The organism is Granulicella sp. dw_53 (assembly GCF_018449545.1).
Lineage (GTDB): Bacteria > Acidobacteriota > Terriglobia > Terriglobales > Acidobacteriaceae > Edaphobacter.
Genome location: NZ_JAAVUR010000018.1, coordinates 57672 through 102343 on the forward strand (window position 1 = coordinate 57672; position 44672 = coordinate 102343).

General features: G+C 58.8%; 37 protein-coding genes and 2 riboswitches (1 of these 39 only partly in view). Of the genes, 16 read left to right on the forward strand and 21 right to left on the reverse strand.

The features are described from left to right. The 3 genes from clpX to lon all read left to right on the forward strand — a co-directional run. Positions 1–872: the 3' portion of an ATP-dependent Clp protease ATP-binding subunit ClpX gene (gene clpX, locus HB393_RS21715; RefSeq protein ID WP_213807306.1), read on the forward strand. The gene continues 415 nt to the left of window position 1, outside the view; the window shows 872 of its 1287 coding nt (coding positions 416–1287); its start codon lies beyond the left edge, outside the window; the stop codon is at positions 870–872. Between the two features lie 122 nt (positions 873–994). Continuing rightward, on the forward strand, positions 995–1771 hold the full coding sequence (locus HB393_RS21720; RefSeq protein WP_213807307.1) for a GDSL-type esterase/lipase family protein: 777 nt from the start codon (positions 995–997) through the stop codon (positions 1769–1771). Between the two features lie 20 nt (positions 1772–1791). Further along, on the forward strand, positions 1792–4218 hold the full coding sequence (lon, locus tag HB393_RS21725) for an endopeptidase La (RefSeq protein ID WP_213807308.1): 2427 nt from the start codon (positions 1792–1794) through the stop codon (positions 4216–4218). Positions 4219–4283: 65 nt separating this feature from the next. Here the strand turns inward: lon and HB393_RS21730 are convergent, their stop codons facing one another. The 4 genes from HB393_RS21730 to lhgO form a co-directional block, all read right to left on the reverse strand. Further along, the gene (locus HB393_RS21730; RefSeq protein WP_213807309.1) at positions 4284–4433 is read right to left on the reverse strand and encodes a DUF5670 family protein; all 150 of its coding nucleotides are present in this window, start codon (positions 4431–4433) and stop codon (positions 4284–4286) included. Between the two features lie 228 nt (positions 4434–4661). After that, positions 4662–4946, reverse strand: coding sequence for a MoaD/ThiS family protein (locus HB393_RS21735; protein WP_213807310.1), 285 nt, complete (start codon positions 4944–4946; stop codon positions 4662–4664). Between the two features lie 35 nt (positions 4947–4981). Continuing rightward, positions 4982–6265 (reverse strand): threonine synthase, encoded by a 1284-nt coding sequence (gene thrC, locus HB393_RS21740; protein ID WP_213807311.1) that lies wholly within the window; start codon positions 6263–6265, stop codon positions 4982–4984. A gap of 119 nt (positions 6266–6384) precedes the next feature. Next, positions 6385–6490: riboswitch (SAM riboswitch) on the reverse strand. Between the two features lie 246 nt (positions 6491–6736). After that, positions 6737–7963, reverse strand: a complete 1227-nt coding sequence (gene lhgO / locus HB393_RS21745; protein ID WP_213807347.1) for an L-2-hydroxyglutarate oxidase — start codon at positions 7961–7963, stop codon at positions 6737–6739. A 664-nt stretch (positions 7964–8627) separates the two neighbouring features. Between lhgO and HB393_RS21750 the strand changes: the two genes are divergently transcribed. Continuing rightward, positions 8628–10052, forward strand: a complete 1425-nt coding sequence (locus HB393_RS21750; RefSeq protein ID WP_213807312.1) for a sigma-54 dependent transcriptional regulator — start codon at positions 8628–8630, stop codon at positions 10050–10052. A gap of 9 nt (positions 10053–10061) precedes the next feature. Here the strand turns inward: HB393_RS21750 and cobF are convergent, their stop codons facing one another. Genes cobF through cobG form a run of 8 tightly spaced genes read right to left on the reverse strand, consistent with a single transcriptional unit; the run spans position 10062 to position 17421 of the window. Next, positions 10062–10820, reverse strand: a complete 759-nt coding sequence (cobF, locus tag HB393_RS21755; RefSeq protein WP_213807313.1) for a precorrin-6A synthase (deacetylating) — start codon at positions 10818–10820, stop codon at positions 10062–10064. A gap of 10 nt (positions 10821–10830) precedes the next feature. Then, positions 10831–11622, reverse strand: a complete 792-nt coding sequence (locus HB393_RS21760) for a cobalt-precorrin-6A reductase (RefSeq protein ID WP_213807314.1) — start codon at positions 11620–11622, stop codon at positions 10831–10833. Beyond that, positions 11619–12380: a precorrin-4 C(11)-methyltransferase gene (gene cobM, locus HB393_RS21765; protein ID WP_213807315.1), complete on the reverse strand. Its 762-nt coding sequence runs from the start codon at positions 12378–12380 to the stop codon at positions 11619–11621. The genes HB393_RS21760 and cobM overlap by 4 nt, the downstream gene beginning before the upstream one ends. Beyond that, on the reverse strand, positions 12377–12742 hold the full coding sequence (locus tag HB393_RS21770; protein WP_213807316.1) for a cobalamin biosynthesis protein: 366 nt from the start codon (positions 12740–12742) through the stop codon (positions 12377–12379). Before HB393_RS21770 ends, cobM begins: the two co-directional genes overlap by 4 nt. Beyond that, positions 12739–13968 (reverse strand): precorrin-6y C5,15-methyltransferase (decarboxylating) subunit CbiE, encoded by a 1230-nt coding sequence (gene cbiE / locus HB393_RS21775; RefSeq protein WP_213807317.1) that lies wholly within the window; start codon positions 13966–13968, stop codon positions 12739–12741. Before cbiE ends, HB393_RS21770 begins: the two co-directional genes overlap by 4 nt. Positions 13969–13988: 20 nt before the next feature. After that, positions 13989–15506 (reverse strand): precorrin-2 C(20)-methyltransferase, encoded by a 1518-nt coding sequence (locus HB393_RS21780; protein ID WP_213807318.1) that lies wholly within the window; start codon positions 15504–15506, stop codon positions 13989–13991. Next, positions 15503–16132 carry a precorrin-8X methylmutase gene (locus tag HB393_RS21785; protein WP_213807319.1) on the reverse strand — a complete coding sequence of 210 codons (630 nt, stop codon included), beginning with the start codon at positions 16130–16132 and terminating at the stop codon, positions 15503–15505. The genes HB393_RS21780 and HB393_RS21785 overlap by 4 nt, the downstream gene beginning before the upstream one ends. After that, complete coding sequence (gene cobG / locus HB393_RS21790; protein WP_213807320.1) at positions 16129–17421, reverse strand: precorrin-3B synthase; 1293 nt, start codon at positions 17419–17421, stop codon at positions 16129–16131. The genes HB393_RS21785 and cobG overlap by 4 nt, the downstream gene beginning before the upstream one ends. A gap of 184 nt (positions 17422–17605) precedes the next feature. Then, positions 17606–17802: riboswitch (cobalamin riboswitch) on the reverse strand. 416 nt (positions 17803–18218) lie between these two features. Between cobG and HB393_RS21795 the strand changes: the two genes are divergently transcribed. From HB393_RS21795 to HB393_RS21820, 6 genes are all read left to right on the forward strand, one after another. After that, the gene (locus HB393_RS21795; RefSeq protein WP_345945369.1) at positions 18219–21689 is read left to right on the forward strand and encodes a TonB-dependent receptor; all 3471 of its coding nucleotides are present in this window, start codon (positions 18219–18221) and stop codon (positions 21687–21689) included. A gap of 665 nt (positions 21690–22354) precedes the next feature. Continuing rightward, entirely contained in the window at positions 22355–23365 is a 1011-nt protein-coding gene (gene yiaK, locus HB393_RS21800; RefSeq protein WP_213807322.1) for a 3-dehydro-L-gulonate 2-dehydrogenase, read from the forward strand. 42 nt (positions 23366–23407) lie between these two features. Further along, positions 23408–24253 carry an ATP-dependent sacrificial sulfur transferase LarE gene (larE, locus tag HB393_RS21805; RefSeq protein ID WP_213807323.1) on the forward strand — a complete coding sequence of 282 codons (846 nt, stop codon included), beginning with the start codon at positions 23408–23410 and terminating at the stop codon, positions 24251–24253. 4 nt (positions 24254–24257) lie between these two features. Beyond that, on the forward strand, positions 24258–25634 hold the full coding sequence (larC, locus tag HB393_RS21810) for a nickel pincer cofactor biosynthesis protein LarC (protein ID WP_213807324.1): 1377 nt from the start codon (positions 24258–24260) through the stop codon (positions 25632–25634). Further along, positions 25631–26389, forward strand: a complete 759-nt coding sequence (gene larB / locus HB393_RS21815) for a nickel pincer cofactor biosynthesis protein LarB (RefSeq protein WP_213807325.1) — start codon at positions 25631–25633, stop codon at positions 26387–26389. Before larC ends, larB begins: the two co-directional genes overlap by 4 nt. Before the next feature lie 48 nt (positions 26390–26437). Further along, complete coding sequence (locus HB393_RS21820) at positions 26438–27466, forward strand: aldo/keto reductase (protein WP_213807326.1); 1029 nt, start codon at positions 26438–26440, stop codon at positions 27464–27466. Between the two features lie 93 nt (positions 27467–27559). Here the strand turns inward: HB393_RS21820 and HB393_RS21825 are convergent, their stop codons facing one another. The 4 genes from HB393_RS21825 to HB393_RS21840 form a co-directional block, all read right to left on the reverse strand. Next, positions 27560–28336 carry a glucose 1-dehydrogenase gene (locus HB393_RS21825; RefSeq protein WP_213807327.1) on the reverse strand — a complete coding sequence of 259 codons (777 nt, stop codon included), beginning with the start codon at positions 28334–28336 and terminating at the stop codon, positions 27560–27562. A gap of 67 nt (positions 28337–28403) precedes the next feature. After that, positions 28404–28907, reverse strand: a complete 504-nt coding sequence (locus HB393_RS21830; protein ID WP_213807328.1) for a gluconokinase — start codon at positions 28905–28907, stop codon at positions 28404–28406. A 9-nt stretch (positions 28908–28916) separates the two neighbouring features. Then, complete coding sequence (locus HB393_RS21835; protein WP_213807329.1) at positions 28917–30179, reverse strand: tagaturonate epimerase family protein; 1263 nt, start codon at positions 30177–30179, stop codon at positions 28917–28919. 86 nt (positions 30180–30265) lie between these two features. Further along, positions 30266–31543, reverse strand: coding sequence for a lactate racemase domain-containing protein (locus HB393_RS21840; RefSeq protein ID WP_213807330.1), 1278 nt, complete (start codon positions 31541–31543; stop codon positions 30266–30268). A 56-nt stretch (positions 31544–31599) separates the two neighbouring features. Between HB393_RS21840 and HB393_RS21845 the strand changes: the two genes are divergently transcribed. The 3 genes from HB393_RS21845 (at position 31600) to HB393_RS21855 (ending at position 34008) form a co-directional block, all read left to right on the forward strand. Continuing rightward, positions 31600–32349 carry a dienelactone hydrolase family protein gene (locus HB393_RS21845; protein WP_213807331.1) on the forward strand — a complete coding sequence of 250 codons (750 nt, stop codon included), beginning with the start codon at positions 31600–31602 and terminating at the stop codon, positions 32347–32349. A gap of 145 nt (positions 32350–32494) precedes the next feature. Next, positions 32495–33781, forward strand: a complete 1287-nt coding sequence (locus HB393_RS21850) for a hypothetical protein (protein WP_213807332.1) — start codon at positions 32495–32497, stop codon at positions 33779–33781. Continuing rightward, positions 33754–34008: a hypothetical protein gene (locus HB393_RS21855; RefSeq protein ID WP_213807333.1), complete on the forward strand. Its 255-nt coding sequence runs from the start codon at positions 33754–33756 to the stop codon at positions 34006–34008. Before HB393_RS21850 ends, HB393_RS21855 begins: the two co-directional genes overlap by 28 nt. Before the next feature lie 56 nt (positions 34009–34064). Here HB393_RS21855 and uxaC read toward each other — a convergent pair whose 3' ends face one another. Together uxaC and HB393_RS21865 are read right to left on the reverse strand one after the other, a co-directional pair. Then, complete coding sequence (uxaC, locus tag HB393_RS21860; RefSeq protein WP_213807334.1) at positions 34065–35462, reverse strand: glucuronate isomerase; 1398 nt, start codon at positions 35460–35462, stop codon at positions 34065–34067. A gap of 151 nt (positions 35463–35613) precedes the next feature. After that, positions 35614–37467: a hypothetical protein gene (locus HB393_RS21865; protein ID WP_213807335.1), complete on the reverse strand. Its 1854-nt coding sequence runs from the start codon at positions 37465–37467 to the stop codon at positions 35614–35616. A gap of 270 nt (positions 37468–37737) precedes the next feature. Here HB393_RS21865 and HB393_RS21870 point away from each other — a divergent pair, with 270 nt between their 5' ends. Beyond that, positions 37738–39915, forward strand: a complete 2178-nt coding sequence (locus HB393_RS21870) for a family 20 glycosylhydrolase (RefSeq protein WP_213807336.1) — start codon at positions 37738–37740, stop codon at positions 39913–39915. A gap of 87 nt (positions 39916–40002) precedes the next feature. Here the strand turns inward: HB393_RS21870 and HB393_RS21875 are convergent, their stop codons facing one another. Further along, positions 40003–41157, reverse strand: coding sequence for an acyl-CoA dehydrogenase (locus HB393_RS21875; protein WP_213807337.1), 1155 nt, complete (start codon positions 41155–41157; stop codon positions 40003–40005). 199 nt (positions 41158–41356) lie between these two features. Between HB393_RS21875 and HB393_RS21880 the strand changes: the two genes are divergently transcribed. Continuing rightward, positions 41357–42097 carry a Crp/Fnr family transcriptional regulator gene (locus tag HB393_RS21880; protein ID WP_213807338.1) on the forward strand — a complete coding sequence of 247 codons (741 nt, stop codon included), beginning with the start codon at positions 41357–41359 and terminating at the stop codon, positions 42095–42097. Further along, a complete protein-coding gene (locus HB393_RS21885) occupies positions 42084–43052 on the forward strand; it encodes a hybrid sensor histidine kinase/response regulator (protein ID WP_255551494.1) in 969 nt (322 codons plus the stop codon). Before HB393_RS21880 ends, HB393_RS21885 begins: the two co-directional genes overlap by 14 nt. Positions 43053–43070: 18 nt before the next feature. Here HB393_RS21885 and HB393_RS21890 read toward each other — a convergent pair whose 3' ends face one another. Both HB393_RS21890 and HB393_RS21895 read right to left on the reverse strand, forming a co-directional pair. Beyond that, the gene (locus HB393_RS21890; protein WP_213807339.1) at positions 43071–44231 is read right to left on the reverse strand and encodes a PLP-dependent aspartate aminotransferase family protein; all 1161 of its coding nucleotides are present in this window, start codon (positions 44229–44231) and stop codon (positions 43071–43073) included. 34 nt (positions 44232–44265) lie between these two features. Beyond that, positions 44266–44672 (reverse strand): pyridoxal-phosphate dependent enzyme (locus HB393_RS21895; protein WP_213807340.1); only part of this gene is annotated, 407 nt, incomplete at its 5' end.

Genomic DNA, 44672 nt, shown 5'->3' on the forward strand with positions numbered 1-44672 from the left:
TGGACGTGCCCTTCGCGATCGTCGATGCGACGACGCTGACCGAGGCCGGCTATGTGGGCGAGGACGTCGAGAACATCATCCTGAAGCTGCTGCAGGCCGCCGATGGAGACGTCACGCGCGCACAGAGCGGCATGATCTACATCGACGAGATCGACAAGATTGGACGCAAGGATGAGAATCCTTCGATTACACGCGATGTCTCGGGCGAGGGCGTGCAACAGGCGCTGCTGAAGCTGCTCGAAGGCACGGTCGCGAATGTTCCGCCACAAGGTGGACGCAAGCATCCGCACCAGGAGTTCACCGCCGTCGATACTACGAACATTCTCTTCATCTGCGGCGGAGCTTTTGTAGGGTTGGAGAAGGTCATTGGACGCAGGATCGGCAAGAAGGCCCTGGGTTTCAAGGCAATGGTCGACGCGGATGCGAAGGAAGGCGATGTACGGCCTATCCGGGCGCAGCGCGACGCCGAGTTGCTGCGGCAGGCTGAGCCCCAGGATCTGCTGAAGTACGGGCTGATTCCGGAGTTTGTCGGACGGCTGCCGGTTCTCGGGATTCTGGATGAGTTGGACGAGGCGGCGCTGATAGAGATTCTGACCAAGCCGAAGAACGCGATCCTGAAGCAGTACGTCAAGCTGTTTGACTACGAGGGCGTGAAGGTTACGTTCACCGACGACGCCGCGAAGGAGATCGCCCGCGAGGCTCTGAATCGCAAGGTTGGCGCACGAGGACTCAGGATGATTCTGGAAGAGCTGATGCTCGACCTGATGTACTACGTCCCGGGCAACAAGAAGGTAAAAGAACTCACCATCACGGCCGAGATGGTTCTGAAGCATAGCCTGACTCTGCCGATCCTACTGGAAAAGGCTGGCTAAATCTGCACGTACGTTCGATCCGACAGGCCTTCCCTACGTTGGCGTTACTCCTGTTGCTGAGCCCGGCTCAGGGCTGTTGGGCTCAGGAGCCGAGCGTTGTAGTTAATGAAAACCCTGCGGTTTTGCCTGTACCGCAGGCAGGCGATTGGTGGCTCGCGCGCCATCTGGACCGATTGGTCCAGGTCGAGGCAGGCGGAGTGGACCTGTTGCTGATAGGCGACTCAATCACCCAAAACTTCGAGAAGACAGGACCGGCGCCCGATGAGGTCTTCTACCCCGCATGGGAGGAGTTCTTTGCGCCGCATCATGCGCTGAATCTGGGCTACTCCGGGGATCAGACGCAGAATGTGCTGTGGCGGCTGCGGCACGGCGAGGTGGACGGGCTGGCGCCCAAGGATGTCGTACTGCTGATCGGGACAAATAATACCGTCGCGAAGCCGAATGGCACGTTAGAGCAGAGCGCTGAACAGGTTACGGCGGGCGTCGAGGCGGTGGTGGACGAGTTGCAGGAGCGCCTGCCGGAGTCGAAGATTTTGCTGGTGGAGATTCTTCCTTCTGGCATATCCGCTACGAAATCTGCCAAGGACGCAGCGGTAAATGCAGCTCTGCGAGCGCGATACAAGGCAAGTGAAGAGGTACGGTGCCTGGACGTCAGCTCCCTCTTCCTGAAAGACGGCGTGCTAAACCGCTCATTATTTTATGATCCACGGATGAAGACGCCGCAGGAGCCTCTGCATCCGGATACGGTGGGGCAAAGAAGATTGGCGAAGGCGATCTCGGAGGCTCTCTATGGCCCTTCGGGAACGGCCAGTGGGAAGGGCCGGGGTCGCACTGCTCCGCGACACGCATTACAATCATCGGATGCCGCTGATGGCGCCGTGAATCCGGGCGCGGTCTGAAACGTCTAATTGGGAGAGCGATGACAAATCAACCTAAAGCAGCAGTACCAACCGGTGAAGTTCGCAAGTTGCCCATGATGCCCATCCGGGACATGGTGATCTTTCCCCATATGATGACGCCCTTTGTCGTTGGGCGTGAGTCGAGCGTGCGCGCTCTCGAAGAGGCGTTGAACGGCGACCGGAAGATCTTTCTGGCGACGCAGCACGACGCTTCGGTCGACGAGCCGAACGCGGATGATATCTACGAGACAGGAACCATCGGCAACATCGTCCAGAGCGTGAAGATGCCGGATGGCAATATCAAGGTCCTGGTGGAGGGCGTGGAGCGGGCGCGAGCCACCGAGGTCAACGACGTCGACGGCTTCTTCGTCGCGACTGTTCGCACCGGCCAGACACAGCTTGAGCTGACACCGCAGGTAGAGCAGCTTATGCAGCGTGTCCACTCGCTCTTCGAGCAGTACGTGAAGCTGCAGCAGAGCCTGAACTACGAGACGATGGCCGCAAGTGTGCGCGCGGACGAGGCAGCCAAGCTCGCCGACACGATCGCGGCGAACCTGCAGCTCTCGATCGAAGAGAAACAGCAGCTCCTGGAGGTATTCGATCCGGAGATGCGTCTGGCTCGGGTCGCCGATGTGCTCGACCTCGCCATCGAGAAGCTGAACATGGACCGGACCATCCAGTCGCGCGTGAAGCGGCAGATGGAGAAGGCGCAGAAGGAGTACTACCTCAACGAGAAGATCAAGGCCATCCAGAAGGAGCTCGGCCGCGGTGAGAAGAGCGAGTTCGATGAGCTGAAGAAGAAGATCGAAGCGGCGGGGATGCCCAAGGACGTGCTCGATAAGAGCATGCAGGAGCTGAAGAAGCTGGAGGCCATGCCACCGATGTCGGCGGAGTCAACAGTTTCGAGGAACTACCTGGACTGGCTGCTGGCGGTGCCGTGGAAGAAGAAGTCCAAGGAGATCCGCTCCATCGAGCATGCGGAACAGATTCTGAACGAAGACCACTACGGGCTCGAGAAGATCAAGGACCGCATCCTGGAGTTTCTGGCGGTGCGGCAGTTGGTGAAGAATCCAAAGGGATCGATCCTGTGCTTTGTTGGGCCTCCGGGTGTGGGCAAGACTTCGCTCGGAATGTCGATCGCCAAGGCTACCGGGCGGAAGTTTGTACGGATGTCGCTGGGTGGCGTGCGGGACGAGGCGGAGATTCGCGGGCATCGGCGTACGTACATCGGAGCGCTGCCGGGGCAGATTATCCAGTCGATGAAGAAGGCTGGGACGAAGAATCCGGTGTTCATGCTGGACGAGATCGATAAGATGGCTTCGGACTTCCGGGGAGATCCGGCGAGTGCGCTGCTGGAGGTGCTGGATCCGGAGCAGAACACGTCGTTCCAGGATCACTACCTCGATGTCGAGTACGACCTCTCGCAGGTGTTGTTTGTCGCTACGGCGAATGTGCTCGACACCATTCCTGGTCCGTTGCAGGACCGCATGGAGATCATCCGGCTCCATGGGTACACCGAGGTCGAGAAGCTCGAGATCGCCAAGCAGTATTTGGTCAAGAAGCAGCGCGAGGGGAATGGTCTCTCGACCGAGCAACTGGTCTTCGAGGACTCGGCGTTAAAGGCGATCATTCGTGGCTACACGCGCGAGGCGGGCGTCCGTAACCTGGAGCGCGAGATCGGCAACGTGGGCCGCAAGGTGGCACGCAAGGTAGTGCAGACCGGACCGGAGCATAAGGAACTGGTCACTGGCGACACGCTGGAGAGCCTGCTAGGGGTAGCGAAGTTCCGCGACTCCGAGGTGCATGCGAAGAGCGAGGTTGGGCTGGTGACGGGGCTTGCCTGGACCTCAGTTGGCGGCACGATCCTGCAGACAGAGGTTCAGGTGCTGGATGGCAAGGGCAAGCTCTCTGCTACCGGACAACTGGGCGATGTGATGAAGGAGTCGGCCGAGGCCGCGTTGACCTACACCCGTTCGAGAGCTTCGCAGTTGGGGCTCAAGAAGGACTTCTACCGTAACGTGGATATTCACATCCATGTGCCGGAGGGAGCGATTCCGAAGGACGGTCCTTCCGCAGGCATCACCATCGCTACCGGGCTCGCGAGCGCGCTGACGAAGATCAAAGTTCGCCGCGATATCGCGATGACCGGCGAGATCACCCTACGGGGCAAGGTACTGCCGATCGGTGGGCTGAAGGAGAAGCTGCTGGCGGCGCACCGTGCGGGGATCTTCGAGGCGATCTTGCCGGAGGACAACCGCAAGGACCTGGCCGATCTACCGGAGCTGCTGAAGTCGTCGATGAAGCTGCACTTTGTCGAGCAGATGGACGAGGTTCTGCAGATCGCACTCGAAGGCAAGCTGCCCGAGCTGATGGAAGAGACCCCAGAGGCGTTGACGGGAGTGATTCCGGCTCCGATCGAAGGACCTCAGCCAGTCTCCCGCCAGTAACTGACGTTAGGCAAAAAGAAGGCCGAACCCCGATGGGTTCGGCCTTTTGGCGTTGAAGGTTGCTACTAGGTGGTTCGCCGCCCGGTGACGAAGTGCATGATGACCGAGATGATGGCGAAGAGAACCAGCAGATGGATGGCTAAGCTGCTTACGTGCATTACCAGGAAGCCAGCGAGCCAAAGGACGACCAACACCACAGCAAGAATAAGGAACATTGTGTCCTACTTTCATACGCCTGAAATTTTCGCTTGTACCGCGAACATGTACAGAAAGTAAGAGAGTCCGCCGGGCGGAATCGTTGCTTGGGATTGAATCCAAAGGGAAATAAGTTGGCGGAATGTACCGACTTGTGTAACGAAGCGGACCGACGGAGACAACCCGGCGTCCCGCGACCCATCTTCTCGGCTAGAACTTACCGCGAAGATGGGCGCGCCTCGCTTCTGTTAGGCCTGGCAGCCACCGGCGATGGAGGGGATGAGCATAACTTCGTCGCCATCCTGGAAGGCGTACGTCTCGCCGCCGAGGAAGCGGATATCCTCGTCGTTGATGTAGATGTTGATGAAGCGGCGAAGCTTTCCGTTCTCGTCCTTGATCTGGGTGCTGAGCGCGGGAAAGGATTGGTCGATATCCGCGAGCAGGCCAGGCAGGTTCGAAGCTGCGGAGTCGAACTGTTTGCAGCCATCGGTGTGACGGGTAAAGGCAGTAGGGATAAATACTTTCACGGACATTAGGTTCTCCAGCGTGATCCAGGTTTCGGAGTCGTTCAAGCTCCGGCAGTGGCGAGTTCAGATTCAGTGGTACCGTCGAGCTCCCGAAGGTAGGCATCGAAGTCGGCAAGGCGTGGGCGTATGGCACGGGCATCGACGTGGAGGTAGCTGTTGGCTAGAGCGTCGGTTGTCTTGAGACCGTTCCCGGTGATGCAGGAGACGGTGATCTGGTCGGGCGTGATGCGGCCCTGCGCGTAGAGACGAGCGGTAACGGAGGTGGTGACGCCACCGGCGGTCTCGGTGAAGATGCCCTCGGTCTCAGCCAGCTCTTGGATGCCAGCGACGATCTCGACATCGGAGACATCTTCGGCCCAGCCGCCCTCGCCGCGGATCATCTTGGCCGCCGCAGGGCCGTCCGCGGGATTACCGATAGCAAGGGACCGGGCGATGGTGTTGGGACGCTGGGGCACGATGTCCTCAGTTCCCTGCTTGACGGCGGTCGTGATGGGCGAGCAGCCGGTGGCTTGTGCGCCGAAGAAGCGGACCGGCTTGTCTTCGACCAGGCCGAGGTAGACGAGCTCCTTGAAGGCCTTGCGGATCTTGCGGATCAACGAACCGCCGGCCATGGGCACAACGACGTTGTCTGGGAGCTGCCAGCCGAGCTGTTCCGCGATCTCGTAGCCCACGGTCTTGGAGCCTTCCGCGTAGTAGGGGCGGAGATTGACGTTGACGAAGCCCCAGTTGTACTCGTCGGCGATAAGGGTGCAGAGTCGGTTGACGTGATCGTAGTTGCCGTCGATGCGGACCAGGCGGGCGCCGTAGACGAGGGTGTTGAGGATCTTGGCTGGCTCGAGGTCGGCGGGCACCAGGATGGTGGCCTTGAGGCCGAGACGGGCGGCCTGTGCAGCGACGGAGTTAGCCAGGTTGCCGGTGGAGGAGCAACCGACCGTCGTGAAACCGAACTTCTGCGCGTTCGCGAGGGCGACTGAGACGACCCGGTCCTTGAAGGAGAGGGTGGGAAAGCACACCGCATCGTTCTTGATGTAGAGATTGTTTGCGCCGATGCGCTTGCCGAGGTTCTTCGCGCGAACCAGAGGCGTAAAGCCGACCGGCAGATCCGGTTGAAAGCCGTCCGGAATGGGGAGCAGCGCCGCATAGCGCCAGATGTTTGCAGGACCTGCGGCGATCGCCTCCCGGGTGAAGATGCCGCGTACCGCTTCCAGGTCGTAGGTGATTTCCAGGGGGGCGAGACAGTCGGGGCAGGCGGAGAGGGGTTGGTTCCCAAAGAGCTTGCCACACTCGTTGCACTTCAGTTCGTACCGGCTACAGGAATAGTTCATTCACTCTCTCCGCGTGGGGGAGGAATCGAACTTGGACGCTCTCTGTTGTGGGGACGCCCGCAAAGGGCTTTGGGAGGAGAAAAACGGGGATGCAGTCTTGCTGGGACTGCGTGCTCCGAATCTCATGTTCCCTGTCTCCAGGAGAGAGTTGACACCGGTACGTCTTTGTTCTGTCCGGTTGTCGTGGCGTCAAAGGGCTCGTCCCTCAACCACTCTGCATGAAATTCAAATTTGCCCGAAGGCAAACTGGAATAACTAATTAGTAACACAGAGCATGCCCGGTCGCAAGTTCCTGGAGAGGTCTGCGGGATGAAGGCTGAAAGCGGATCACCCCTGGTGATTAGAGGCTCCTTCTCCGCTCCATATCTGCATTCTTCCCGGATTTTGACCGTATCGATACGAGGTTCATGAGAGCGTTTCGTAGCATTGCCACCAGCATACTGGGATGATCGCTCCGGTCCATCGGCCTCCCTAATGCAGCCAGGAAGCCTCTACCCTATTCACCACGGTATCGACGATGTACTTGCCGATGGCGAGCGATGCCGTGGCAGCGGGAGACGGCACGTTACACACATGAACCATGCCCGGCGTGTAGGCGAAGTGGAAGTCGTCGATCAGCCTCCCATCGACGCTCAGGGCCTGGGCGCGAATGCCAGATCCGCCAGGGACTAAGTCATCGGAGGTCAGCTCGGGCATAAGACGTTGCAGCGCTCTTACAAAGGCGGCCTTACTCCAGGAGCGATGATACTCACCCACTGACATCTGCCAATGCTTCGCGGCCATCTTCCAAAACCCAGGGAAGGTGGCATACTCCAACACATCCTTGAGATCGAATGAGCTCTTCGAATAGCCTTCGCGTTTGAAGGCCAGCACCGCATTGGGACCCGCCTCGACTCCGCCTTCTATGCGTCTGGTGAAGTGCACCCCAAGGAACGGGAACTGCGGATCGGGAACCGGATAGAGCAGCCCTCTTACAAAGTGACTCTTATCCGGAGTAAGTTCGTAGTATTCGCCGCGAAAAGGAACGATCATCAGATCGAGATCTACCTTCGCCATGCGGCTGACATGATCGCTTTGTAAGCCTGCACAGTTGATCACCAGGCTTGCCTCGATGGCACCCTGCGTCGTCTCAACGATCGTGTTCCCGCCCGAACGTTTCAATCCTGTCACCGCATGGGACAGACAGAGAGCTCCGCCACGAGCGACAATCAACTCCGCATATTTTTCCGCGACCTTGCCGTAGTTGACGATGCCGGTACTCGGCACACGAATGCCGCGAATACCGCTCGCGTGTGGCTCCAACTCTCGAATTCCCTCGGCGGTAAGCATCTGCAGCCCAGTTAGTCCATTTCCCTTGCCGCGCCGGAAGAGCTCGTCAAGTTGCGGAAGCTCGCTCTCGTCTGTAGCAACGATTACCTTCCCGCATAGGTCATAAGGAATTGCATACTCCTCGCAAAAACGTAACAGCGCATCCGCGCCCTCAACGCAAAGCTTCGCCTTCAGGCTTCCCGGCTTGTAGTAAATCCCGGAGTGAATGACTCCGCTATTGTGATTTGTCTGATGGCTCCCAACTACAGATTCTTTCTCGACGACAGCCACAGACGCGCCTGGAAAGCGACTGGTAAGCTCAAGGCCAGTTGCCAGACCGACGATACCGGCGCCAATTACAACGACCTCGACTTGGGAAGAGGTGGCGATCTTATCTCCTCGCTCGAATTACTTGCATGTTGCCTGTAGTCAACGAAATTCACCTCGAATATACGCTGACAAGTGAACATCTTATGTAACGAAACTAATAGTGAAGGAAGTTGCGATCTCGCAATGTGTATGTCTATCTCATTAAAACCTATCTCTTTAAATTCAGTCGACAACTATAGTTGAGTACTTAAAGGTTACCGAAAGGCAGAACGTAACTGCCACTAACTAGGTACTGTTCCATACATTGCTGAAACCAGCATGAATCCACCACTTCGATACATCTTGTTGATATGTGACTAGTTTGACGACAATATGCTTCCATATAAAACTATGCCCTTATCCAGTTGCATTTTTTTATTTGACTCTTTTTGCACATAGCGTTAGATTCGCTGCACTCCATGACCTAGATGCGGTTCGAAGATACCATCAGGTCAATGCAAGTGGATGAAATCGGCCATTACGATTAGTAACTAGTATGCAGTTGCTTTCTTAGTTGTTTCTATAACTCGTTTGTCGTCTCAGGACGATGATGGGTTAATCTCTGCGGCTCTCTGGGCTCCCTTTATATGGGCGACGATGCTTCGGCAATGTAGGTCAACGACGACCTTGCGTTTCCTCTTGTCTTTGCACCACCCGCCCATCTATCTCTCTTTGAGGTATATCGATGATTCATGCGGTGCAAATCCTGGCAATCAGCGGCGATACAAATGTCTGCAATACAATTCACACCTCTCTCGAATCCCATGGCCATAGGGCGATATGTGTCCCCTCCCCGCAAGAAGCACTCCAACACCTATACCGCGGAGTAATTGCAGATGTTCTTTTATTCGATGTAGCAAAGGACAAGCCAAAGACTGACCTCTTCGCTCCAACTCTTCTACAAAAAATTAATAAAGAAAGACTATGCGTTCTTTCAGAGATGGGAGACACATCATGGAAAAACGACGCCGCGATGTGGAACATAGAGATGGTGCTAAATAAGCCACTTCTAAGTGGAGATCTAGAGAAATTGAACTTCTTTCCTCAAATAGAACAAGTCCCACAAGTAAATCGCTTTGACAATACCCCTGTTGGAAATCCCAACTACCATTTGGAGGAGTTAGACCATAATCGTTTCTTCCTGGCGGCATCGCCGACGATGATGCAGCTCTACAGAGACATCCGCACCCTCGCCCCTGTCGACATTCCCGTGCTCATCCTGGGAGAGAGCGGCGTCGGGAAGGAAATTGTAGCCAGACTCCTCCATAAGTATCACTCCCGCTCAGAGAAGACGTTCCTCAACGTAAACTGTGCTGCACTGCCGACCGACCTTTTGGAGAGCGAGTTATTCGGCTACGAGGCTGGGGCTTTCACCGGCGCGATGAAGTCCAAACCTGGCAAGTTCGAGCTCGCCAACAAAGGGACGATCTTACTGGACGAAATCGGTGAGATGAGTCCGCAGATGCAGGCTAAGCTGCTTCATGTCTTGCAGGACGGTTCGTTCAGCCGCCTGGGAGCGCGCGTCTCAACTCAAGTCGATGTTCGCGTCCTCGCAGCCACTAACATCAACATGCAAGAGGCAATTACAGAGAAGCGTTTCCGTGAAGATCTCTACTACCGCCTGAACACCTTAACCCTCACCGTCCCTCCGCTTCGGGAACGCCGCGAAGAGATACCTCTGCTGATGGAGCAGATGATTCAGAGGGGCTCGCTAGAGCTTCACCAACCGACTACTTTTTCCAGTCAACTCATTGAAGCCGCACAGGAGTATCACTGGCCTGGAAACATTCGTGAGTTACGGAGCTTCGTAACTCGCACAATCATCCTACGGGATCAGGAATCGGCTTATAACGATCTTCGAGCCAGGACGAAAGCTCGTCCCACCGCTTCGATGGAAAGCGTCCCGGCGGATAATCCCACCAATATAAAGCCACCGACGATTACAGGCATGAAGGACGTGATCAATGATATCAAGAACCAAACCGAGATCCGTATGCTTCAAAATGCGCTGTTGGCCTCAGGCTGGAATAGAAGAAGAGCCGCAACGAATTTGAACATCAGTTACCGCAGCTTGTTATACAAAATTCAGCAGTACAGACTAAGTGCATAGACAAATTAGTTACTGGGATCGCCTTAGCAGATAGACATCCATGATCCAGCCATTGCGCTCTCTCGCTTCATTGCGGGCGACCTCAATGTGTTCGGCAATCTCACCCAGCTTGCCGGTCAATAGGATCTCTTTGTCTGTTCCTACGTAAGCGCCCCAATATATGTCGGATTCGGCATCGGGAAAGTCCTTGAAGGAACAACTCCCATCCAGCATGACCACGATGTTCTCCGCGGAATTAAACTGACCATCCGCCAGGCGCCGGCCCGTCGTAACGACTACGGACTCCCCGATCCCGTTCAGCACGATCTTATGAGCCGCCGCGAGAGCCTGAACGCTGGTGATGCCAGGAATCACCTCGTAATCGAAGCTGATGTTACCCCGAGCAATCATCCGGTCGAAGACCCGAATCGTGCTGTCGTACAGCATAGGATCGCCCCAAACGAGAACCGCTCCACACTCTTCTTCTCCTACATTTGCCGCGATAGCTTCTTCATAGAGAACTGCCCGTCTCTCATGCCACTCCTCGACGCGGGAGGTATAAGAAGGCGTCGCCGGATCCCGCACTGGGTCCGCGATCTCTACCGTCCTGTAAGAGGGATCGTCGATATATCTCTCGCAGATCTCCTTTCGAAGCCGAACCAGATCGTCCTTGCTCTCTCCCTTATTGAGCAGGAAGAATACATCGGCTTTGTTCATTGCCTTGATCGCCTGCACTGTAACGTGCTCAGGATTTCCAGCACCTATCCCAATGATGTATAGCTTCCTCATCTCGATATCCTTAGTCTCTCCAATGTAGTCGAAGTACATCATCCAGTGCAGTTATAGCCTCTTCTACTGACGCGACACTCGACAAAGTGTGCTTCGCTGGCCGATTTATCATCACCACCGGAATGCCAAGCAACCGCGCCGCTTCTATCTTGGTGTAAGTCGCCGCCCCACCGCTATTTTTAGAAACGACAAAGTCGATAGAATGATCCCGAAGCAACTGTAACTCTCTCTCTAGATCGAAGGGCCCACGCTGCAAGACAATCTTATGATGCAATGGCAATCGTTCCGCCGGAGCGTCGATAGCGCGTATGAGATACCAGGCATCTTTGCAATCAGAGAAGATATGAAGCTCCTGCCGGCCGATCGAAAGAAACACTCTGGCCTCCGCCTTATCCACGAATTGAGCAGCACTCAAGACATCAGGAACGTCATGCCAGATATCTTTCTCCGACTTCGTCCAGGCTGGCCGAAGCAGCCCGACAAACGGCAATCCCAAGCGGCTACAAGCGATCTCTGCGTTCCTGCTGATACGGGCGGCAAACGGGTGAGTCGCATCGATCACCACCGCGATCTTCTCCTTCTCTAAGTAGGAGAGCAGCCCATCCAGCCCACCGAAGCCACCAATCCTGACAAGTCCGTCAGGCAGCCGAGGCTGGCCCACGCGCCCGGCGAGCGACGATATTGTAACTAAGTCCGATCGGGCTGCCAGGCGGGCGGCGAGTTCAATTCCCTCCGTGGTCCCGCCCAGAACTAATACTCGTGGCACTTGAAGTAACACTTCGCAAAGTCCATCCCGATTCAAGATTGCTTACTCTCATCGTCCCGCTCCCTGGACGACGAGTAGAGATAGCTCTCCCCAAACCCTACCTTACCAAGAGATCTTCCCACCAGAATAAGTGCGTTACGGTCCACGCCCGAAGCTGTGACGATCTCCTGAATGGTCGATAGCGTGCCTCGCAATATCTGCTCATCCGGCCAGCTCGCTCGAAAGACAACGATCACTGGACAGTCCGCACCGTACAACGGCAGAAGCTGTGAGGTGACCAAATCGAGGTTCATGATGGAGAGATGAATCGCCATCGTCGCACCCGATTGACCCAGGGTCGCCAGGTCTTCCCCCTTGGGCATCGGAGTCGATCGCGTTGAAGTCCGCGTCAGGATGATGGTCTGTGCAACCTCGGGAAGTGTAAGCTCCTGGCTCAGAGCCGCCGCTGCCGCAGCAAACGCCGGAACCCCCGGCGTCACGTCATACGGAATCCCCAGCACGGAGAGGCGGCGAATCTGCTCCGCCATGGTGCTCCAGATCGAGAGATCCCCGGAGTGAATCCGAGCTACATCCAGTCCCTCCGCGTGGGCCTTCTCTATCTCTGCGATGATCTGATCCAGATTCATCTCAGCGGAGTCGATCAGACGAGCGCCCTCCGGTGCGTGCGCGATCACTTCCTTCGGCACAAGGGATCCCGCATAGAGACAGACTTGCGAACGCTGAATCAGGTCGCGTCCTCGCAGCGTCAGCAAGTCCGCGGCTCCCGGCCCAGCGCCGATGAAGTGAACCGTCATGGAAGCACCGCCACGGCGCAGGTACAGAAAGATCCTATCCGTCGCGGGATCAGAAGACGCGCCTCAGGTCCGAGCGCCGCCAAGGCAGAGGCCTCCGCAACACTGGAGGTCCCGACTCTCTCAAGGGCTTTCGCGGAAGGATTCTCGACTCCAGAGACCTGCGCAAGCGTGCTCGCCGGAAACAACATCAGCCTGAGCCCAAGCGCCTTCGCCACCTGCTCCCCGATACCGGCGCAGCGGTCGAGGGTGGCGAGGATGCCGTCAGGAGCTACCTCGGTAACGCAACTCTCAACAAGGCGAATGACATCCTCCCCGGTTGCACGGGACGAACAACCGATCCCGATTGAAATCTCCTGAGTCATGGCTTACGCACCGTCCACTGTGTGATTGGCATCAGATGCCGCCAGCCGAAAGAGTCGCCGATCGAATCGGCTCGAGCCACAAGAATTCTCACTAGCTCTCCTCCATAGATCTTATGCAGCGATGCCAACGTTGCTTCGCTCTCCACGGTGACCGCATTCGCGACGAGTCGCCCGCCCCCGCAAAGCCTATCCCAACAAGCTTGAAACATGCCGTCGTTCCCGAGTCCACCACCGATGAAGATTGCATTCGGACGATCCAGGCCTTCAAAGGTAGAAGGTGCCGAACCTAGTCTTACCTGCAACGACGCCACGCCCAGACGCTTGGCGTTCCTAAGGATTCTATCTGCCCGCTCGGCCCGTTCTTCAAAAGCAACGCAGGAGCAGGAAGGATGAACCCGCATCCATTCGATACCGATCGTTCCCGTCCCGGCTCCGACATCCCAAAGTCTCTCCCCCGGCAAAGGGGCGAGCCGAGCCAGCGTGGCAGCACGAACCTCACGTTTCGTCAGCTGCCCATCGGTCTCGAAGGCATCATCCGGCAATCCGGGCACAAGGGACAGCGTCTCAGCACCAGCATCTGCAAGGCAGGTCACGGCAACCAGATTGAGGTTGCTGCACCTTGGATTCGACCACGACGCGGCGAATCCATCGCTACGACGCTCGGATGCACCGCCAAGATCTTCGAGGACACTCATGGAGCTGGAGCTGTATCCGCATTGCGTCAGAGCCTGAGCGATCGCCGCCGGCGTACTCCCATCTTCGGAGTAGAGAATGAGCCTTTGCCCAGGAGAGACGAACCGGTACAACTGCTCTATCGGACGATTGACCAGTGAGATAAGGCACACCTCGGCCACCGGCCAACCCAGCCGAGCACAAGCAAGCGAGAGAGCCGAGACCTGCGGAATAACATGGAACTCTTTCGAATCCAGATGTCGCGTGAGAGTGACACCCACTCCATAGAGCATCGGATCTCCACTCGCCAGCACCGCAACGCTTCTCTGCCCTCGATGCTGGGTAAGAATCTCCTGGATCGCTGGCGCCATGGGAGACGGCCATGGAATCTTCGTGCCCCGGCACGCCGGTACATAAGCGAGATGGCGCGTACCGCCAAAGAGCAACTCCGCGGACTCCACTGCAAGTCTCGCGTCCGCGCTAAGCCCCTCCCAGCCGTCTTCGCCAATCCCAACAACGGACAGCCACCGACCGCCGCGGGCTCCTTGCGCCACTTCCAGATCGTGTGAGGTATCTATCTCGAAGCTCCATAACTTCGTGGGGTGTACATAATCTTGCGATCGTTCGACAAAGAAAGACTGCGGGTCGTCGAGGACCCAATCAGAACGACCGTCTGCATATCGACCATCGTCGGATCAAGCGCCTCAAGATCCGTGAAGACAATCCTCTCACCGGACCGCCCCACACTGCGGGCTAGGACAACGGGAGTCTTGGGGTCTCGATAGGTGGCGAGGATGGCCTGGGCCTCTGCAAGCTGCCACTTGCGTTCAGAGGAGACAGGATTGTAGATAGCGAGTGCGAAGTCGGCGGAGGCCACCGCGTGCAATCGCTTCACAATAACCTCCCAGGGCTTCAGCCTGTCCGACAAGGACAGAACGCAGAAGTCGTGCCCCAGCGGCGCTCCCACTCTCGAAGCCGCGGCTTGCATCGCCGATAGACCGGGAACGATACGGATATCGAGCGAACGCCACGCCGCGGGCCCATCTTCGACGGACTCCAGCACCGCCGACGCCATCGCGAAGATGCCCGGGTCGCCCGACGAAACCACGCAGACGCGCCGTCCCGCCTCTGCGAGCGAGAGTGCATGGCGAGCCCTCTCCGCCTCGACCTTGTTATCCGATCCATGGCGCTGTTGACCCGACCTCGTAGGAACGCGGTCGAGATACGGCTGATAGCCAACCAGATCGGTAGCCTCAGCCAGGGCCTTCTTAGCCTCCGGCGTAAGCCACTCGGAGGCGCCGGGGCCCAATCCCACGACGGACAGGTGCCCGGTATAAATCCCATTCACTTCGCAGGGATCGGGACGTGTATCCGGCACAAGGATGAGTGAAAAATAAGGAACCGTGGAGGGATCGACATCGTCCAGTGGAATCATGCGTTCCGCAGTCATCGTCGCCCGTTCGATGTAGAGCGCCTTATCGGCGACACCTGCCCGGGAGAGCGCGTTCCTCACCTTCGTAAAGTTGCGGCCCAGCTTCATAATCGCAAAGGCGCTGGACTGATTGAGCCGAGCCGTGAGATCGTCTTCGGAAAGAGTCGCAGGAAGCACCGTAAGCTCCGAGTCTCTCCGGACGAGCGGCGTTCCAAGCCTCGCTGAGGCAGCCATGACAGAAGGAATCCCAGGAATAACCTCGGTCAAAAACCGATGCGCAAGCCTGTCGTGCAGATACATGTAAGAGCCGTAGAAGAAGGGGTCTCCTTCACAAAGAATCGCGACATCGCGGCCACAGTTGAGGTGAACCGATATCTGTTCCGCCATGTCGTCATAGAACTCCGAGATAGCAGCCTCATAGCCTCCCGGATGATCGGTCGTCTCCGTCGTGATCGGATACACCATGGCCAGCTCGATCTGATCGTTCACCAACTCGGAGCTCAGAATAGAGCGTGCATTACTCAGCCCATGCTTCGCCGTGGGATAGGCGATCACCTGCACCTGCCGAATCACTCGCAGAGCCTTCAGAGTGACCAGCTCCGGATCTCCAGGCCCCAGTCCAACACCAAACAGACGTCCCACCTTCGCGCTTCCGTTCATTCTTCCTCACTTGCAAGCGCGTTCACAGCCGCCGCGGCGATAGCGCTTCCGCCACGCCGTCCCTGGATCGTCAGATAGGGAAGATTGAGGCCACTCGCCTCCAGCGCCGCCTTCGACTCCGCAGCGCCCACAAACCCCACCGGCACTCCAATAATGAGAGCCGGACGAGGCGCTCCCTCCTCCACCATATCGAGCAGATGAAACAGAGCGGTAGGCGCATTGCCGATCGCCACAACAGAGCCGCCCATCTTGTCGCGCCACAGCTCCAAAGCCGCCGCGCTACGAGTCGTCTGAAGCTTAGCCGCAAGCTCAGCAGTCTGGGAATCGCGCAGTGTGCAGATCACCTCGTTCTCCGCCGGAAGCCGCGATCGTGTAACCCCGTTCGCCACCATTCCCGCATCGCAAAGAATGGGCGCACCCTCGCGCAGCGCACGAATGCCAGCCTCAGCGGCCCCGCTCGATGCCGAGACATACTGCGTAAGATCCGTCATGCCGCACGCATGAATCATCCGAACCACAACCCGCGCGAGCTCCGGCGGAAACGAAGACAAGTCCGCCTCCGCCCGAATGATTGCAAACGACTCGCGATAGATCTCCGCGGCATCCTTCTTGTAACTCGTCTTCATGAATAAGCCTCAGGATCCAACCGCGCATGATGGGCAACGATTGCCTCTATCGCAGAGTTGGACGAACAAACAGAAGGAACAGTGACTCCCTCAATCTTCACGCTATACCCCAACTCCGTCGCGACCAGCTCGACAGTCGCACCCTTCCTCATGGCGCATTGCTTCTCACATCCGGAGATATTGACCGTCCACCCCGGCCTCGCATCGCGCCCAGCCAAAGAACTAGCCAAAGAATCAGCCAGCCTCACCGCATCGCCGCGAACATCAGCCAGGGATGCCTCACACCCCGTATTCCCTGCACAAGCAGAGAGTCCGCGATATCCATCGCGTCCATCATCCGGCAGACCGACAGCCCGCAGCGAACTCACAACCCCATCGGCGGCCCCTCTGGGAATAGCCCCAAGAACTACTCCCCGCCAAGGCGCAAGTCGAAGATCCCCACTCCACTCCTTCGCCAAACCAGCCATCAGGTGAGCCTGTCCCGCCGTAATTCGACCCAGAGGAACAGACGGAACCACGGAGACAAACTCACTCCCCGCCATCGCCTGCACCCCCAAAGGCGCCTCTAAAAAAGCTCTGCCATCCTCCGAACCAACGCAAGGCACAAGCAGAGCGGACAACCCCTCCAACACCCTCTCCACCGCACCCGGACTAGCCAGAAGAGCTCGCGCCCTCACCGGAATCTCAAGCTCCTTACAAACCCGCAAACACATCCTCGCGGCTTCGAGCATACAGTCAACCACTCGATCAGCCCCCACACCGAAGCCCGACGAGACACCCCCAATAGAGAGCCGAAAGACAATCCCGTCGCCCACCTTAACCGCCCGCAGAGAGACATCATCCGTCTCGCGGCTAAACCACCGCCCCCCGCCGTCTATCCCGAAGCTGAACTTGGGATGCAGATCCATAAACACCGGATCAGCCAGAAACCGCTCGTCGAGCTCCCGAACCAGCGGCCGAGTGTCCACCAACTCCTCAGCATCCAAACCAGCCAGCGGGCTGGTCATAATATTGCGCACACGATCATGCCCCGGCGAAGGAAGAAGACCCGCAGTTCTGAGCCCTTGAACGACCGGCGATAAAGCCTCATCACGAATCGCTCGCAGTTGAATATTGGCCCGGGAGGTAATCTCGATCTGCCCATCGGAGTACGCACTGGAAAGACGGGCAATCGCACACAGTTCCTCCGCGGAGATCAACCCGCCAGGCACCCGAATGCGGAGCAGCAGACCGTCCTTTGCAGGAACCGCATGGAGGATGCCGGGGCAGAAATTGTCTCCAACTCTCATCTTGCATCTCTCGATCACAACGGTCGCGCGAGGAAGAAAACCACCGGATCATCGTGAAAGACGCAGCAATCGCGACGCCCGGAGCCAATTGCCTTCAACCTCTGCAGATGAGCCGGGAAACGCAGCATCAGACACAAGCCGCAATCACCCAACCTTCCCCTCGGAGGCGTGTGGAATTATGCCCGGTACGGACATGGCTCACGGCAGGTCTTCGGAATTTGCAGGCTCCCTACTCGCTCCAGCTTCCCAGTTCATCGCGAACCAGTGCCCTATCGGAGCTTTCGTTCCTGATTACCGCTGCGGGGCAGCTCCGGATCCTCCCCGGATTCCCTTTTTCAGTCTGTTTCGCAAAAAGCAGACACCGAAAGCAGTTCCAGTATAGGTCAGATAAATACTGATATCAACGACGCATCGCCACAAGGCAGCCGTCAGCCGCATAACTCCGTCCGGCGATTCAAACATTCCAGCCCGGCGATCAAACCGCCAAATGGTCGGGAATAACCTCCGGCATCAAGTGTTTCGGCCTACGAAAAAGAAGCAAAGATAGAAGCACGCCTGGACACCGGCACCGAAATGTCGCCAATCATCGAAGTCCAGAAAGGCACCCTAAAAGGCCCAGCGAGAACTCCTAGGTTTATGCACCCCTTTAGTAAGAAATTCTCCAGCAGCCTTGCCTTAAAGAAAGCGATAATTAGCCCACCTTTCTACCGCTGTAACATTCTTTTCATACTCCATTCATTCTTCCAAGATCGGTACGGTCTACGCTTCGAATTATGTCAGCAAAACTACTCTCCCAAGTGCTCCGTACTCTCCTGTGCGTGGTAGCCGCCTTCACCGGCACCGCAGCCTTTGCACAATTCGATACCGGTTCCTTCGTCGGAACCGTGCACGACTCCTCTGGCGCAGCCGTCAAGGGAGCGAACGTCACTGTCACCAATACCGCAACCGGAATCGTCTCCACCACCACCACCAACGAAAATGGCAACTACGAAGTCCCCTCCCTGCGCGTCGGCTCCTATAAGATCTCCGCCACCTCCACTGGCTTCGCCGAGTCCGTCGCCGATAACGTCGCCATCTCTGTAGGCGTCCGCCAGCGCATCGACCTCACTCTCAAGGTCGGCTCTCAGACCACCGTCGAAGTCTCCGGCGTCGCCATCCAGATCGAGGCAGACTCCAGCCAGCGTGGCCAGACCATCACCCAATACCAGAGCGCAGCCCTCCCCCTCGTCACCCGCAACTACTCCGACCTCCTCGGCCTCGTCACCGGCTCCCGCCAGGCCCCCACCGCCGCGACCACGACTTCCATCAACTCCCTCGTCCGCGCCGGCGCCTACAACATCAACGGCCAGCGCAGCGTCTTCAACAACTTCCTCCTCGACGGTATGGACAACAACGCCTACGGCGAAAGCAACCAGGGCTTCGACAACCAGATCATCGCCGTTCCGCCCGACTCCGTCGCCCAGTTCCAGATCGTCACCAACAACGAGAGCGCCGAATACGGCCGCTCCTCCGGCGCAACCATCAACACCTCCTCCGCCAGCGGAACCAACCGTTACCACGCCACCCTCTACGAGTTCATCCGCAACACATCCCTCAACGCCACCGGCTTCTTCAAGCCCACCACCGGCACAACACCCTTCAAGAAGCCTACGTTCAACCGGAACCAGTTCGGTGGCAACTTCGGCGGTCCCATCATCAAGGACAAGCTCTTCTTCTTCCTCGACTACGAAGGATTCCGGCAGGTCCTCAAGCCTCTCAGCGTCCTCACCCTACCCACCCTGAACGAACTCAATGGGAACCTGGTCGTCCCGGTAAGGAATCCCACGACAGGACAGGTCTACGCTCAAAACACCCCTATTCCAGCAGCCGCGATCAATCCGAAGTCGCAACAGATCATCAACTTCTTCAAACAGATTCCAGGTTTACCCCAAAACGGTCCGGTCTCTAATGGTGGAGCCGCTTCAAACGACTTCGCCGTCCAGGTCCCCTTCACCGACAACTCCGACAAGGGCGACCTCCGTTTCGACTATCAGCAGAACCCCAGCAGCTCTTGGTTCCTCCGCATCAGCGACCGCAAAGAGACCGGTATCAACTTCCCGGCGATTCCCATCCCGCTCGACGGACAGACCAACGGAAGAATCCAGGTCCTCGACCAGCAGATCGCCCTCGGACACACTCATCTCTTCGGTTCGAATAAGGTCCTCGACGCCCGTCTCGGCCTCTCTCGCACCAAGGCTGGCAAGTTCAGCCTCTCCATCGGCGACAACTCCATCACCTTCCCCGGACTCCCCACCGACCCGACTGTATCCGGCGGTCTTCCCAGCACCAGCATCTCAGGCGGATTCACCTCCTTTGGCCGCCAGTCGACCAACCCGCAATGGCAGAACCCCGGTCTCGTCGACCCCAAGGTCAACTTCACCTGGATCAAGGGTCGCCACTCGATGAAGTTCGGCTACGAATACGAGAAGATCTGGATGGCCGTCAACGACAACAACCCACTCTACGGCTCCTTCAGCTTCGCGGGTGGCTTTAGCGTCTGCCCCGCCGGCACCCCAATCCCCGGCTCAACCACCACCTGCACCGGCGCTGCTGCAGTCGCCGACAACTACTGGGCCGACTTCCTGTTCGGCAACACCAACTCCTACTCCCTTGCCAACTTCTTCGTAGCCCACCTTCGCCAGAGCATCCAGAGCGTCTATGCCCAGGACGACTACAAGGTAAGCCCCAGCCTCACCCTGAACCTCGGCCTCCGCTGGGAGTACGGCTCACCCTACTCGGAGCAGAAGAACTTCATCTCCAACTTCGATCCCGCCAGCCAGACCGTCCTCACCATCACTCCCGGCGCAGTCGCAGGCAACGGCATCACCCCAGTCAGTGCTGGTGGCGTCTACGGTAAGACCTTGGTCAACCCCGACCTCAACGACTTCGCTCCACGCATAGGCTTCGCCTTCGCCGCCACACCCAAGACCGCGATTCGTGGCGGATACGGCGTCAGCTACGTCCACTACACCCGCGCCGGCTCTGGAAACATCCTGGCCATCAACGCTCCTCAAGCGCAGTTCGCTGCAGTAACCCAGATCGCTCCCACCCCCGCGTCGAAGTGCCCGACCTTGCCTGCTCAGATCATCCCCATCGGTGGCACCGCTCCCAGTTGCTTCGCCACCATCGATCAGGGCTTTCCTTCGGCCCTCGTCACCGCCTTCAACCCCGCCACCGACAACATCACCTACGTTCCCAAGAACAAGCGCGACAGCTACGTCCAGAGCTACTTCCTCAGCATCCAGCGGGAACTGATGAAGAACACACTCCTCGATATCGCCTACGTCGGCAACCGCGGAGCCAAGCTGGAAGGCTTCCTCAACGCCAACCAGAAGAACCCCAAGGTCATCACTAACGGTCAGTTCACTCGCCCCTTCGGAAACTGGCCCAGTGACATCACCGCCGCCATCAACGGCTTCGACTCGCACTACGACGCCCTGCAGGTTCGTTACGAGCAGCGCTTCGTTGGCGGGCTCACCCTGCTCAACTCCTTTAGCTGGTCGCACGCCCTCGATAACGCCAGCGCCTCACTCGAGGGCAACACCCCGTCACCGCAGGACGCAAACAACATCCGCGCCGACTACGGCCAGTCCGACTACAACCTGCCCATCGCCAACGTAACCAGCCTGGTCTACGAACTGCCCTTCGGTCGTGGTCGCCAGTTCCTCAACCACAGCGGATCGGCCCTCAACACCGTCGTAGGCGGCTGGCAGATCAGCGGCATCAACACCATGCAAGCTGGCACTCCCTTCAACATCACCTACAGCCCCAACTCCGCCAACGCCGTCTCTCCGCAGATCGCTTCCAGCTTCCGCGGAGCAAACCTGTACCGTCCAAACCGCGTCCCCGGCCAGCCAGTCGTACAAAAAAAGCAACTGTCGAGCGGCCTTATCCAATACATCAACCTCGCCGCCTTTAGCTTGCCGGGCACACGAGATCCGAATACCACCGCCCTGTTGAGCCCCTTCGGCAACACCTCACGCAACCCAGGCCGCAGCCCGGCCTTCTACGAGACCGACCTCGCACTCAACAAGAAGTTCAACACGCCGGTAGAGAGCCTCAAGGTCGAGTTCCGCACCGAAGCCTACAACCTCTTCAACCACACCAACCTGTTTCTCCCCTCCGGAGCTCTCAGCGGAACTCTGGGCGGAACCCCCACCAACGGCGGCACCGTCTCCAGCACCTTCCAACCCCGCATCTTCCAATTCGGACTCAAGATCCTCTACTAACAGAAGCACCCTTGTTACTGGCGGTCTGCTAAATGCAGACCGCCATTTTTTCTTCTGTCGTTGCTGTTCGGATTAGCGTAGGGCTTTAGCCCTACGAAAAAGAGCTCCAATCAAAAAGGGCTTTAGCCCTGGTCCTTCTTCTCCAGGCCACGACAAACCCTTTGCACTTGCCGCTCCCCGTTTACGGTCATCCCGAAGGCGTGAGGCGCCCACTACTTCGCCTTTCCTTACATGACACTCCTTACAAGGTGCTCTTGATCAGCCCATCAAAGAAGGTCGTCATCTCACCTTGTCAACCCCTCAGAATCTCCGTAAAACTCACAAACACATGAAAAATAACAAGATAATAAATAAAACAAAGTGGCACGTTAGTTATGGACCGCTTGATAAAATAAAACCAGCAACAAAAAGAAAAACCCCGTTCAAGCGGGGTTTCGCTCTTTAACAATCGAAATGCCGTAACTCCAGCCAGCAGACATATTTAGCCATAAGCCTTTTAGATGGAATATTTTGGCACAGCCCGCTCCGCGTATCCCATTGAAATAAATGCGCTTATTCGCAGGCAAGGGGGAGGGGGTGTCCTGACATGCCCAGGGGAAGAGCAAACAGGGACCGGGAAGCCTGCCAAATCGCTCCTCCACGCACAACACGCTACGATGGAAATCATGCTGCGTGTCCCATACTCTGACCTCCTCGCCGCCTTCGAGCGAGCCCTCCTGACCGCGGGCGTCGCCCCAGCCCGCGCCGAACTCTGCGCCCGCATCTTCGCCGAGACCACACGGGACGGCGTCTACAGCCACGGACTCAATCGCTTCGCCCGCTTCATCGCCGCGATCCGCAACGGCAGCATCCAGCCCAACGCCGAACCGGAGTGCACCGCCTCCTTCGGCGCGATCGAACGCTGGGACGGCCACATCGCGCCAGGCAACACCTCCGCCTACGCCTCCATGCTGCGCGCCGTCGAACTCGCCCGCCAGCACGGCTTAGGCTGCGTCGCCCTCGCCAACACCACCCACTGGATGCGCGGCGGAACCTACGGCTGGCTCGCCGCCGAGGCAGGACTCTTCTCCCTCTGCTGGACCAACACCCTCCCCAACCTGCCAGCCTGGGGAGCCTCGACCCCGACCCTCGGGAACAACCCCCTCGTCATCGGGATTCCAAGAGCCGAAGGCCACATCGTCCTCGACATGGCCATGTCCCAGTTCTCCTACGGAGCCCTCGCCACCTACAAAAAGCGCAACGAACCCCTCCCCGTCGACGGAGGCTTCGACGCCGAAGGCCAACCGACCCGCGACGCCGCCACCATCGAGGCCACCCAGCGCCTCCTGCCGGTCGGCTACTGGAAGGGCTCCGGTCTCGCCCTCGTCCTGGACATGCTTGCCGCCATGCTCTCCGGCGGAAAATCCACCCATCAGATTCCCAACGACACCGCCCGCGAATCCGGCATCTCCCAGGTCTTCCTCGCCATCGACCCCTCCAACTTCGCCTCCGCCTCCGAACTCACCCGGATCGCCGACAGCATCCTCGACGACCTCCACGCCGCCCCCCGCGCCGATCCCGCCAAACCCATCCGCTACCCCGGCGAGCAAACCCTCCAACTCCGCAAAGAAAACATGGAATTAGGCGTCCCGGTAGATCCGGCCCACTGGCAACAGCTCCAGACCCAGAACTTCTAGCAAGCTTCGCGCATCCAAACCCTAAGCTACGATTAGACAACAATGACGTTGACCGAAAAATCCGAACTGCTTCACCAGACCCTTCGCGGCCTCGGCTCCGTGCTCGTCGCGTACTCTGGTGGAACCGATTCGGCCTTCCTCGCCTTCGCAGCCCACCAAACGCTCGGCGACAACATGCTCGCCGTCATCGCCGACTCACCCTCTCTTCCCCGCGCAGAGCTCGCCGCCGCGCTCGCCTTCACCACCCAACACGGAATTCCAACCCAGATCCTCCAAACCAGCGAGCTCGATCGCCCCGACTACATCCGCAACGACAGCCAACGCTGCTTCCACTGCAAGGACGAGCTCTTCACCCACATGGAGCAAGCCCGCGCCGAACGCGGCTTCCAGCACCTCGCCTACGGCATGAACCTCGACGATCGCGGCGACTTCCGCCCTGGCCAGCAAGCCGCCGCGCTCCACCGCGCCGTCGCGCCCCTCGTCACCGCCCAACTCACCAAGCCCGAGATCCGCACCCTCGCCCGCCAAGCTGGCCTCGCCCTCGCCGACAAGCCAGCCAGCGCCTGCCTCTCCTCCCGCATCGAGTACGGACGAGCCGTCACACGCGAGAACCTCGCCCAGGTAGAACAAGCCGAAGAAGCCCTTCACGCCCTCGGTTTCCCCCAGGTCCGCGTCCGCCATCACGGCGACCTCGCCCGCATCGAGGTCGCTCGCGCCGACCTCGCCCGCGCTCTTTCACTCCCCGTCCTCGACAGCATCACCGCCGCGCTCAAACCTCTCGGATTCCTCTACATCACCTTGGACACGCAAGGCTACCGCTCCGGCTCGATGAACGAAGTCCTGCTGGACATCGCACCTGCTCCAGTCCTCACCGCGAAAGAAGATTAGCTCCATGCGCATCGCCTATCTCGATTGCTTCGCCGGAATCAGCGGCGATATGTTCCTCGGAGCCCTCCTCGACGCTGGCGTCGATCCCACCGTCCTGCACAACGCCACCGCAGCCCTCAACCTCGGAGCCTCCCTCAAGATCGAGACCGTAGACCGCAGCGGAATCTCCTGCACCAAAGTTCACGTCCTCGAAGCCGGCAAGTTGGCCGAAGCCAGCCACTCTCACCTTGAACCATATACTCACGAGCCAGTACAGCAACAAGCTCAGCAGACTCACACCCATCAGCACCAACCGAAGACCCAGCACCTTCACAAGACTGGCCACGCTCACACGCACGAGCCACATACCCACGATCAAGGCCACGAAGAACCGCACGATCACACGCACGGACGCTCCCTCACCGTCATTCGAGCCCTCATCCAGTCCGCCGATCTAGCGGCTCCAGTCAAGCAGACCGCCATTCGCGCCTTCGAACTCCTCGGAGCCTCCGAAGCCAAGATCCACAATGTAGACATCGAGCAGATCCACTTCCACGAGGTAGGCGCAGTCGATGCCATCGTCGACATCGTAGCGACCAGCGCCGGAATCCACGCCCTCAACGCCGACGGCCCAATCCACTGGCACTGCTCCGCCCTCAACGTCGGTGGCGGCATGGTCGATTGCGCCCACGGCCGCTTCCCCGTTCCCGCTCCCGCTACCGCCGATCTACTCCGCGGAGTCCCGACCTACTCGGCCCACATCGAGAAGGAACTCGTCACTCCCACCGGCGCCGCGCTCCTACGCGCTCTCGCACCCACCTTCGGCCCCCAACCCGCCATGAGCGTCCAGAGCATCGGCTATGGAGCCGGAACCCGCAATCCCCAGGACTTTCCGAACGTCCTTCGTCTCTCCATCGGGGAATCCACCGACTCCAAACCTGAAACCACTCATCAAACTAGCGCCGTAACCGTCCTCGAAACCGCTCTCGACGATCTTTCCCCCCAGATCCTGGCCACCATCATCGACCGCGCTCTCGCCCTGGGCGCTCACGACGCAATGCTCACTCCAGTCCTCATGAAGAAGGGCCGTCCCGGAACCCTCATCACCATCTTGACCGACGACGCGCACCGCGCTGCTCTTGAACGTCTTCTCCTTACCGAGACCACTACCTTAGGCGTTCGCGTTCGACAGGATCAGCGCATCTGCCTCGACCGCGCCCATGCCACAGTCTCAACACCCTATGGTGACATCCGCATCAAGCTAGGCTCCATGAACGGCGAGATACTAAACGTCGCCCCGGAGTTCGAAGACTGCCGCACAGCCGCCACCAACCACAACGTCGCGATCAAGCAAGTCATCCAAGCCGCCACCGCCGCCTACCTCTCCAGCAAGCCGCAATGAACAAGATCACTCTCCTCGAACTCCTGTCCGAAGTAGAACGCGGAGCCTTGAGCCCCGAGGCTGCATCCGCTCGCCTCGCGAATCTTCCCTTCGAAGACCTCGGCCACGCACGCATCGACCACCACCGCGCCCTCCGCACCGGCCTGCCAGAGGTCATCTACGCCGCCGGTAAATCGCCCGTCCAGACTGCCGAGATCTTCACCCGCATGGCCGCCACTGGCTCCGATGTCCTTGCCACTCGCGCCACCCCGGACCACGCAGGTGCCGTCACAGCCACAAACCCCGCCGCTGTCTATAACGAGACCGCCCGCACCATCACCCTTCGTCAATCGCCCCCTGCTGTACCCGAAGGCCACATCGCGGTCCTGTGTGCCGGCACCAGCGACCTTCCTATCGCCGAAGAGGCTGCCATCACTGCCGAGCTCTTTGGCTGCGCCGTCACCCGTCTCTACGACGTCGGAGTCGCTGGCCTCCATCGCCTCCTCGCGGTCCGCTCGCAGCTGGCCGATGCCCATGCTGTCATCGTCTGCGCAGGAATGGAAGGCGCTCTTCCGTCGGTCGTCGGAGGGCTGGTCGCGGTCCCGGTGATCGCGGTTCCAACCTCGGTCGGCTACGGAGCCAGCTTCTCAGGCGCTGCGGCTCTGCTCGGCATGCTGAACTCCTGCTCGCCCAACGTTACCGTGGTCAACATCGACAACGGCTTCGGAGCTGCTTATACCGCTACCTTAATCGCTCGCGCGGCGCACCGTTCTTAGCGGCTTCCGCATCTTAATCGCAAGATTTGCAGGTTAAGGAGATCTCCGATGCAACGTCGTGATTTTCTCAGATCCGCGACTGCGGCCGGTATCGCCGCAGCCACCACCAAAGCCCTTTCAGGAACTTTGGCCCCACCCAGCCCAAACGCCTCTCCGGTCGTTCGCCCTCAGTCCCCAGAGATGATCTACCGCGACCTCGGAACTACTGGAGAAAAAGTCTCCGCCATCGGAATGGGCGGAGCTCACCTTGGCAAGCAGGACGATCCCGCAGAGAGCATCAAGCTGATTCGCTCCGGGATCGACCACGGCATCACCTTCCTAGACAACTGCTGGGACTATCACGACGGCAAGAGCGAGGTACGCATGGGACAGGCCCTCCGCGATGGCTATCGCCAGAAGGTCTTTCTCATGACGAAGATGGATGGCCACACCAAGACCGCATACAACAAACAACTGGAAGAGTCTCTTCGGCGGCTACAAACCGATGTGATCGATCTCGTCCAGTTCCACGAGGTCATCCGCATGGACGACCCGGACCGCATCTTCGCCCCTGGCGGCTCTCTCGAAGCCGCAGTAGCAGCGCGTCAGGCAGGCAAGATCCGTTACATCGGCTTCACCGGCCACAAAGACCCCGCTATTCACCTACGGATGCTTGAGACGGCCCAGAAACACAACTTCCACTTCGATACCGTCCAAATGCCAATCAACGTAATGGACGCCCACTTCCGTTCCTTCACCAAAGCCGTGATGCCCGTCGCGATTCAACAAGGGATCGGAGTGTTGGCGATGAAGACCTTTGGCGATCACTACATTCTGCAGTCGAATACCGTCAAACCGATGGAAGCCCTGCACTACGGGTTATCCCAACCGGTCTCGGTCCTCATCACAGGAATCGATTCTCCAAAGATTCTGGATCAAGCGCTGGAAGCTGTTCGCACCTTCAAGCCTCTTACCCCAACTGAGACGGCGAGTCTTCTCGCGCGAACCAAAGCGGCTGCGAGTGAAGGCAAGTTTGAGCGCTTCAAGACCAGCATCGAGTTTGATGGCACCGTCAAAAACCCGGAATGGCTTGGCTAAGAGTAGCTCGGCTTATTTGCGGATGATCGTGTCACGAAAACAAAGAGGCCGAACGCGTCTGCGATTCGGCCTCTTGTCATTGCGATAAGAAAACTACTGATTCACACCACTGGCGAGGAAGCCGCCATCCACCACCAGAATCTCCCCGGTCACAAACGCGGAAGCATCGCTCGCCAGGAAGATCGCTGATCCTACCAGCTCCTCCGTCTTTCCAAACCGAGCCATCGGAGTCCGCATGAGTAGTTCCTTCCCGCGCTCGCTCTCATCGAGCAGCTTCTGATTCAGCGCAGTCCGGAAGACTCCCGGCGCAATCGCATTCACGGTGACGCCATGGGAGCTCCACTCCACCGCCAGCGACTTCGTCAGCGCGCCGACTGCGGCCTTGCTCGCCGCATAGGCCGCCACCTCCTTCAAGCTGACAAACGTGTTCAGCGAAGCGATGTTGATGATCTTTCCGTAGCCTCGCTCCAGCATGTGCGTGCCGAAGATTTGGCAGGCACGCAACGTTCCGGTCACGTTCGTATCGATGATGTCGTTCCAGACTTCCTCAGGAAAATCCACCGTCGGAGCTCGCTTGATCTTACCTGCGGAGTTAATCAGAATATCGACCTTGCCGAACTCCTTGACCGTGCCTTCCAGCAACGCCTCGAGCGAGGCACGATCTCCGACGTCGGAGGTCAGCCGCAACGACTTGCGCCCCTTCGCCTCAATAGCCTTGGCCGCCTCATCTACCTGTTCGGCACGCCGCGAGCTCGCGACCACATCCGCACCCGCCTCCGCCAGCCCAATCGCCATCGCCAGCCCAATGCCGGCGGTCCCACCTACTACAACTGCCGTCTTGCCGCTTAGATCAAACAACGGATGCCCCATCGCTTCCCTCTCTCTTTCAACCTATAGTCACTTCGTCTTCGAGCCCGTTGCGTGTTCTTGATTCGAGTTACGCCTTCTCTTGTGTCTGAATCTGCATCAAGATCTGTTCGACCACCTCTTCAGGAGACCGATCATTCACCACCCGCACTGCATCCGCCGGAGCCTCCAGCGTCGCGAACTGGCTGGCTAACAGCGCAGGAGTCATGAACTCATGCTTCCGCACCGCCAGCCGCTCCGCGATTAGCTCTTGAGATCCATCCAACAGCACGAAGTGGATCGTTCCCTCGGGCATTCCCGCCTTCAACGTCTTGCGGTACGTCTCCTTCAAAGCCGAACAGGCCAGCACGCCACCCTTATGGTCGGCGTACCAGCCACGCATCAGCCTGTTCAACTCCTCAAGCCATGGCTGGCGATCGTCATCATTCAACGGGTGACCGGCGGCCATCTTCTGCTTGTTCGCCGCCGGATGATAGTCATCCGCGTCGGCAAACACCGTACCCGTCCGAGCCGCAAGCAGCGTCCCGATCGTCGTCTTACCCGATCCACTCACACCCATCAGAACAACAATCATCGTTACCCTTTACTGTCCCAGGAATACCGGCTTGATGTGTCGCTCAAACAGATTCGTCGTCACATTCTTGGCGACGATCTCTTCATTTGCTTCAAGCGCCTTCAGGTACCGATCACCCATCTTCGCCGCCACTTTGAACCCAACGTGAAGCAACTGACGGAAGCTCTGGTTATAAGCCTTGTTCGACTGGTCATGCCGCAGTGCGCTCGTAAACTGCTCGCTGGTCCAGCCATTCACCGCTTCGGCTGTCGGCAGCTTGCTGTCGTCGATGTCGATCACCGTGGCGTAAGGGCCGGTTAGTTCGTCCTTATGGCTCAGAGCCTCGGAGTAGACCTCCTTCGCGATCTCCAGGCCCGTTCCGCCCGCCTCTGCCAGACCGATCAACTCTTCGAGCCAGGTCGTCCCCGCCGTCTTCAAGTGCACGCCTACGCCGAACGACGTCACCGCATCGTGAATCGCCTTGTAGATCGAGAACTTATCCGAACCCGAGTGGACGCTGAGCTTGAGGTTCTCTGGCAGACCGTAGGTCTTGATCGCAAAGGCAATCGCCGCCAGATCCTCGTTGAACTCCTTCGTAAACTGGGGAACATCGCCGACATAGTCCACACCCTTGTTGAAGCGTCCCGTAAACTTCGGCGCAATCGTCTGGATCGGAATCTTCTCATCCGCGATGGCTGCCAGAATAATCAGCAGCTCCACCGGAGTCTGTGGAGAGTCCGTCTCGTCCATCGAGACCTCGGGCACAAACTTGCCTGCGCCCTTCTTCTCCACCAGCAGCCGATAGATCTCGCCCGCATGCTGCACCGCGGCCAGAAACTTATTCGCAACGCCCTTCACAAACGCCTCATCCGTATGGAACGGCTCAGCGATCTTCGGAATCGTTACCGTCCCCACCAGCTCCGGATGCCGCTTCACAAACGCATCGACATCCTCCGGCTTCGCCGGCTGTCCAATCAGATCCGCTACATCGAGCGTGAAGAAGTCGCACGGCTCCAAAAACCGTCCCACCGTCTTCAGATTGATATGATCCGCGTCCAGAAAATAAGGCTTCGTCCAGCCCAGCTCCTTCACCGCAGCATCCGCCGCCTTACGCGTCGCGCTGGGCTCCGAACCGATGATCATGTGCTCGCGGTTGGACTTGTTCCAAACCGGAACCACCTCCACTCCCGCATCCGCCGCTTGGATACACGCCGCCAACTGGGCCTTCGCCTGATGCGCAAACCGGTCGCCCACCCCTACCGAAAATCTAGGAAGCTTCAATCCTTCACTCATTACAGTTGCCCCTCTTTCCCTAATTGGTCGAACCAATATCCAGCCGTCCAAGCATATAGGCTGGACGACATGAATCGCAACTCAACTTAGTCGTTGAATCGCCCCTTGTACGCCCACAGCCCCAACCCCGGGTTCGAGATATAGAAGATCTCCTCCCCATCCACCACATTCCACCCATCCTTCAGCGTCTCGGGATCGTACTTCGCCGTGTACTCGGCCAGATCGCCATACTCGAAGTGAGCTGCTTCAATCTCCTGCCGCGTAAGCCCGCCCGGACAATACCGTATCTTGAAGCGCCCCTCGCTCGACCCGTGGATCAGATGCGCCGCCGCGCTCAGGTTCCTCGCCAACTCGGGATCGGTCTTCACCGCCGCCAATGTCTCAGGAGTCCCGCAGTAGCCGTACTTCCGAATCAGCGTATCGATCGCCTTATCCTCGCCGAACTCATGCACCCCAGGAGCCAGCACGATCAGCTCGGCATCATCCGCTAAGGCCATCCTCGTCCGGTATACGCTCTTGTTCCCCAGCCATGTGCTCTTGAACTCATGTGGATCCAGAAACACCACCGCCTTCTTGATCTCGCGATCCATCATCAGGAAGTTCACCTTCAAACTCAGCTCCGCCGCCTTCTCGAAGCACTCCCGATCATCCCCCACATACATTCCCCGCACGACCAGCTTGCCCGCGTCGTTCTTCCCCACCACCGTCTGCACATACACGATCTGCGGCATCAGCTTGCCGAAGTGCTCGCTCGCATAGTTCAACACCCGTCGCACCGGAGTATCCGCACGTCCCATCATGCGCTCCATCCCGTACACCGCGCCCAGGAAGTGCGAACGATGAATCCCCTGCACTCCGCCCGTCCCCACAAAGATATTCTTGCTGCCATTCGCCATCCCGACGACCTCATGCGGAACGACCTGCCCGATCGAGAGAATGAGGTCATGCCCGCCATCCCGCAGCAGCTTATTCACCTGTGCCGGCCATGCATAGTCCAGCTTGCCTTCGCTCACCTCCAGCATGAACTCGCTGGGCACCTCGCCCAGCGTCACAATATCGTTGCGCCAGTCATGCACCCGGAACAGCCCCCGCGGCGTCGCTCCGAACATCGTGGAGATCTCCACGTCGGTCATCGCCTTATGCGTCCCCAAAGCAGGCAGCACATCGGTCATGCGATCTCCATAGAACTCCCAGGCCAACTCCGTCAACACCCCGCTCTGCGAGTGCATCCGCGTAAAGTCCGGAGGCACCGCCAACACCTTCTTCCGATCTCCCAGTCTCTCTAAAGCGGTAAAAAGGTTTGCCCGCAACTCAGCAGGAGACATCTCGGTCGTCGGCGATCCAGCACTAAAAAACAAGCTCATAGATCATTTATCTTACTCGCAGGCACAGCGATCTCACCGCCTGCCAAAGGCTAATCATGACGGAACACGATCTCCAACTCCCCATGCCCGGCGGCCTCGCCGACGCGGTCCTCTTCACCCCGGACGCCAGCCAGACCTACCCCGGAATCCTTCATCTCCCCGATATCGGCAGCGTCCGCGAGGCTCACCGCGCGATGGCCCGCCGTCTGGCTGCCGAAGGCTACGCCGTCCTGTTAGTCAACCCCTTCTATCGCACCAGCCGTCCACCGGTCTTCTCCTTCCCTCGTATTCCAGGCGAAGAACGAACCCTGCAACGCATGGCCGAACTGACAGCGCCTCTCACTCCAGAGGCGCTGCAAGCAGACGTCGTCACCTACGTCGATCATCTCCTCGCTCGACCCTCAGTGCACCCTGGCCCTGTGGGCGTCGTGGGCTACTGCTTCTGCGGAGCGCTCTCCCTGCGCACCGCGGCGACTCGTCCCCAGCAAGTCGCCGCTGCAGCGTCTTTCCACGGCGGAGTCCTCTACAAACGGGACGACCCGTCCAGCCCCCACCTCCTCTTGCCGCTGGTCACAGCACGCCTCTACTTCGGCCACGCCACAGAGGATAAAAGCATGCCCGCCGAAGCCATCGAGCGCTTCAACCAATCCCTCGCGGACTGGGGCGGCGCCTACGAGAGCGAGACCTACGCCGGAGCACGCCACGGCTGGACCGTCCCCGACAATCCCGTCTTCAACCAACCCCAAGCCGATCGCGCCTTCCAAAAATTAACCGAGCTATTCGCAGCCACGTTGAGATCACTTTGAAGTCCGGCCTTCGCATCAGGTAGAAAATCGCAACCGCCACCTCTATTTAGCTTGCTTCCATGTTTCGACGAGAGCAGAATGTTCGCCTAGGGCCAAGACATGACTCAGTTTGCTCCGTTCCACTGAGAGCGAATGAGGAGGATCCTTGGGCATCTGCACGTCTCCACTCACTCTCGTTTCGTTCACGCTGGCACTCTCTGCACTCCCACTCGTCGCGCAGGATGCCTCGACTCTGCTCTCCAAGGCCGGCGCAATCGTTCGTTCGATCGACCCCGGGGAGTTGCAGGGCGCATCCTTCGATAAGGTCGAATGCTTGACCGTCATTCCCAAAAACTCTCGTTCGGCGTTTATATTAGGCGCCCAAGAGAGAAAAGGGATTCAAACATGCCGGACGCAAGGCGAATGGAGCACACCTCTCATCGTCACCACCAGGATGGTGCCAGACGCGAGATCCAGCGCGACCAGTGCACTCTCGGAAGACATGATCTTCCTCTCCTCAGAGTCTCAAAGGACACCATCGTCGTGGTCACGCTTGGATAACCTGCCCCTACAGGACGGAACGGCGGCGCTCGTGCTCTGGAAGGAGAGCAGCGGAACATTCGGAGGCCGATCCACTCCGAAGTTCACGATCAAACCCGAGACCCGCAGCGCCGAATCGGACTCTCTCCTTACATCGTCTTTTCTTCGCGACATTCGCATGCTCGATCAGAGAATTCCGACCCCGTCCGGTGCCAGCCCCCCAGCGATGAGTGCACCGCCGCCACCTGCGGCAGCCGCACCTAAATCTCCGCCGAGAGCAGGCATGGTTGGGGAGGGCAGAATGCCCCGGGTAACCGGGACCCATCCACTCGTCTCCGGTGAAAACGAGAAGCCTGGATTCGGGCTGTATAGCTACGCTCTATTCGCACATGCTCCCAGCGACGATGAGCTTCCCGCCTTCCGATCTTTCTTCACGGCCTTGCTGGCCCTACCGACATCGGGCAGCTTAGGTAGAACTCTTCAGCCCGCTCGCATCAACGAAACCGAGATTCCCGTCAACCAGGCAGCCGCGTCGTGGGACTTCATGTCCGTACAGGATCGCGTCAAGTTCGTATTGGACCACTACGACTACGGGCGGGCGGCCGCGATACTCGCTTGCCTGCCAGAGCGTACCCGTACGGGTCCTGTGATCATCTCCGTTCTAGCTCCCATCGACGTATCCAAGCATCCGCGCCCTGTCTTAGTAGAAGACCTGTCCCTGGCTCAACCTGCCTTGATGAGGGCGAGCGTCGACCATTTCGTTGCGCAGGCAAGCGAAGAGAACTTCTGGCAGGAATCGCTCCTCGCCACCCTGGCTTTGAAACTCAGAAATGCCCTGGAAGTTAGCGCCGTCGCTTTGGGCATGAGCAGAAAGGAAGTTACGGAATGGATCAAGATGACTCCCGGAACGTAGTCCAGAATGCAACTGACTCAGCAAAATCGCTATCGTTTGTCGCTATCGCGGCCATCCTGCTGACCACACTTCTCTACGTGCTCTGCTACTTCTACCTTCCGCCTCCGCCACCCTCCGCCGGCTTAGTGTCGCTCTTCGCACTCGTCGCCGTCTTAGCGATCTATCTCCTCAAAAAGCTGATCCTAAGAAAAAAGGAAGGAGAGAGCTCGAATACAAAACATGAATAAGCAAATAAAAGGGACCGGCGAAAAACACCGGTCCCATTCATGCATCTCTGCACTGCCTACAATTTGTAGGCCTTCTTAACCAGATTCACCGTCAGATCCTGCACCACCTCGAAGGCCTCATCCTCATCCAACCGATGATCCGCGACCATCCGCCCCAGGAACGCACAGTCGACTCGCCGCGCCACATCGTGCCGTGAAGGAATCGAAAGGAACGCACGAGTATCGTCGTTGAATCCCACCGTGTTGTAGAACCCAGCCGTCTCGGTCGCCGTCTCCCGGAAACGCATCATCCCCTCCGGCGAGTCATGGAACCACCACGGCGGCCCCAGCCGCAGGCAAGGATAGTGTCCCGCCAACGGAGCCAACTCCCTTGAGAAAGTCGTCTCATCCAGCGTAAACAGAATGAATGTAAACCCTGGCTCGTTCCCAAATTTATTTAGCAACGGCTTAAGGCTCCGTACATACTCCGTCGGCGAAGGAATATCCGCGCCCTTGTCCCGGCCGAACTTCTCGTACACCTTCAGGTTGTGGTTCCGCACGCTACCAGGATGAAGCTGCATCGTCAGCCCATCCTCGACACTCATCCCCGCCAGTTCGGTAAGCATCTGCGCCTGAAACAACTCGACGTCCCCGGCGTTCATCTTTCCGCTGAAGATCCGCTCGTACAGCCGCGCAGCCTCATCCGCCGGCAGGTCGGCAGTCATGGCAGTCAGATGTCCATGATCCGTGGCTGTGGCTCCCATCTTCTTGAAGAACGCCCTTCGCAAGCGCAACGCATTCAGATAGCCCTTGTAGTTCGAGACATCCTCACCCGACACCTCACCCAGCTTCTGAATATTCTCCTGGAACCCCAGGTACTCCGCGTCCACCACCGCATCCGGCCGAAACGTCGGCACGACTCTTCCCTTCCACCCTGAGTCCCGAATCTGCTGATGCCACTTCAAGTCGTCGACTGCCGCATCGGTCGTCGCCAGCACCTCGATCTTGAACTGCTCGAACAGCGCCCGCGGACGGAACTCCGGCGTCTCCAGCTTCTTCGCGATGACCTCGTAATACGCGTCCGCGTTCTCCGCGCTCAGCCGTTCCTTGAGCCCAAACTGGTTCTCCAGCGTATAGTCCAGCCAAAGCCGCGTCGGCGTGCCGCGAAACAGGTAGTAGTGCTTCGCGAAGATCTGCCATACCTCTCGCGGATCCGCCTGCTCCTTGCCATCGGCCTGTGGAACCCCCAGCGACTCCAACGACACACCCTGCGAGTACAACATCCGGAAGATGTAGTGGTCCGGCTGAATCAATAACGCAGCCGGATTCGGAAACGCCTGGTTCTCCGCGAACCAGCGTGGGTCCGTATGACCATGGGGAGAGACGATCGGCAGATCCCGAACCGTCTCGTATAACTTCACCGCAACCTTCCGTGCCGTACCCTCCGCGGGAAATAGCCTGTTCACATCCAGCATTGTTGATAGCCCTTTCGAAATAGATTCACAGTTGAAACTCTCGCCAAGGAAGACTACCAAAATTGGACGGACCACGCTGGACCCGATTTTTTATTCACAGAAAAGAAAAGGGGCACGTCCGAAGACGTGCCCCGCGAAGGCAACCAGCAGCCTACGGGATGTAGTAACGGAAGCCCGTAAACACCATGTTGTTCGTAGCCTTAGGAGCAGCAACGGTGCCAGCAGTCGCGCCAGCACCCTCCCACGTTCCGCGCGTCAGGTAGCTGTACTGCACCTGATACTGGAGACGCCCGAACCTCGGATTGTTGTAGAGCCGGTAGGTAAAGCCCGCCGTCCCTTCGATGACGACCCGTGTGGCGCCGAGGCAGTTTGCCGGGGTACCGGGGTTATAAGGAGCAGCACCGGCAAGACCGTTTCCAGTGCTCGTCGGCAGGGTCTCCGTGTTGCAACCCGCGTTCGAGGCCGTGATTGGAGCATAGCCAGTCAGCTTCCCAAAGTTAGGCGAAGACGTGATCGTGTTCAGATACACCGTGCGCTGCGCGTACTCTGCGCCCGCATAGCCAAACACATCCAGCTTCTTCACCGGATGCAGCTCCAGTGAGGCCAGCCCCTGGTAGTTCTTGATGGGAGCAAGAGTACCGTCCGGGTGAACCGTCGTATCCGGCAAGGTGGACGTGCCATACCGGCCTACGCCCGTTCCTCCCAGTACGTGAACACCTACATCTGCGAAATGCGTCACCGGCACACGGGCATTGGCAAAGATACCGCCGCCCATCTTGGTGTCGTTCTGTCCGCCAGCAGCACTGGGAACCGTCAACGTCTGGTTGGGGTAGTACCGCGAACGGAACCAGCGGCCTAGACCGCCGACCTCGTAGTGCCCGACCTTCGCGTCATAGGTAGCCTTGACGATCACATCCGGAGCGACGTTGTTCGAGTAGTTGGCAGTCACATTGAACAGACCGCCGCCCGTACCTGCGTTGCCGATGAAGAAATTGGCATTCGCATTCGTGGCCGAATAGATGATCTCAGCCTCTTCCAGCGATGCTGCCAAAGTCAATCCACCCAAACGCTGCTGAATACGGATGCTTGGCTGACGCTCCCAACTGAAGCCGACGTGGTACTGCGCATCGACCGTCATCGGAAGGTTCTCAGTCCGGTTATCCGTGCTCTTCTTCGTCTCTGTCACCAGCGACCACATCTGTCCGCCGGTCACAGTCAAACCGTGCTGCGTCGCCGCCTGGCCCCAGATCTGCCGTTGGCGCAACGTATAGCTGTTGCTCTGGTTCTCGTTGCTGGTCGCGCCTGCCGAGAGGAAGTCAACCTCGAAGTAGCCGGACAGCTTGAAAGGACCAGTATTGCCCTCGAACAAACCACCCAAACGGCTCTGCCGTCCGGAGAAGTTCAGCTCGCTGGTATGCGCCTGCGCTGCGCCCGGAAAGGGAGTCGAGTTGAAGGGTGTATTCACATCCGAGTTGAGAGAACGCTGACGGTACACATTCTCAAACGCGAAGAATCCCACCGGCGTAATCGAGATCCCCTTGTAGTGCATCGTAAGAGGCGATTCGATCTTATCCGTCAGATCCTTCTTCGTATCGCTAATCGTCTGTGCCAGCCCTGCATTCGAGCTCTTCAGATCGCTCACCGTCGAGTTCAGCGTCGTCACCGCCTCAGTATTCGCCTGAACACTGGAGCTGACGGTCTGCGCCTGGGCCGTAGCTGCGGCTGCCTGCGCATTCGCCGCCTGCGCGTCCTGCGACGCGGTCGACAACTTGGCATCCTTATCCGCCAGTTGTTGTTTCAAAGCGTCGATCTGAGCCTGCTGGTTGAGCATCTGTTCCCGCAGCTCACGAATCTGACGCTCGGTCGCCGATTCGACCGGAGCCTTCTTCGTGGCCCTTCTTGTCGTCTTCTTCGTCGGAGTAGCTGTTGAACTTGTCTGCGCTGGGAGCATCACTGCATTGATTGCCAATACGGCAGCAAGAATGCCCTGGATTTGCTTCGTCATGAAACCTCTCTAACATCAAATAAAATCAGGGAATTGAGGAAGTCGATGACAGACAGATATCTCTCGGAAGCGCATGAAAACCAATAGGATCGTTCCTGTCTGGGATCTAGTCCTCGAAAAGATTAGACCCAGTTATTCCATGAGGGATATGAATAGACGGTCAATTCAGCCCGTCTTTGCGATCTCGCAAAAAATACTTCGACCACGCGATCACAACAAAGATTCCCGGGAAGAATCGGACAGACACCTCCACTCATTTACCGTATTGTCATGAACTTCATTCGTTCCGGCGCGATCCTCCTCTTCCTCACCAAGCTTGCCTCGCCCTTCGCTCCGGCTCAGACCGCTCTCCCGCACTCCCTCATTCCTGTCCCCCGCGAACTCCGCCTCTCCGCATCCCAATCTCTCGCCGCAGGACTCCAGATCTCCTGCGCCGCACCCTGCGCCCCCGAAGACGCCTTCGCCATCGAAGATCTCAAGACCTACCTCACCTCTCAGAACATCTCGGTCAACACCACCTCGCCCGTAAACATCCTCGTCACTCGCTACGGCTCCGCAAACTCCAAAGCCATCTACTCCGACTCCCTCGCTACGCCCAACCCCAGCGAAGCCATGCCCGATGCCATGAAGCCCGAGGGCTACTCCATCATCCCCGACGGCCGTGGCCTCGCCCTTACCGCCGCATCCGCCTCCGGCATCTTCTACGCCCTTCAGACCGTCAAGCAGCTCATCGACATCACCCCTGGCACCGCCGCCAACTCTCCCGTCCCCATCCTCCACACCGCCACCATCCGTGACTGGCCCGCAATGAAGTACCGCGGCCTCCACGACGACCTCTCCCGCGGCCCCTTCCCCACCCTCGACTTCCAGAAGAAGCTCATCCGCACCCTCGCCGCCTACAAGGTCAACGTCTACTCGCCCTACTTCGAGCACACCATGCAGTACACCGGCCACCCTCTGATGGCGCCCCCCGGCGGAACACTTACCCAGGCCCAGGCCCGCGAGCTCGTCGCCTACGCCACCCAGTACCACGTCACCATCATCCCCGAGCAGGAAGCCTTCGGCCATCTCCACTACCTCCTCAACTGGGAGCAGTACACCCCACTCGCCGAGACTCCGCACGGCCACGTCCTCGCCCCCGCCCAGCCCGACGCCCAGAAGCTCACCCACGACATGTTCACCGAACTGGCCGCCATCTACCCCAGCCCCATGCTCCATCTAGGAGCCGACGAGACCGTCGAACTCGGCAAGGGCCAGACCAAGCCTGCCGTCGACGCGCAAGGCCTCGGCCCCGTCTACCTCGGGTTCATGCAAAGAATCGTCGCCGACCTCCAGCCCCTCCACCGCAAGCTTCTCTTCTGGGGAGACATCGCCTACAAGGAGCCCGATCTCCTCAAGGCCATGCCCGACTCCTTCAAGCAGGCCACCATCGCCGTCGCCTGGGAGTACAACCCGCAGCCTCGCGGCTTCAATCGCTTCATCACCCCCTTCACCGACGCCAAGATGGAGACCTGGGTCGCCCCCGGCGTCAACAACTGGTCCCGCGTCTACCCCAACTGGAACAACGCCCTCTCCAACATCCAGCAGTTCACCGCCCAGGGTCAGGCGCTCGGAGTGCAAGGCCAGCTCAACACCCTCTGGTACGACGACGGCGAAGCCCTCGCCAACAACAACTGGTACGGCATCCTCTTCGGAGCCGAAGCCGCCTGGCACCAGGGCGAAGCCTCCATCCCCGCCTTCCAGTCCTCCTACGGATCGGTCTTCCACGGCGACGTCACCGGCAAGCTCGACGAAGCGCAGCGCGAGCTGATGGTCGCCCACAAGCTCCTCAAGGACTCCCCCTACAAGACCGACGGCCAGGACCTCCTCTACTGGCAGGACCCCTGGAACGCCGACGGCCAGCGCACAGCCTCCCAAATCCGACCCATCCTCTCCGAGCTCCGCCTCCACGCCGAGCGCGCCCTCACCCTCATCGCCCAGGCCCGCGATGCGGCAGCCGCCTCCAACACCCCTCTTCGCGAGATCGACGCCGTCGACGCCATGGAGCTAGGCGCCCGCCGCATGGACCTCATCGGCCTCAAGTTCCAACTCACCGACGAGATGGCCACCAGCTACGCCCACGCCTTCTCTCTTCAATCCTCGAAGAAAAAAGAAGACCGCGAAGACCTCTCCCTGGAGCTCAACGACATCAACGGCGTCAACGGCAAGCTCCAGGACATGCGTAATAACTACTCGCTCCTCCGCGACCTCTACGAGACAGCATGGCTCAAATCCAACCGCCCCTACTTCCTCCGCAACGTCCTCGAGCGCTACGACTACACCATCCAGCTCTGGATCTCCCGCAGCGACAAACTACGCACCGCACAACGCCAGTGGGCCAACTCGCAGTCCCTTCCCGCCGCCGCCGACCTCGGCATCCCCGCCCCACCGCAAACTGCTCAACGCTGAACCAGACCCCAAAAACAACCCGAGGCAAGACCAAATCGGTGTCATCGGTGAAAATCGGTGTTAAGCCGTCCTCAATAGGCCCACACTCTACCCACGGCTAGGAGTCTTCCCCAACAACTCCCGAGCGATCACCATCCGCTGAATCTCGCTTGTCCCCTCCCCGATCGTGCACAGTTTCACATCGCGATAAAACTTCTCCGCTGGATAGTCCTTTATGAACCCATAGCCGCCATGGATCTGCACACCCTCATCGCAGATCCTGCAGGCCGCCTCGCTCGCGTACAGCTTCGCCATGCTGGCCTCCAACGTCACCTTCTGGCCCTTGTCCTTCATCTGGGCCGCGCGCATCGTCAGCAGCCACGCAGCATCTAACTCCGTCGCCATCGTCGCCAGTTTGAACTGGATCGCCTGGAACTCGCTGATCGCCTTCCCGAATTGCCTCCGCTGCTGCGCATAGCTCATCGCCGCATCCAGAGCGCCCCGCGCTATTCCCAGACTCAACGCCGCAATCGAGATCCTGCCCCCGTCCAGCACCCGCATCGCATCCTTGAAGCCCTCGCCCACCTTTCCGACCAGGTTCTCCTCCGGGATCTGACACTCCTCAAAGATCAGCTCAGCCGTATCGCTGGCCCGCAGCCCCAGCTTGTTCTCCTTCTTCCCCGGCCGGAACCCCTTGGTCCCCGCCTCCACCACGAACGCCGAGATTCCCTTGGTCCCCTTCTCCCGGTCCGTCACCGCCAACACCACGGCGCAGTCGGCATACGTCCCATTCGTGATGAAGGTCTTGCTTCCGTTCAACACCCAGCAGTCGCCCCGTTTGACCGCTGTGGTCCTGGCTCCAGCCGCATCCGACCCAGACCCCGGCTCCGTCAGCCCCCACGCCCCCAGCCACCGTCCGCTCGCCAGCCTCGGAATCCACCTCTTCCTCTGCTCGTCGCTCCCCGCCAGCATAATGTGATTCGTACACAGCGAATTGTGCGAAGCAACAATGAGCCCGACACTCCCATCCACCCGGCTCAACTCCTCCACCGCGAGGACATACTCCACATAACCCATTCCCGCGCCACCCAGCTCCTCGGGAAAGATCACTCCCATCAAACCCATCTCCCCCAGCTTCTTCACAACGTCATGGGGAAACTCACTCTTCTCGTCCCACTCGCTCACATGCGGCGCCACCTCGCGCGCGGCAAAGGCGCGTACCTCCTTGCGAAGCTGCTCTTGTTCCTCGGTCAATCCAAACATCGCTCCTCCTTCGCATTCATAACTAAAACTAATACTAGTATCATATAAACCTATAGTTTGGCTTCCCAACAACATTCCATACCCTGGACTATGTGCGATAGGCTACACTCGCGCCACAACTACAATCCCGGTGCCGTCGTTACCGGCGCCTTCGGCCTCTCAACTTCCACCCAGCGAACGAACAGGAAGGAGATATTGCATGACCAACCTCGAGCATCCCCCCTTCGACCTCGAAGCCTTCCTGGGAAATGCCGGCTCAGGGCGCAGGTTGGTCCACATCAAGCCGAAGGAGCTCTTCTTCTCAGCCGGAGCCGTCGCGGATTCGATCTTCTATCTCCAGCAAGGCCGCGCCAAGCTGACAGTCGTCTCCCATACAGGCAAGGAGGCAACCCTCACTCTCCTCTCAACCGGGGACTTCGCGGGAGAGGAAGCAGTCTCAACGGGCAGCGAACGGCGGCTGGCATCCTGTGTGGCTCTCACAACATGTACGGCCTTAAAGATCGAACGAAAAGAGATGATCCGCGCAATGCGCGAGGAATCGGCACTCTCCGATTTCTTCGTCGCTTTCCTGCTGGCTCGAAGCATGCGGACCCAGGCCGATCTCATCGATCAGCTCTTCAACTCGAGTGAAAAACGTCTCGCAAGAATTCTCTTGCTCATGGCGAACTTCGATCAGCCGGGGAAACCGGAACCGCTCATCCCGCCCATCACGCAGGAGACCCTCGCAGAGATGGTCGGCACAACGCGCTCCAGGGTCAGCTTCTTCATGAACCGCTTCCGCAGCCTCGGCTTCATCGAGTACAAAGACCGCATCACCGTTCACGAATCCCTCCTGAATGTAGTCCTCCAGGATCGTCACCTTATACAAGCAATTCACGCAACCAGCGTGAAAGAATTAATCCCCTCCCTTGGAGTCGTAGAGAAGCATGAGCAAAACTGAACAGACGAAGAGTTGTGAGACTGCCATACTTCTGCCAACCACTACCAGCAGTGCACTTTGGGAGAAGTCCACCTTGTCCAACGGGATAGAAGAGCTTCTCATGGTCAGCGATGAGCCCTCCATTTCGCCGAAGATCCTCCTCGTCGATGACGACGATTCCATCCGGCTTGCCCTCTGCTCGGTCTTTAAAGGAAACGGCTTCGAAGTGGTCACCGCCTCCAATGTGAACGATGCCCTAAAGCTCATCAGCTCTCAGACCTTCGATGTCCTGCTCAGCGATCTGAACATGCCCGCCGCGGGCGATGGACTGACCGTAGTCAGCGCCATGCGGCACTCCAATCCCAAAGCAGTCACCCTGATCTTCAGTGCCTTTCCCGAAATGAAAGAGGCCGCCGCCGCCATCCTCATGCAAGCGGATGAGGTCATGGTCAAACCGTTGCCGGCGGATCTTCTGGTCGACAAGATCAAGCTGCACCTGAAGGTGGGCGCGCCTCCCGTCCGGTCGGTCGAAAGCCTGGCTGGGATCCTTGAACTCGAAACGGATACGACGATCAAAGACTGGCTTCTGCGTGTAGAGCACGCGCCCCATATCATCCCGGTCGTGCTCACCCCGGAAGCTCGTAGCGCTCACCTGCCCCAGATGTTCCGCGACCTCGTCTTTCGCCTTCGCTACCCTCTGCCTCTGGGCTCCCGTGCGCTCCGCTCCCAGGCCGCCGCCCAACACGGTCTGCTGCGCCGCAAACAGGGTTACAGCGCCGCCATGATCGTGGAAGAGTCTCGCATGCTCCAGGTAAGCATCTTTCAAACCCTCCAGGACAACCTCTCCAAAGCGGACTTCAGCAAACTCCTGCTGGGAGTCATGGCCATCGCCGACGAGGTAGACTCCCAACTCGCCCAGGCCATGACAAGCTACATCTCCGAGTCCGAGATCGACGACCTCCCCACACAGGCATAGGAGCGGACAAACAGAGCGCTAGCCAATCGCATCCAGCGCCTGCGCCAGATCCGCCACAATATCCTCCACGTCCTCGATCCCCACCGAGATCCGCATCAGCCCATCCGTAATCCCCAGCCGCGCTCTGCCCTCGGCTCCCACGGCGGCGTGCGTCATGCTCGCCGGATGGCACACCAGAGTCTCTACCCCGCCCAGGCTCTCCGCCAGCAGCGCCAGCTTTAGATTCTTGGCAAACTTATTTGCATTCGCCAGCGACCCTGTCTCCAGCGAGATCATCGACCCGAATCCGCTCTGCTGCCGCGTCGCCAAAGCATGATGCGGGTGATCCGCCAGCCCCGGATAAAACACCTTCAGCACATTCTTATGCCTGGTCAAAAAGTCGGCCACCACCCGCCCATTCGCATCATGCTGCTTCATCCGAATCGCAAGCGTCTTCACCCCGCGCAGCAGCAGATAGCTCTCGAACGGAGACAGAATCCCGCCCGTGCACTTCTGCACATACTTGAAGGTCTCGTCATGCTCCGGCTTCGTGCACACCAGCACGCCACCTAGACCATCCGAGTGCCCATTCAAAAACTTCGTCGTCGAGTGCATCACGATATCCGCGCCCAGAGCAATCGGTTGCTGCAGATAAGGCGACAGAAACGTGTTATCCACGCACAACTCCACCCCACGCGCATGGCAGATATCCGCCACCGCCCGAATATCCGTCACCGCCATCATCGGATTCGTCGGCGTCTCGATATGCACCAGTTTGGTCGCCGGAGTAATCGCCGCCGCCACATTCTCCGCGACGCTCGTATCGACATACGTAAAGCCCAGCCCAAACTTAGCCATCACGTTGTCGAACATCCGCGCCGTGCCGCCATAGACATTGTCTGAACACACCACATGGTCGCCGCTCTTCATCATCGTGCAAAGCGCCGTAATCGACGCCATCCCGCTGGCGAACACATGCGCGCTCGTCCCACCCTCCAGCGAGCACAGACTCACCTCCAGCGCATCCCGCGTCGGATTCGTCAGCCGCGCATACTCATGCCCCTTGTTCTTTCCAATCTCCTCCTGCTGATACGTCGACGTCAGATAGATCGGCACATTCACCGCACCCGTCAGCTCATCCGGAGCCTGCCCATCATGAATCGCCCGCGTCGCAAATCCCTGCCTCTTCAACTCGCTCATACATAACCTCGGTCAACACAAAATCTACGAATCCTTAGACCTGTCCCAACAACCCCTTGGAAAGATACCGCTCCGCCGAATCCGGAATCACCACCACCACCCGCTTCCCCGCTCCCAACCCCCCCGCCAGATCGATCGCCGCGCACACCGCCGCTCCCGCGCTAGACCCCGCAAAGACACCCTCCTCCGTCGCCAGCCGCCCCACCATCTCCATCGCCGGATCGTCCTTCACCATCATCACCCGGTCGCACACGCTCCTATCGAAAGTAGCCGGCACCGTCGTCACCCCAATCCCCTCCACCCGATGCGAACCAGGCTCCCCGCCCTGCAACACACTCCCCTGAGGCTCCACCGCCACCATCAAAACACCCGCATCCTTGACCTTCAAAAACCGCCCAATCCCCGTAAACGTCCCCCCCCCCCCCCCCCCCCCCCCCCCCA

Excerpts from the sequence above, each read along its gene's own strand:
- lon (WP_213807308.1), top strand. The coding sequence starts at position 1,792 with ATGACAAATCAACCTAAAGCAGCAGTACCAACCGGTGAAGTTCGCAAG.
- HB393_RS21730 (WP_213807309.1), bottom strand. The coding sequence starts at position 4,433 with ATGTTCCTTATTCTTGCTGTGGTGTTGGTCGTCCTTTGGCTCGCTGGC.
- HB393_RS21735 (WP_213807310.1), bottom strand. The coding sequence starts at position 4,946 with ATGTCCGTGAAAGTATTTATCCCTACTGCCTTTACCCGTCACACCGAT.
- thrC (WP_213807311.1), bottom strand. The coding sequence starts at position 6,265 with ATGAACTATTCCTGTAGCCGGTACGAACTGAAGTGCAACGAGTGTGGC.
- HB393_RS21750 (WP_213807312.1), top strand. The coding sequence starts at position 8,628 with ATGATTCATGCGGTGCAAATCCTGGCAATCAGCGGCGATACAAATGTC.
- cobF (WP_213807313.1), bottom strand. The coding sequence starts at position 10,820 with ATGAGGAAGCTATACATCATTGGGATAGGTGCTGGAAATCCTGAGCAC.
- cobM (WP_213807315.1), bottom strand. The coding sequence starts at position 12,380 with ATGACGGTTCACTTCATCGGCGCTGGGCCGGGAGCCGCGGACTTGCTG.
- HB393_RS21770 (WP_213807316.1), bottom strand. The coding sequence starts at position 12,742 with ATGACTCAGGAGATTTCAATCGGGATCGGTTGTTCGTCCCGTGCAACC.
- HB393_RS21780 (WP_213807318.1), bottom strand. The coding sequence starts at position 15,506 with ATGAACGGAAGCGCGAAGGTGGGACGTCTGTTTGGTGTTGGACTGGGG.
- HB393_RS21785 (WP_213807319.1), bottom strand. The coding sequence starts at position 16,132 with ATGAAGACGAGTTACAAGAAGGATGCCGCGGAGATCTATCGCGAGTCG.
- cobG (WP_213807320.1), bottom strand. The coding sequence starts at position 17,421 with ATGAGAGTTGGAGACAATTTCTGCCCCGGCATCCTCCATGCGGTTCCT.
- yiaK (WP_213807322.1), top strand. The coding sequence starts at position 22,355 with ATGCTGCGTGTCCCATACTCTGACCTCCTCGCCGCCTTCGAGCGAGCC.
- larE (WP_213807323.1), top strand. The coding sequence starts at position 23,408 with ATGACGTTGACCGAAAAATCCGAACTGCTTCACCAGACCCTTCGCGGC.
- larC (WP_213807324.1), top strand. The coding sequence starts at position 24,258 with ATGCGCATCGCCTATCTCGATTGCTTCGCCGGAATCAGCGGCGATATG.
- larB (WP_213807325.1), top strand. The coding sequence starts at position 25,631 with ATGAACAAGATCACTCTCCTCGAACTCCTGTCCGAAGTAGAACGCGGA.
- HB393_RS21820 (WP_213807326.1), top strand. The coding sequence starts at position 26,438 with ATGCAACGTCGTGATTTTCTCAGATCCGCGACTGCGGCCGGTATCGCC.
- HB393_RS21825 (WP_213807327.1), bottom strand. The coding sequence starts at position 28,336 with ATGGGGCATCCGTTGTTTGATCTAAGCGGCAAGACGGCAGTTGTAGTA.
- HB393_RS21830 (WP_213807328.1), bottom strand. The coding sequence starts at position 28,907 with ATGATTGTTGTTCTGATGGGTGTGAGTGGATCGGGTAAGACGACGATC.
- HB393_RS21835 (WP_213807329.1), bottom strand. The coding sequence starts at position 30,179 with ATGAGTGAAGGATTGAAGCTTCCTAGATTTTCGGTAGGGGTGGGCGAC.
- HB393_RS21840 (WP_213807330.1), bottom strand. The coding sequence starts at position 31,543 with ATGAGCTTGTTTTTTAGTGCTGGATCGCCGACGACCGAGATGTCTCCT.
- HB393_RS21845 (WP_213807331.1), top strand. The coding sequence starts at position 31,600 with ATGACGGAACACGATCTCCAACTCCCCATGCCCGGCGGCCTCGCCGAC.
- HB393_RS21855 (WP_213807333.1), top strand. The coding sequence starts at position 33,754 with ATGGATCAAGATGACTCCCGGAACGTAGTCCAGAATGCAACTGACTCA.
- uxaC (WP_213807334.1), bottom strand. The coding sequence starts at position 35,462 with ATGCTGGATGTGAACAGGCTATTTCCCGCGGAGGGTACGGCACGGAAG.
- HB393_RS21865 (WP_213807335.1), bottom strand. The coding sequence starts at position 37,467 with ATGACGAAGCAAATCCAGGGCATTCTTGCTGCCGTATTGGCAATCAAT.
- HB393_RS21870 (WP_213807336.1), top strand. The coding sequence starts at position 37,738 with ATGAACTTCATTCGTTCCGGCGCGATCCTCCTCTTCCTCACCAAGCTT.
- HB393_RS21875 (WP_213807337.1), bottom strand. The coding sequence starts at position 41,157 with ATGTTTGGATTGACCGAGGAACAAGAGCAGCTTCGCAAGGAGGTACGC.
- HB393_RS21880 (WP_213807338.1), top strand. The coding sequence starts at position 41,357 with ATGACCAACCTCGAGCATCCCCCCTTCGACCTCGAAGCCTTCCTGGGA.
- HB393_RS21885 (WP_255551494.1), top strand. The coding sequence starts at position 42,084 with ATGAGCAAAACTGAACAGACGAAGAGTTGTGAGACTGCCATACTTCTG.
- HB393_RS21890 (WP_213807339.1), bottom strand. The coding sequence starts at position 44,231 with ATGAGCGAGTTGAAGAGGCAGGGATTTGCGACGCGGGCGATTCATGAT.